Source organism: Kitasatospora sp. NPDC004272 (assembly GCF_053603035.1).
Window position 1 is genome coordinate 1 of the sequence record NZ_JBSGET010000074.1, and the last position, 40,514, is coordinate 40,514.

Genomic DNA, 40,514 nt, shown 5'->3' on the forward strand with positions numbered 1-40,514 from the left:
GTTTTTAGTTTTTTTGTGAGCTTTATATTATTCTATTCAGGAGCTAGAGGGCAGGGGCGCGCTGGGCCGGCCGGCGCGCGGGGCCGCGCCCCCCCCCCCGGCGCCCCCCCCCCGCCCGTCCGTTCCCGGCGGCCTTTCCGTTCTCGCCCGCCGGTCCGTTCCCGGTGGCCCGTCCGGGCCGCCGTCCGGTCCGGTCAGCCCGAGACGAAGGCGTCGAACAGGTTCTTCGCCTCGGGGCCCAGGGTGGGGCCGGCCTGCCAGCCGGACACCGGGTCGCCGATCGAGACGTTGGAGAACAGCACCGCCTTGCCGCCCTGCTTGGTCAGCCAGCCGCCGCCGGAGGAACCGCCGGTCATGGTGCAGCCCATGATGAGCATCGGCGGGCGCGAGGGGTTGTAGGTGAACGGGACCAGCGCGGTGCTGGAGTCGCAGTGCTCCAACTCCTCGCCGTCGAACGGCGAGTCGGCCGGGTAGCCGTACGCCTTCGGGGCGGTGATGTCCGCCTGCTTGAGGTTGAAGGCGATCGGGACGGAGCCGCCGACGGCCTCCTCCAGCGAACGGGTGTCGTCGAGCGGCGCGACCCGGACGATCGCGAAGTCGAACTGGCTGGCCTGGTTGCCGACGTGCAGGCCCTCCCGGGTCCACTGCGGCGGCACCACCATGTTCTGCGCCACCCAGCGGCCCAGCGGGGCGATGTCCTGCCAGTCCTCCGGCTGCTTGCCGTGGCTGGAGGCGCCGGAACGGTTGTAGCCGGGCAGGAACATCAGCTGCTTGTCGTAGTCGCTGCCCTTGCCCCCGTGCACGCAGTGCGCGGCCGTCCACACCAGGTTGCTCTTGCCGGGGTGCTGCGGGTCGGTGACCACGGTGCCCGAGCAGGAGTGGTCCTCGCCCTCGGCGTTCTTCAGGATGATCCGGCCGAGCAGGGCGGTGTCCGGGCTGTACGGGTGCGGCACGGCCTTGGCCGGGACGGACGGCGGGAGCACCACCTTCTGCAGCGACGGGGCCTGCTTCTCCGGCGTGACCGAGGTGCCGCCGCGCGGCGCGACGGGCTTCTCCTGGTCCCAGAAGTGCTTGATCGTCGCGAAGTCCTCCGGCTTGAAGCCGTTCTGGGAGGCCCACTTCTTCCAGTCGTCGGCACCCCAGTTCGGCACCTCGGCGAGGAACTTCTGCACGTCGGCGATGTCGACGGAGGGCTTCGAGGAGGTGGAGGACGGCTGGGCGGAGCTCGCCACCGGGCTCGGGTCGGCGCTCTTGCTGCAGGCCGCGGTGCTGACGGCGAGCACCGTCACCAGGGCGGCCGCGGCCGCGTTCCTGGTACGGCGGGCTATGCGGCGTTGGTCGGTCATGGGTGTTCCCCCGTGGTCGGTGTGCTGGACATCGGTGTACTGGACGTCGGTGTACTGGACGTCGGAGCGCCGGACGCCGGCGGGAGGCCGCCGCCCGGAGGAGCGGTCACTTCTGCGAGATGTAGGCGAGTGCCTCCCGGGCCACGTCCTCCAAGTAGGGGCCGTTCAGGGTGGTGTGCGCCGAGCTGCCGATCGAGGTGTTGCTGACCAGGCGCTGGCGGCCGTCCAGTCCGTCGGCGAACCAGCCGCCGCCCGAGGCGCCGGCCGTCATGGTGCAGCCGATCACCAGCATCGGCGGCCGCGCCGGGTCGAAGCTGCGCGAGCCCGGCCGGCCGGAGTCGCAGCGCTCCAGCTCCTGGCCGTCGAACGGCGCCACCGCCGGGTACCCCCAGGCCTGGATCGACAGCTGCTCGCGCGGGGCGTCGAACCACACCGGGACGGCGGTGCCGATCGCCTCCTCCAGCGAGCGGGTCTCGCCCGCCGGGCCGCGCACCTTGATCACCGCGAAGTCGTACTGGTTCGCGGCGTCCCCGCCCTTGGTGCCCTCGGTGGTCCACAGCGGCGAGGTGATCACCTTGTCGGCCCACCACTGCCCGAGCGGGGCGACCTCGGCCAGCGTCGCCTTGCGGTGGTCGCCGGCCGCGCCGGAGCTGTTGTAGGCGGGCACGAACACCAGGTTCCGGTACCAGTCGCCGCCCTTGCCCTCGTGCACGCAGTGCGCGGCCGTCCACACCAGGTTGCTCTTGCCGGGGTGCTGCGGGTCGGTGACCACGGTGGCCGAGCACTGGCCGGTGCCGCCGTTCGGTGCGGTCATGAACACCTTCCCGGACGCCGGGTAACTGGTGTACGGGCGCGGCACCGGCTGCGCGGCCACCGGCGGCGTCGCGGTGGGCGGGGGCGCGGTGGCGGACGGCACGGCGGAGGCGGTCGGTGCGGCGGACGCCACGGAGGCGGTCGGGCTCGCGGGGCTCGGGTCCATCCGGCTCGGGCTCGGGCTCGCCGACGCCGCGGCGGACGGGCTCGCGGCGGACGGGTCCTCCGGTGCCGGGGCGGGCTGCTGCGGCGGGGCCTGGTCCATCTTCTCGGCGCTCCACAGGCCCGGCACCACCGGGTTGCGGAAGCCGTGGTGCTGCGCCCAGCGGTCCCACTCGGAGAACCCCCAGCGCTTCAACTCGGCGAAGTCGCGCGGGCTCCCGTCGCCCCCGTCGCCGGTCGGGGTGCAGGCGGCCGCCCCGCCGACCAGCACGGCGACCGCGGACAGTACGGCCACCACCCTCCGTGCCCTCACCATCGCCCCCCGAGTGAAGAAAAGCGTTCCCCGGGCCAGTCTTTCATCCGGGCGCGGCACGGCGGCGGGGTGGGGCCCGGCTGTTGGCGACCGGTCATCGAACCGTGACGGTGACGGTCCGTCAGGGTGCCGCGTGCTCACACCTGGGAGTGAGTGATCGGTCGAAACTCACCGGAACGAGTGAGCCGATCTTGTGCCCGGCGGTACGGGATAGGTAACCCTTACTTGAAGCCCGATGGCAGCCACCGGCTCAAGGAGCGGATTTGACCAGCACCCTCACCGGCGTTCCCCCGACCGTCCGGCCGGCGGCCGGGCACCCCGACCCGGATCCGCTGCTCGACCCCGACCCGGCGGTGGCCGCCGAACACGCCGCGACCGAGAGCCTGTTGCGCTGCTGGGCCCGGGAGACCGCGGCCGAACGCCCGGGCGGCGACCTGCTGCGCATCCCGGTGCTCGGCGGCGCCGCGCAGCTGTCCGCGCCGGTGCGGCACTGGTCGGCCTGCGGCTGGCACCGCTTCGGCCCCGCCGCCGTCTCCACCGGCGGCGCCGGGCACCCGGTCGACGCGGTCACCGTCGCCGCCCTGGTGGCCGGCGCCACCGGCCGCCCCGAACCCGGCCAACTCGCCGACCTGACCGCCCGGGTGGCCGACTCGGTGGGCCGCACCGCGGAGATCCTCACCCACCGCCGGGCGATCTCCGCCGCGCCCGCGGACGCGTTCCTGCGCGCCGAGCAGTCCCTGCTGCTCGGCCACCCGCTGCACCCCACCCCGAAGAGCCGCGACGGCCTCGGCCCCGCCCAGTCCGCCGCGTACTCCCCGGAACTGCACGGCAGCTTCCGGCTGCACTGGTGGGCCGTGCACCGCTCGCTGCTGGCCGGGGACTCCGGCACCGGCACCCCCGTCGAGCGGCTCACCGCCGAGCTGCACGGCCGCCCGCTGCCCGCCGGGACGGCCGCCCTGCCGCTGCACCCCTGGCAGGCCCGGGAGCTGGCGCTGCGCCCGGCCGTCGCCGACCTGCTGGAGCGCGGCCTGCTCACCGACCTCGGCCAGCACGGCGAACCCTGGCACCCCACCAGCTCGGTGCGCACCGTCTGCCGCCCCGGCACCCCGTGGATGCTCAAGCTCTCGCTGGGCCTGCGGATCACCAACTCCCGCCGGGAGAACCTCCGCAAGGAACTGCACCGCGGCGCCGAGGTGCACCGGCTGCTGGAGGCCGGCCTGGCCGCGCGGTGGCAGGCCGCCCACCCCGGCTTCGACATCGTCCGCGACCCGGCCTGGATCGGCGTCGACCACCCCGCGCTGGCCGATCCCAACGGCCTGGACACCGTGCTGCGGCAGATGCCGTTCGGGCCCGCCGACCGGGCGCTGTGCGTGGCCGGGCTGGTCGCCGAGCAGCCCATCGGCGTCGGTCGGATCGGCTCGCAACTCTCGGACATCATCGGCGAGTTGGCCGCCCGTACCGGCCGCCCCGGACCGACCGTCGCCACCGAGTGGTTCCTGCGCTACCTGGACGCCGTGGTCCTGCCGGTCCTCTGGCTGGACGGCCAGGCCGGCATCGCGCTGGAGGCCCACCAGCAGAACAGCCTGGTCCTGCTGGACACCCTCGGCTGGCCGGCCGGCGGCCGCTACCGCGACAACCAGGGCTACTACTTCCGCGCCTCGCACGCCGACCGGCTGCACGCCCTGCTGCCCGGACTCGGCGCCCACAGCGACACCTTCGTGCCGGACGCGGTCGCCGACGAGCGCTTCGCCTACTACCTCGGCATCAACCACGTGCTCGGCCTGATCGGCGCCTTCGGCTCCCAGGGCCTCGCCGACGAGCAGCTGCTGCTGGCCGCGCTGCGCCGCTTCCTGGCCGGCCCCGCCGCCACCGCCACCGGCTCCGCGCTGCCCGCCCACCTGCTGGACGCGCCCACCCTGCGCTGCAAGGCCAACCTGCTCACCCGGCTGCACGGCCTGGACGAACTGGTCGGCCCGGTCGAGACCCAGTCGGTGTACGTCGAGATCGACAACCCGGTGGCCCGGGCGTGATCCCGGAGACCGGGACGATACCCACCCCGGCCGGTGAACTCGTCCTGCGCACCGTGCGGTCGGCCACCGACCTGGACCTGCTCACCGGCTGGATGAACGACCCGGACACCGACCGCTGGTGGGCCCTCGCGGGCCCGCCCGGCACCACCGCCGCCCACCTCGCCGCCCAACTCGACGGCGACGGCCGCAGCCGCCCCGTGCTGGCCCTGCTCGACGGCGCGCCCACCGGCTACTTCGAGCTGTACCGGGCCGACCTCGACCCGCTGGCCGCGCACTACCCCGCCCGCCCGCACGACCTGGGCCTGCACCTGCTGCTGGCCCCCGCCGCCCGCGGCCGGGGCCTGGCCGCCCCGCTGCTCGACGCGATCGCCGCCCGGCTGCTGGAGCGCGAACCCCGCTGCACCCGGGTGCTCGCCGAGCCCGACGTCCGCAACACGCCCTCCGTCCGGGCGTTCGCGCGCGCCGGGTTCACCCGCGTCGCCGACCTCGACCTGCCCGACAAACGCGCCGCCCTGATGATCCGCCGGCGCGCCGACACCCCCGCCGCTACCTAGGACGACATGACCTCCCACGACGACACGGCAGGCCAGCAGCCCGAGCCGTACGACCTGATCGGCGTCGGCATCGGCCCGTTCAACCTCTCGCTGGCCGCGCTCGCCGACCGGGCCGAGACCGTCGGCGCGCTGTTCCTCGACGCCAGGCCCGAGTTCCGCTGGCACCCCGGCATGCTCGTGGACGGCGCCCGGATGCAGGTCCCGTTCCTGGCCGACCTGGTCACCCTGGTCGACCCCACCAACCCCTGGTCGTTCCTCAACTACCTGCGCGAGCAGCAGCGGCTGTTCCCGTTCTACTTCAGCGAGCGCTTCCAGCTGCCCCGCCGCGAGTACGAGCACTACTGCCGGTGGGCCGCCGACCGGCTGCCGAACTGCCGCTTCGGCAGCCCCGTCACCGCCGTCCACTGGGACGCCGGGGAGCGGCTCTACCTGGTGCACGCGGCGGGCGCGGTGCACCGCGCCCGCAACCTGGTGCTCGGCACCGGAACCGAACCCGTCCGCCCCGAAGCCTTCGCCCCGCTGCGCCGCCACCCCGCCGTGCTGCACTCCGCCGACTACCTGACCCGGCGGCACGAGCTGGCCGCCGCCCGGGACGTCACCGTGGTCGGATCCGGCCAGTCCGGCGCCGAGGTCTTCCTCGACCTGCTGCGCCACCGGGCCGGGGACGGCACCCGGCTGCGCTGGCTCACCCGCACCCGGGCGATCGCCCCGATGGAGTACTCCAAGCTCGGCCTGGAGCAGTTCACCCCCGACTACACCCGCTACTTCCACGGCCTGCCCGCCGACGTCCGGGACGCCCTCGTCCCCGCCCAGTGGCAGCTGCACAAGGCCGCCAGCGCCGAGACCCTCGCCGAGATCCACGACCACCTGTACGAGCGCACCGTCGGCCGCCCGATCGACGCCGAACCGGTCGAGATCCTCCCCGGCACCGCCGTCACCGAAGCCGGCCGGGGCCCCCGCGGCGGCCTCGAACTGCACTGCCGGCACGGCGACTCCGGCCGCCGCCACCTGGTGCGCACCGAAGCCGTGGTGCTCGCCACCGGCTACCGGGCGGTGCGCCCCGCCGCCCTCGACCCGATCGCCGACCTGATCGACTGGGACGAGCAGGGCCGCTACCGGGTCGACCTCGACCACCGGGTCGCCACCCGGCCGGAACTCACCGGCGGTCTGTACGTCCAGAACGCCGAGCTGCACACTCACGGTGTCGGCACCCCGGACCTCGGGCTCGGCGCGCACCGCGCCGCCGTGATCCTCAACGCCGTCGCGGGCAAGGCCCTCCACCCGCTGCCCCACCGCACCGCCTGGACCACCTTCGAGCCGCCGACCGCCGCGGTGCTCCCGCGACCCCAGGAAGGAACCGAGCGTGCCGCAGCCAGCCGCTGACCCAGTCCTCCACCTGCCGCCCCAGCTCACCGCCGAGCACTGGCGGGCCGCCGGGCGCGAGATGCTCGCCAAACTGCTCGGCGAGTTCGCCTACGAGGAGCTGCTGCGGCCGCGGGCCGAGGGCGGCGGCCGCTACCTGCTGCGGCTCCCGGACGCCGACTACCGCTTCGCCGCCCGCCGCGGCGCGTACGGGAGCTGGCGGGTCGAGGCGGCGTCGATCGAGGGCGGCGACGACCCGCTGCGCTTCCTCCAGCAGGCCCGGCACGTGCTCGGGCTGAGCGGCGACACCACCGGCCACCTGGTCCGCGAGCTCACCGCCACCCTGATCGCCGACGCCCACCTGCGGGCCACCGCGCTGACCGCCGCCGAACTCGCCGACCTCGACCACGTCGCCCTGGAGGGCCGGCAGAGCGGCCACCCGTGGATCGTCGCCAACAAGGGCCGGCTCGGCTTCTCCGCCACCGACGCGGCCGGCTGGACCCCGGAGGCCCGGCTGCCGCGCCCCCTGCCCTGGCTCGCCGTGCACGAGAGCCTGGCCTCCTTCCGCGGCGACCCGGCCATCTACGAGACCGAGCTCGACCCCGCCTTCCGCAACCAACTCGGCGACCGTGCCCACGAGTTCCACCTGCTCCCGGTGCACCCCTGGCAGTGGGACGAGACCGTGGTCGGCCTGTTCGCGCCGTGGATCGCCGACGGCCGGATCGTCCCGCTGCCCACCGACGGCGACCTGCGGCTGCCCCAGCAGTCGATCCGCTCCTTCTTCAACCTCAGCCGCCCGGACCGCTGCACCGTCAAACTGCCGCTCGCCATCCTCAACACCCTGGTCTGGCGCGGCCTGCCCACCGAGCGCGCGCTCGCCGCGCCCGCCGTCACCGCCTGGATCCACCACCTGCGCGACACCGACCCGTACCTGCGCGACGAGTGCCGGGTCGTGCTGCTCGGCGAGATCGCCTCCGTCACCGTCGAGCACCCGCTGTACCGGGACCTGCCCGACGTTCCCTACCAGTACAAGGAACTGCTCGGCGCGATCTGGCGCGAACCGCTCGGCCGCTACCAGGAGCCCGGCGAACGGGCCCGCACCCTGGCCGCGCTGCTGCAGACCGGCTCGGACGGGCGGGCGCTGACCGCCGAACTCGTCACCCGCTCCGGGCTGGCCCCCCGGGAGTGGGTGCGCCGGCTGTTCGCCGCCATGCTGCCGCCGCTGCTGCACTTCCTGTACCGCTACGGCCTGGTGTTCTCTCCGCACGGCGAGAACGCCATCGTGCTCTTCGACCGCGACGACGTCCCGGTCCGGCTCGCCGTCAAGGACTTCGTCGACGACGTCAACCTCAGCGACCAGCCGCTCGCCGAACTCGCCGACCTGCCCGCCGAGATCGCCGGGGTGCTCAACCGGGAGGACCCCGACTACCTCTGCCAGTTCCTGCACTCCGGCCTGTTCATCGGCGTCTACCGCTACCTCGCCCCGCTACTGGAGGACCAACTCGGCCTGCCCGAGGACGAGTTCTGGGAGCTGCTGCGGGCCGAGATCCTGCGCTGCCAGCGCCGCTTCCCCGAACTCGCGGACCGCCACCGGCTGTTCGACCTGTTCGCGCCCCGGATCGACCGGCTCTGCCTGAACCGCAACCGGCTGCTGCTGGACGGCTACCGTGACCGGCCCGACCGCCCGCACGCCGCCGTGCACGGCCAGGTCGACAACCCGCTGCACGCCGCCGTGCGCCTTCCCGCCCAACCGGTCCGGGTTGTCAGTCCCGCCCCGTAGGCTGGGGGGCGTCATGACGAACGACACCACCGCACCCCTGCCCGGCGGCCCGGAGACGGCCGAGCCCCCCGCGCCGGTCCCCGCCTCCCGCATCCCCGAACTGCTGCACGCCGCCGTCGCCGCCGTCGGCGGCACGGAGCGGCCCGGGCAGGTCCGGATGGCCGAGGCCGTCGCCGCCGCCGTCGACGAGGGCGAGCACCTGCTCGTCCAGGCCGGCACCGGCACCGGCAAGTCCCTCGCCTACCTGGTGCCCGCCCTCGCCCACGGCGACCGGGTGGTCGTCGCCACCGCGACGCTCGCCCTGCAGCGCCAGCTCGTCGAGCGCGACCTGCCGCGCACCGTCGAGGCCCTGCACCCGGTGCTGCGCCGCCGGCCGCTCTTCGCCATGCTCAAGGGCCGCTCCAACTACCTGTGCCTGCACCGCGCCAACGAGGGCACCCCGAGCGACGAGGGCGAGGGCCTGTTCGACCCGGTCGACGCGCTCGGCGGCCCCACCGGCAAGCTCGGCCAGGACGTGCTCCGGCTGCGCGACTGGGCCGAGGAGACCGAGACGGGCGACCGCGACGACCTCACCCCCGGCGTCTCCGACCGGGCCTGGGCCCAGCTCGCCGTCACCTCCAAGGAGTGCCTGGGCGCCTCCCGCTGCGCCTACGGCGAGGAGTGCTTCGCCGAGCAGGCCCGCGAGCGCGCCAAGCTGGCCGACGTCGTGGTCACCAACCACGCCATGCTCGCGATCGACGCGATCGAGGGCGCCCCCGTGCTGCCCGAGCACGGCCTGCTGATCATCGACGAGGCGCACGAACTGGTGAACCGGGTCACCGGCGCGGCCACCGCCGAGCTCACCGTCGGCGCCGTCAACCGGGCGGTCAAGCGCGCCGCCAAGCTCGCCAACGAGAAGGCGGTGGACGCGCTCCAGGCCGCCGCCGAGAACTTCCACGGCCTGATGGAGACCGCCCAGCCCGGCCAGGTCGACGAACTCCCCGAGTACCTCGGCTACGCGGTGGCCGCCGTCCGGGACGCCTGCCGCCAGGTGATCACCTCCCTCGGCGAGACCCGGGACAAGGGCCTCACCGACGAGGACGCCGTCCGCAAGCAGGCGATGGCCTCCGCCGAGACCCTGCACGAGACCGCCGACCGGCTGCTCACCGGCTCCGAGTACGACGTGATCTGGATCGAGCGCTCCGACCGCTTCGGCCCGGGCACCGCCTCGCTGCGGGTCGCCCCGCTGTCCGTCTCCGGCCTGCTCCGGGAGAACCTGTACCGGGACCGCTCGGTCGTCCTCACCTCCGCCACCCTCAAGCTCGGCGGCGACTTCAACGGCGTCGCCGGCTCGCTCGGCCTGCCCGGCGAGACCAGGCTCCCCGACCACCGCACCCCCGACGGCCCCGCCGCCGAGACCGGGGAGGACGCCCCGCCGTACTGGCGCGGCCTGGACGTCGGCTCCCCGTTCACCTACCCCAAGCAGGGCATCCTCTACGTCGCCAAGCACCTGCCGCCGCCCGGCCGGGAGCCCGACCGGCCCGAGATGCTCGACGAGCTCGCCGAGCTGATCGGCGCCGCGGGCGGCCGCACGCTGGGCCTGTTCTCCTCGATGCGGGCCGCCCAGACCGCGGCCGAGAAGCTCCGCGAACGCCTCGACGTGCCGATCCTGCTCCAGGGCGAGGACACCCTCGGCGAGCTGATCAAGGGCTTCGCCGCCGACGCCGAGACCTGCCTGTTCGGCACCCTCTCGCTCTGGCAGGGCGTCGACGTCCCCGGCTCCGCCTGCCAGCTCGTCGTGATGGACCGGATCCCCTTCCCGCGCCCCGACGACCCGCTGATGAGCGCCCGGCAGAAGGACGTCGAGGCGCACGGCGGCAACGGCTTCATGGCGGTCGCCGCCACCCACGCCGCGCTGCTGATGGCCCAGGGCGCCGGCCGGCTGGTCCGGGCCGCCGACGACAAGGGCATCGTGGCCGTCCTCGACCCGCGGCTGGCCACCGCCCGCTACGGCGGCTTCTTCCGCTCCTCGATGCCGGACTTCTGGTACACCACCGACCGCAACCAGGTCCGCCGCTCGCTGGCCGCGATCGACGCCTCGGCCCCGCCGGTCAAGCAGCGCTGAGCACGGGCGGGCAGCACCGAGCACGGGCGGGCAGCACCGAGCACGGAGGAAGCGGCGCCGAGCGCACGGAAGGCCGGTCCCGCCCGGGACCGGCCTTCTCCGTCATGCTTGCCGTGCCGCTGCCGTACCGCTGCCGTGCCGCGGCGGGTCAGAGGCGGCGGAGCACCGCCACCACCTTGCCGAGGATCGTCGCGTTGTCGCCCGGGATCGGCTCGTACGCCGCGTTGTGCGGCATCAGCCAGATCTTGCCGTCCTCGCGCTTGAGCCGCTTGACCGTCGCCTCGCCGTCGATCATCGCGGCGACGATGTCCCCGTTCTCGGCGACCGGCTGCTTGCGGACGGTCACCCAGTCGCCGTCGCAGATCGCGGCCTCGATCATCGAGTCGCCCTTGACGGTGAGCGCGAACAGCTCGCCCTCGCCGACCAGTTGGCGGGGCAGCGGGAAGACGTCCTCCACGGTCTGCTCGGCCAGGATCGGGCCGCCGGCCGCGATCCGGCCGACCAGCGGCACGTACGAGGTGGACGGCCGGCCGGAGGTCTCCGCGGCGGCCGGCCGGGCCACCTCGACGCCGCGCACCTCGTAGGCGCGCGGGCGGTGCGGGTCGCGGCGCAGGAAGCCCTTGCGCTCCAGCGCCATCAGCTGGTGGGCGACCGAGGAGGTGGAGGAGAGGCCGACCGCCTGGCCGATCTCGCGCATGGACGGCGGGTAGCCGCGCCGCTGGACGGAGTCCCGGATGACCTCGATCACCCGGCGCTGGCGCTCGGTCAGACCGGCCTCGTCGGTGCGGATGCCGGGCGGGCGGCCGGGGAGGGAGCGGACGACGGGGGCGGGCGCACCGGGCGGGGTTTCCTCGATCGGCTGACTGCGGCTCATGGTCTGGTCCATGCTCTCCTGGTCAGTGGTGCGCGCGGAACGCTCCTGCACCGGGATGGCGGTCTTGGTTTCGGCGGTGTGCATGACGCTGGTGGCGCTGGGGGTGGACATCGCGGCGACCCTCTCGTCGGGCTGGTGCTCCATCTGCCCAGCTCAACTGGCCCCTCTATCGAAAGGTTGCGCCAAACACACGTTCGAGTGAATTTATTCGAGGTCGGCTGACTTGATCAAGGCTCCGGGTGTAAGTCGATTGCTTGTTCGACTCGAACAGTCTATGGCGCCGCCCCGCGGCCTGTCCCCGAAACCGCGCGTTCACTCGGCGTGGCGTCGTGCCAGCCACTAGATCTAGTGGCTAGTCTCCTCGATCGGGCACAGGTGTTGTGTTCGGGTAGAGTGTGGCGAGTTGTTCGCCGTCGGGTCGCAGGGAGGGAGTTCCAGGTGCACTGCCCCTTCTGCCGGCATCCGGACAGCAGAGTCGTGGACAGCCGGGCCAGCGACGACGGGAGCTCGATCCGCCGCCGCCGGCAGTGCCCCGACTGCAGCCGGCGGTTCACCACCGTCGAGACCGCCACCCTGATGGTGATCAAGCGCAGCGGCGTCACCGAGCCCTTCTCCCGGGAGAAGGTCATCTCCGGCGTCCGCAAGGCGTGCCAGGGCCGCCCGGTCACCGAGGACGCGCTGGCCCAGCTCGGCCAGCGGGTCGAGGAGTGCGTCCGGGCCAGCGGCAGCGCCGAACTCTCGACGCACGACGTCGGATTGGCCATACTCGGCCCCCTGAAGGAACTGGACGTGGTGGCGTACCTGCGGTTCGCCTCCGTCTACCGCGCGTTCGACAACCTCGAAGACTTCGAGGCCGCGATCGCGGAGCTGCGCTCGGAGCGGCCCGCGGTCCCCGAGCCGGTGCCCGTGCCCTAGCGCCCGCACCGGCCGCCCCATCCCACTTTTTCCACGCAGTCATAGCAGTCAGCGCAGTACCAGCAGCACCCGGCACGGTGGTGGGGTTCCCCCATGCCCGCGCACGGACGGAACGAACCAGTCGTGCCCGGACTTTTTCGGGCACTTCGGGCGTTTGCCCAGGAGGAGGAGCAGGAGCAGTGACAGACACCACGAGCGGGTCCGCACGAGGGTCGAAGTCGGACAAGGCCGGCAAGGGGGCCAAGGGTCCCAAGGCCGGGCTGCGGCTGGAGCGCATCTACACCACCCCTGGGGTCCACCCGTACGACGCGGTCACCTGGGAGCGCCGTGACGTGGTGATGACCAACTGGCGCGACGGGTCGATCAACTTCGAGCAGCGCGGCGTCGAGTTCCCCGACTTCTGGTCGGTCAACGCGGTCAACATCGTCACCAGCAAGTACTTCCGCGGCGCGGTCGGCACCCCGCAGCGCGAGTGGAGCCTGAAGCAGATCATCGACCGGGTGGTGCTCACCTACCGCGCGGCCGGCGAGAAGCACGGCTACTTCGCCTCCCCGGACGACGCCGAGGTGTTCGAGCACGAGCTGACCCACGCCCTCCTCCACCAGGTCTTCAGCTTCAACTCGCCGGTCTGGTTCAACGTCGGCACCCAGCAGCCGCAGCAGGTCTCGGCCTGCTTCATCCTGTCCGTCGACGACTCCATGGACTCGATCCTCGACTGGTACAAGGAAGAGGGCATGATCTTCAAGGGCGGTTCCGGCGCGGGCCTGAACCTGTCCCGGATCCGCTCCTCCAAGGAACTGCTCTCCTCCGGCGGCAACGCCTCCGGCCCGGTCTCCTTCATGCGCGGCGCCGACGCCTCGGCCGGCACCATCAAGTCCGGCGGCGCGACCCGCCGCGCGGCCAAGATGGTCGTGCTGGACGTCGACCACCCGGACGTCGAGGCCTTCATTGAGACCAAGGTGAAGGAGGAGGAGAAGATCCGCGCGCTGCGCGACGCCGGGTTCGACATGGACCTGGGCGGCGACGACATCACCTCCGTCCAGTACCAGAACGCCAACAACTCGGTCCGCGTCAACGACGAGTTCATGACCGCGGTCGAGAAGGGCACCACCTTCGGCCTGCGGGCCCGGATGACCGGCGAGGTCATCGAGACCGTCGACGCCAAGGGCCTGTTCCGCAAGATGGCCGAGGCCGCCTGGGCCTGCGCCGACCCGGGCATCCAGTACGACTCGGTGATCAACCACTGGCACACCTGCCCCGAGTCCGGCCGGATCAACGCCTCCAACCCGTGCTCCGAGTACATGCACCTGGACAACTCCAGCTGCAACCTGGCCTCGCTGAACCTGATGAAGTTCCTCCGCGACGACGACAGCTTCGACGCGGCCAGCTTCGCCAAGGTCGTCGAGCTGGTCATCACCGCGATGGACATCTCGATCTGCTTCGCCGACTTCCCGACCGAGAAGATCGCCGAGACCACCCGCGCCTACCGCCAGCTCGGCATCGGCTACGCCAACCTCGGCGCCCTGCTGATGGCCACCGGCCACGCCTACGACTCCGCGGGCGGCCGCGCCCTGGCCGGCGCGATCACCTCGCTGATGACCGGCACCGCCTACCGCCGCTCCGCCGAACTCGCCGCCGTGGTCGGCCCGTACGACGGCTACGCCCGCAACGCCGCCCCGCACCAGCGGGTCATGAAGCAGCACGCGGACGCCTCGGCCGCCGTCGCCCCGCTGGACGAGCTGGATGGCCCGGTCTGGTCGGTCGCCAACGAGACCTGGGCCGACGTGGTCCGCCTCGGCGAGCGGAACGGCTTCCGCAACGCGCAGGCGTCGGTGCTCGCCCCGACCGGCACCATCGGCCTGATGATGGACTGCGACACCACCGGCGTCGAACCCGACCTGGCCCTGGTCAAGTTCAAGAAGCTGGTCGGCGGCGGCTCGATGCAGATCGTCAACGGCACCGTCCCGCGCGCCCTCAAGCGCCTCGGCTACCAGGACGAGCAGGTCGAGGCGGTCGTCGCGCATATCGCCGAGCACGGCAACGTCATCGACGCGCCCGGCCTGAAGGCCGCCCACTACGAGGTGTTCGACTGCGCGATGGGCGAGCGGTCGATCTCCCCGATGGGCCACGTCCGGATGATGGCCGCGATCCAGCCGTGGATCTCCGGCGCCATCTCCAAGACCGTCAACATGCCGGAGAACGCCACCGTCGAGGACGTCGAGGAGATCTACTTCGAGGCGTGGAAGCTCGGCGTCAAGGCGCTGGCGATCTACCGCGACAACTGCAAGGTCGGCCAGCCGCTCTCGGCCAAGACCAAGACCCCGGCGGCGACCTCGGCCCCCGTCCAGGCCGCGGCCCCCGCCGTCGAGAAGGTCGTCGAGTACCGGCCGACCCGCAAGCGCCTGCCCAAGGGCCGCCCCGGCATCACCACCTCCTTCACGGTCGGCGGCGCCGAGGGCTACATGACCGCCAACTCCTACCCGGACGACGGCCTCGGCGAGGTCTTCCTGAAGATGTCCAAGCAGGGCTCGACCCTCGCGGGCATGATGGATGCCTTCTCCATCGCCGTCTCGGTCGGCCTGCAGTACGGCGTCCCGCTGGAGACGTACGTCGCCAAGTTCACCAACATGCGCTTCGAGCCGGCCGGCCTGACCGACGACCCGGACGTGCGGATGGCGCAGTCCATCGTGGACTACATCTTCCGCCGCCTGGCCCTCGACTTCCTGCCCTTCGAGACCCGCTCCGCGCTGGGCATCCACTCCGTCGAGGAGCGCACCCGGCACCTGGAGACCGGCTCGTACGAGCCGGCCGAGGACGACGTCGACATCGAGTCGCTGGCCCAGTCCGCCCCGCTCGCCCCGGAGAAGCCGCACGTCGCCCTCCCGCTGGTCGAGCCGCCCAAGGCCGCCCCGGCCGCGCACAACTCGACCGAGCTCGCCGAGATCCGCCTCGGCCTGAACGCCGACGCCCCGCTCTGCTTCTCCTGCGGCACCAAGATGCGCCGCGCGGGCAGCTGCTACCTCTGCGAGGGCTGCGGCTCCACCAGCGGCTGCAGCTGACACCCGGAGCGGCCGCCGGTCCGCCCACTCGCGGGCCCGTCCGCCCGTCCGCCCGTCCGCCCGTGCACTCGGGTGGGCGGGCGGTTCGGCGTCCGGGGTTCGCCGTCCGGGCTCGGACGACGGGGTGCGGTCGACGGAGTGCGGCGGAGGCTTGTCCGGGCCGGGGGCCGCTGCCATGATCGGCGGCATGACGAAGAGAATCGAATCCGCCGCCCGCCGGTGAGCGCGACCGGCGGTCCCGGGGCCCGGACGAGCCTGTACGACCACGCGGCGGAGCTGCACCGGCGGGCCCCGGACGGGCCGCTGCCCCGGAACGGCGAACCGTACCCGGACGACGGATCGCACCGCGGCCGGAAACTCCCCGAAGCACCCGAAGGCCGCAGCGCCCGGGCCGCCGCCGTCGCCCGCGTCCTGGACGCCCACTTCGCCCGGCCCGACGCCCCGCCGAGCGCCCTGGAGTGGTCCTTCCACGACCTGCACGTCCCGTTCCACCGCCACGAGGCCATCGCGGCCGCCGCCCGCCGGGCCGGCGCCGACCGGGCCCGGCACACCGGGCGGTGGCTCGTCCGGCACGCGGGCGACCGGTGCTCGGCCACGGTCGGGCTCGCCCTGCTCGCCGAGACGGCCACGGCGGACGACGTCCCGCTGATCCGGACCGTCGGCCTGCTCTCGCACCGCTTCGGCCCGCTCGCGGCGCACGCCCTGGAGCGGCTGCCGGGCGGTCCGGAGGCCCTGCGCTGGCTGGCCGACCGGGTCGAGGGCTGGGGCCGGGTGTACGTGGTCGAGGCGCTCTGCCGCCTCGACGACCCGGCGGTCCGCCCCTGGCTGCTGCGCCGGGCGGTCGACGGCGACGACCTCAACGGCTACTTCGCGGGCCAGGTGGCCACGGTCGGCAGGCTGCACGAGGTGCTAGCGGAGTTCGGCCACGACGCCGAACTGCTCGACCACACCGGCCGGTTGCTGTCCGTCATGGAGGGCTGCGAGGGCATGGGCATGTCCCTCCGGCACTACCCCCACGCCGCCGTCGTCCTGGCGGCCCACGCCCGGAACACCGGCCGCCTCCCCCCGACCGTCGAGCGCTTCCTCGTCGCCGCCGTGCTGGCGGGGCACCTGGCCGCCGAGCCGGCCGGGGCTGCCGGGCCCGGCGGGGCCGTCGAGCCGGGCGGGGAAGCCGACGGGGAGGCCGACGGGGCGCGCCGGGCCGCCGCGCTCGCCGCCTACCTCGCGGCCCTCGACCGGGACGACTGGTGCGCGACGGCCCGGGCCGCCCTCGCCGCGGGGGACGGGCGGATGCGCTGGCTCGCCGACTCCGGGCCGTCCCGGATCCGGCTGCGGGCGTTCGCGGACCGCCGGGCGCGGGGGTAGCGGCCCGCCCCCGGTGCCCTCCGGCCGTTCGGTCCGCCTCGACGTGGTGCGGAGGTCGCCCACGTACGGGGGCGTGCCGGAGGGCTGCCCGGCCCGTCCAGCCCGCCCCCCGACGGGCCGGACGGGGATCTCAGAAGCCGATCCGGTCGGTGGCGTTCCACAGGCTGGACGTCGCCTGCGCGAAGTTCTGGCCGTCGACCCGGGCGGCCATCCCGGTGGAGGACGCCCAGGAGAACTGCAGGGTGTGCTCCTCCAGGTCGATGCTCCCCTCGATCGTCAGGGTGCTGCTGCCGGCCGCCAACTGCGTGGTGCGCGTCCCGGAGAAGGTGATCAGGGAGCCGTCGACCGTGTAGCGGCCCTGGAGCGGGATGCCGGTCGCGCTCGCCGTGTCGAACGTGAAGACGCCGTCGTCGCTCAGGTCGACGACCGCGTTGGCCGCCCAGTTCTGCTCCTGGGCCTGCCAGGACTCCTTGCCCTGCACCTGCTCGAACTGCAGGAGCTCGGTGGCCTGCACCTGGCTGGGAACCTCGACCGAGGCGCTCGATCCGTCGTCGCTGCTGTCGCTGCTGTCGTCGTCGTAGCCGTCGCCCTCGTCGCCGCTGCCGTCGTTGTCGCTGTCCTCGGCATCGCTGCTGTCGTCGCTGCTGCTCGCGCTGTCGTCGCTGCTCCCGGCGCTGTCGTCGCTGCTCACGCTGTCGTCACCGCTGTCCGTGCTGTCCGAGCCCAGGACGGCGGAGTTGCTCGTCCCGTCGTCGTGCGAACCGTGGTCGGCCGCGCTGCTGCTACCCGACCCGCCGGACCCGCAGGCGGCGAGCAGGAGAGCCAGCAGCACCCCGGCCCCGGCCAGACCGGCGCGTCCGGTCGAAGTGGCGTTCATGGTGTTTCCCCCCAGCTGGGTCGCGTTCTCCCGGCCGCCCGGTGTCCGTCCGCCGGCCGCGCGCCTCACGGTACGGACACGACTTCGCCCGGTACATCCCATCCGCCTGGGATGCCGTCCTACGGTTCTTCCATGTCCAGACGCACCGTCAATTCCCTTGCCCAGGAAGCGGATCGCCCGTCGGAGCCGTTGGAGGTGCTGAACGCCGCCGCCCGGAGCCTGCTCCGCCGGGTGCCGGCCGACGTGTGGTGCGCGGTGATGCTCGACCCGGCCACGCTGTTGGACACCGGGGGCCTGCACGAGCACGGGTTCCGCGCCGAGGTGATGCCGAGGCTGTTCGAGATCGAGCACGGGGAGCAGATCGGGGTCGACAACATCCGCGCGCTCGCGGCGCGCCCGGTCACCAGCAGCCTGCTCAGTGCGTCGACCCGCGGCGACCTGGACCGGAGCGTCTACTACCGGGACGTCCTCGCCCCCTCGGGGCTGGCCGACGAGCTGCGCGTGGTCCTGAAGGCGGACGGGCACGCCTGGGGCCTGCTGGTGCTGTGCCGCGCCGACGGCTCCGCGCCGTTCACGCCGGTCGACGTGGGGCGCGCCGGCGCGGTGAGCTCCGGTGCGGCGGTCGGCCTGCGCCGGGCCCTGCTGCGGAAGGGAATCGACGACACGGAGGTCCCGGACGCGCCCGGCCTGGTGATGGCGCGCCCGGACGGGGCGATCACCTACGTGAGCCGGATCGCCGAGTTCTGGCTCGCGCAGGTCTCCGAGCGGCACCGGGCACCCGGTGAGCCGACCACCCACGTCCTGGCGGCCGTCCTCAGCCGGGCGCGGCACGCCGGGCCCGGGCAGCAGGCGTCCGCCCGGGTCCGGCTGGACTCGGGCCGCTGGCTGACCGTCAGCGCCTGGTCCGAGTCGCCGGCCGGGGAGGAGACCCTCGTCGCGTCCCTGTCACCGAGCCGGCCCGCCGCCCTGGCGGCGCTCGTCCTCAACGGCTACGGGTTGTCGCCACGCGAGCGGCAGATCGCCCAGTTGGCGATCCTCGGCCGCAGTTACGCCGAGATCGCGGCCTCGCTGCACATCCAGGAGCAGACGGTCCACGACCACATGCGCAAGGTGTTCGCGAAGACGGGGGTCGGCAACCGGGTGGAGCTGTGCACGGAGATGTTCACCCGGCACCACCTCCCGGTGATCGCGGACCCGCCGCTGTCCACCGACGGCCGGTTGATCGGCTCCGCGGGCGGGGCGGTCGGGGCGTGAGCGCCCGGCCCGGCGAGGGGCCGGGCGGCACCCGGCCGCGCGCCCGGAGGTGACCGCGTTCCCCCGGCTGCGTGGGCCGGGCTGCCGGAGGGGGCGGCGGCGGGCAGGCTGGGGGTACTGGCACAGCTGAGGGGTGAGCGCGATGCGGCCGATACTCGTGACGGGCGGTACGGGGACCCTGGGGCGCGTGGTGGTGCGCCGGCTGCTCGCGCGCGGCTGCCCGGTGCGGGTGCTGAGCCGGCAGGCGCACACGCCGGGGGAGCACGGCTGGGCGGTGGGGGACCTGGTGACCGGCCGCGGGGTGGAGGCGGCGCTGTCCGGCGCCGGGACGGTGGTGCACTGCGCGACCACCAACGGCAAGCGGGACGTGCAGGCCACCCGCCGCCTGGTGGAGGCGGCCCGGGCCGCCGGGGCCGGGCACCTGCTGTACGTGTCGATCGTCGGGGTGGACCGGGTGCCGCTCGGCTACTACCGGACGAAGGCGGAGTGCGAGCGGCTGGTGGCGGAGTCCGGCCTGGGGTGGACGGTGCTGCGGGCCACCCAGTTCCACGACCTGGTGGCGCGGGTGCTGGACGGCCTGTCGAAGGCGCCGGTGCTGCTGGTGCCGCGCGGGGTGTCGTTCCAGCCGGTCGACGTGCGGGAGGTCGCGGAGCGGGTGGCGGAGCTGGCCGAGGCGGGCCCGGTCGGGCGGGCGGACGACTTCGGCGGGCCGCAGGTGCGTCCGGTGGAGGCGCTGGCGGCGGACTTCCTGGCGGCCCGCGGCCGGCGCCGCCCGGTGCTGCGGGCACCGCTGCCGGGCGGGACGGGCCGGGCGCTGCGGGCGGGCGGCAACCTGGTGCCGGCCCACCCGGCGGGCCGGACCACCTTCGCGGAGTTCCTCGCGGAGCGGTACCCGGCCTGACCCCGCGCACGGCGCGCGCCGGGAGTTCCGCAGGTGAACGGCGTGCGGGCGTCTCATAACACGGAGCGGTTACAACTGGGGCGCTGCCCGATGAAGGTCGAACGCGCTCCTTGGCCTGGGGGTACCGGTGAGTTAACGTCTTTGAGCCAGCGATCGCTGGGTACAGATCCACATCTCCGGTACAGCGCAGTGTTGTTCTGTCTTACGGCTGGCATGCCCATGCCCTGGCAAGGAGGACCGCATTGACCACCCCCGTGACCACTGGACGCCGTCGGCTGCTCGCCGTACCGGCCGTCCTGGCACTGGCGTTGACAGCCGCCTGTTCGAACAGCTCCTCGGACGGCGGCGGCGGAGGGGGCGGGTCGGCCTCCGCGCTGACCGGTGACTGCGCCAAGTACCAGGCCTACGCGGGCCACTCCGGCACCAAGGTCTCGATGTACGCGTCGATCCTCTCGCCGGAGTCGGACTCGCTGGAGAAGTCCTGGTCCGAGTTCACGACCTGTACGGGCATCAAGATCGTCTACGAGGGCTCCAACGACTTCGAGTCGCAGCTCCCGGTCCGGGTGGCCGGCGGCAACGCCCCCGACCTGGCGATCATCCCGCAGCCCGGCCTGCTCGCCCAGATGGTCAAGTCCGGCAAGGTGGTCAAGCCGCCGCAGCAGACCGTCGAGAACGAGAACAAGTGGTCGCCGGTCTGGAAGCAGTACGGCTCGGTCAACGGCACCTTCTACGCCGCGCCGATGAGCGCCAACATGAAGTCGCTGGTCTGGTACTCGCCCAAGGCGTTCAAGGCCGCCGGGTACGAGGTCCCGAAGACCTGGAACGACCTGATCGCGCTCAGCGACAAGATCGCCCGGGCCGGCGGCGAGACGAAGCCCTGGTGCGGCGGCATCGGATCCGGCACCGCCACCGGCTGGCCGGCCACCGACTGGCTGGAGGAGGTCGTCCTCGGCACCTACGGCGGCGACGTCTACGACCAGTGGATCAGCCACCAGGTGAAGTTCTCCGACGAGAAGATCACCACCGCGATGAAGACCGTCGGCGACTGGATGCAGAACCCGGCCTGGGTCAACGGCGGCTTCGGCGACGTCAAGACGATCGCCACCACCACCTTCCAGGACGCCGGCACCCCGATCCTCAGCAACAAGTGCGCGATGCTCCAGCAGGCGTCCTTCTACCGCGCGCAGTGGCCCAAGGGCACGAACATCGGCCCGGACGGCGACGTCTTCGCCTTCCACCTGCCCGCGGTGAACCCGCAGGTCAACACCCCGGTCGAGGGCGGCGGCGAGTTCCTGGCCGCGTTCTCCGACCGGCCCGAGGTGCAGGCCGTGCAGAACTACCTGTCCACCTCCGAGTGGGCCAGCAGCCGGGTCAAGACCTCCCCGGGCTGGGTCTCCGCGAACCAGGGCGTGGACAAGAGCCTGTACACCGACCCGATCGACAAGCTCTCCGCCGAGTCGCTGACCGACCCCGCGGCCACCTTCCGGTTCGACGCCTCCGACCTGATGCCCGCCGCCGTCGGCTCGGGCGCCGAGTGGAAGGCGCTGACCGCCTGGTTCGCCGAGGGCCAGTCCATCCAGAAGACCGCGAGCGACATCGACGCGGCCTGGCCGCAGTAACCGGACGCCAACGGGCAGCGCGGGTCCACCCGCGCTGCCCTTCCCGTGCCCCGAGGAAGGATCCTCCGCATGCCCACCGACACCCGGCTCGCCGGGCCGGCGCTCCACCTCGCCGACTCGCTGTGGCAGGACGCGGCGATCAAGTTCGGCAACACCGCGGGCGCCGTACTGGGCTTCCTCGGCGTGCTGCTCGCGGTCTTCTTCGCGGCGGGCCGCGCCACCGGACGCTTCTCCCGGCCGCTGGCGGTCGTCCTGATGCTCGGCCCCGCGGCCCTCCTGCTGGTCGTCGGCCTGGTGGTGCCGCTGCTGCGCACCGTCTACCTGAGCTTCTACGACGCCGACGCGGCCAAGTTCGTCGGCGGGAAGAACTACGGCTGGGCGGCCACCAGTTCGCAGATCCACGACGTGCTGCTGAACACCCTGCTCTGGCTGGTGGTCGCCCCGGTCGCGGCCACCGGGCTCGGCCTGCTGCTGGCCATGCTGGTCGACCGGATGCGCGGCCAGGCGATCTACAAGTCGCTGATCTTCATGCCGATGGCGGTCTCGCTGGTGGCCGCCTCGCTGATCTTCAAGCTGCTCTACGAGTCGCGCGGCAGCGGCCAGAACCAGGTCGGCCTGCTCAGCCAGCTCGCCGTCGCGGTCGGCTGGGACGACCCGCCGAACTGGATCCTGAGCCAACCGCTGAACAACTTCCTGCTGATGTCCGCCATGGTCTGGGTGCAGACCGGTTTCGCCATGGTGGTGCTGTCCGCCGCGATCAAGGCCATCCCGGACGAGATCACCGAGGCCGCCCGGCTCGACGGCGCCACCGGGGTGCGGCTGTTCCTGCACGTCACGGTGCCGATGATCCGCACCACCCTGGTGGTGGTGCTCACCACCATCATGATCATCACGCTGAAGGCGTTCGACATCGTCCGCACCATGACCGGCGGCAACTTCGGCACCCAGGTGCTGGCCAACGAGATGTACTCGCAGAGCTTCGAGCAGTACAACACCGGCCGCGGCAGCGCCCTCGCGGTGATCCTCTTCCTCGCGGTGGCCCCCCTGGTGGTCTACAACATCGCCCTGCTGCGCAAGGAGCGTGCGACCCGATGAGCGCCGAGCCCACCCTCGACAAGGCCGCCGCCCCCGGGACCGGCAAGGCGGCCCGCCCCGACCTGCCGCCGGCCAAGGCGATCCGCCGGGCGTTCAGCTCCCCGCTGGCCAGCGCCCTGGTGATCGCCGTCACGGTGCTGTGGACGATCCCGACCGTCGGCCTGCTGGTCACCTCGCTGCGGCCCAAGCAGGACGTGGTCTCCTCCGGCTGGTGGGAGGCGTTCGTCCACCCCGACCTGGGGCTGGAGAACTACCACTCGGTGCTGTTCGACAACTCGTTCGGCACCTCCGGCGGCCTGATGCCGTACCTGGTCAACTCGGTGGCGATCGCCATCCCGGCGACGGTCTTCCCGCTGGTGCTGGCCGCGATGGCGGCGTACGTGCTGGCCTGGGTGCGGTTCAAGGGCAGCGACACGCTCTTCTTCGTGGTCTTCGCGCTGCAGGTGGTGCCGCTGCAGATGTCGCTGATCCCGCTGCTGCGGCTGTTCTCCACCGGCGCGCACCTCGGGTCGGTGACGCTGGTCCCGGCGCTCGGCCTGAAGGACAGCTACCTGCCGGTCTGGCTGACCCACACCATGTTCGCGCTGCCGCTGGCGATCTTCCTGCTGCACAACTTCATCGCCCAGCTGCCGCGCGACCTGATGGAGGCGGCGGTGGTGGACGGAGCCTCGCACTTCAAGATCTTCCGGTCGATCGTGCTGCCGCTGAGCGCCCCGGCGCTGGCCTCGTTCGCGATCTTCCAGTTCCTCTGGGTGTGGAACGACCTGCTGGTGGCGCTCACCTTCGCCGGCGGCAACCCGACCGTGGCGCCGATCACCTCCCGGCTGGCCCAGCTGTCCGGGTCGGACAGCAGCCACTGGGAGCTGCTCAGCGCGGGCGCCTTCCTGTCGATGATCATCCCGCTGGCGGTGTTCTTCGCCCTGCAGCGGTACTTCGTCCGCGGGCTGCTGGCCGGCTCGGTGAAGGGCTGAGCCGCCCCGCCGACAATTCTTGAACGTGTGCAGACAGACTGATCGGATGCGGAGCTTTCGTCTCCTAGATGGCCGGAAGTCGTGGCTGTGATGTGAGGGTTCTGCGGACGCGCCGGGGTCGGAGCCGGTAGGACGGAGGGCGGCACTTCTGCCGTTCATCCGGTCATCCGACCTTGGGGGGTTGGCGTGAGGATCAGAAAACGAATCGCCGGGCTGCTCGTGGGCCTGCTCGCAGCGAGCGGACTGATGGTGGCGCCCGCGGCACACGCGGACACCACCGCCGTCCTCGGCAACAACACCACCGGCACCGCCACCGACTCCGGTGACTCGAACTACATCAACACCTCGCGCTTCGTGACCGGTGCCAGCGGCGGCACCGTCAACAGCGTCAGCGTGTACGTCGGCGCCGTCGGCGCCACGCCCAACGACCAGTACCAGGTCGCGGTCTACGGCGACGTGGCCGGCAAGCCCGGCCCGCTGCTCGGCTCCTCCGCCTCCGGCACGCTCACCGCGCACGCCTGGAACACCCTGCCGGTCGCCGCGACGCTCGCGCCGAACACGCCCTACTGGCTGGCGTACAACTCCAACGGCGTCTCCGCCGCGGTCAACAACCTGAACTACGCCACCGGCGGCCAGAGCGGCTACTCCACCGGCGGCGCGGCCTTCGGCACCTGGCCCAGCAGCTTCGGCGCCGTCTCCACCGGCTCGCTGAACTACTCCATCTACGCCACCTACACGCCGTCCGGCGGCGGTGGCGGAACCCCCGGCAGCGGACCCGGCAACGAGGGCCCGATCCTGCTGGTAACCAACTCGGCCAACCCGTACACCACGTACTACGGCGAGATCCTCAAGGCCGAGGGCCTGAACTACTACAAGACCGCCGACCTGAGCACCGTCACCGCGACCACGCTCAACTCGTACGACGTGGTGCTGCTGGCGGAGAACCAGCTGACCGCCGCCCAGACCACCATGTTCAGCAGCTGGGTGAACGGCGGCGGACGGCTGGTCGCGATGCGGCCCGACAAGCAGCTCGCCGGGCTGCTCGGCCTCACCACGACCACCGACACGCTGGCCGACAGCTACCTGAAGATCGACACCACCGCGGCGCCCGGCACCGGCCTGACCTCCGACACCATCGGCTTCCACGGCACCGCCGACAAGTACGCCCTCAACGGCGCCACCGCCGTCGCCACCCTGTACAGCGACACCGCCGTGGCCACCACCAACCCGGCCGTCACGCTGCGCACCGTCGGCACCGGCCAGGCCGCCGCGTTCACCTTCGACCTCGCCAAGTCCGTCGTGCAGACCCGCCAGGGCAACATCGCCTGGGGCGGCCAGCAGCGCGACAACGTCGACGGCATCGAGGCCAGCGAGATGTTCTTCGGCACCGGCGGCCAGCTCAACTGGAACAACCTCGACAAGGCGCAGATCCCGATCGCCGACGAGCAGCAGCGCCTGCTCGCCAACCTGATCACCACCATGGACGCGAGCAAGAAGCCGCTGCCGAAGTTCTGGTACTTCCCGCGGGACGTCAAGGCCGTCGTGGTGATGACCGGTGACGACCACGGCATCGGCGGCACCAGCGGGCGCTTCGACGGCTACGTCGCGCAGAGCCCGGTCGGCTGCAACGTCGCCAACTGGGAGTGCGTGCGCGCCTCGTCGTACATCTACACCAACGACCCGCTGACCGACGCCCAGGCCAAGGCCTACTCCGACCAGGGCTTCGAGATCGGCGCGCACGTCACCACCAACTGCACCCCCTGGGGCACCCCCGCGGACCTGCAGAACATCTACTCCACCCAGATCGGCGCCTGGAAGGCCAAGTACGCCTCGCTGCCCAACCCGGACAGCACCCGCACCCACTGCGTCGAGTGGGACGACTGGGCGACCCAGGCCAAGACCAAGCTCGCCAACGGCATCCGGCTGGACACCGACTACTACTACTACCCGGCCAGCTTCGTGCAGGACCGGCCCGGCTACTTCAACGGCACCGGCCTGCCGATGAAGTACGCGGACACCGACGGCAGCACCATCAACGAGTACCAGGCCACCACCGAGCTCACCGACGAGTCCGGGCAGTCCATGCCCTCCACCGTCAACACGCTGCTGGACAACGCCTACAACTCCAAGGGCTACTACACCGTCCTGACCGCCAACATCCACACCGACTACGCCGCCTCCACCGCCTCCGACCAGGTCATCGCCTCGGCCAAGGCGCACGGCACCCCGGTCGTCTCCGGCCGCCAACTGCTCAACTGGCTGGACGCCCGCAACGGCTCCGCGTTCTCCGGCATGGCCTGGAGCAGCAACACGCTGAGCTTCAGCATCACCGGCGGCGCCAACGGCCTGCGCGCCATGGTCCCGGTCAACTCGGCGGCCGGCACGCTCACCGGCGTCAAGCAGGGCACCACCAGCGTCAGCTACCGCATCGAGACCATCCACGGCATCCCGTACGCCTTCTTCGACGGCAACGTCGGCTCCTACACCGCGACGTACGGCACCGACACCACCGCGCCGACCGTCACCGGCTCGGTGCCGGCCAACGGCGCCACCGGCGTCCCGGCCACCGCCCCGGTGAAGGCGTCGTTCAGCGAGCCGGTCCAGGCGAGCACCGTCAACGCCACCAATGTCACGCTGAAGACCACCACCGGCGCCACCGCGGTGCCCGGCACCGTCTCCCTGGACGCGGCCACCAACACCGTCACCTTCACCCCGACCGCGGCGCTCTCGCTCAGCACCGGCTACACGCTGGGCGTTGCCAACGTGAAGGACCTGGCGGGCAACACCCAGGCGGCGGCCTACACCGCGGCCTTCACCACCGCCGGCGCACCGCCGCAGACCATCGGCAACAACGCCGTCGGCACCCAGCTCGACGACACCGACTCCAACCACCTCAACGGCTCCAAGATCACCACCGGGGCCTCCGCGATCGCGCTGACCTCGCTCAACGTGCACACCGGGCAGACCAGCGCCGCGCCCAACAACCAGTTCCAGATCGCGGTCTACAGCGACAACGCCGGATCGCCCGACGCGCTGCTGGCCACCAGCTCGGTCGGCACGCTGAGCGCCAACTCCTGGAACAGCGCGCCGATCACCTACACCCTGGCGGCCAACACCACCTACTGGGTGATCTACAACTCGAACGGCACCAGCTCCACCGTCAACAACATGCACTACAGCTCCGGCCCGGCCGGCTCGGGCGTCTACAGCAGCGCCTCCGTCCCGTTCGGGACCTTCCCGGCCGCCTTCGGCATCGCCGTGAAGGACAACCTGGTGTACTCGCTGTACGGCACCTACTGAACCCGAACCGCCGAGTGACACCCTGGGGCGGCCCGGGCCACGCACCCGTGGCCCGGGCCGCCCCGCCCGTTCCGGCCTCGCGGCCGCCCCGGCGCGGCGGCGTACGCTGAGGGGGCCGAGAGCCCCCGCGCCCACCCGCCCCAGTGAACGGAAGACCCGATGCCGTACGACCCCCCGACCCACGCGGTGGAGCGCTCCCTGCACCAGTCCGGCGCCCGCGTGGTGGCCGGGCTGGACGAGGTCGGCCGGGGCGCCTGGGCCGGGCCGGTCATGGTCGGTGCCGCCGTCACCGGGCTGCGCCGCCCGCCGGAGGGGCTGACCGACTCCAAGCTGCTCACCGTGCGGCGCCGCGACGCGCTCGCCCCGGTCCTGGAGGGCTGGGTGACGGCGTACGCGATCGGCTCCGCCTCGGCCCGCGAGTGCGACGAACTGGGGATGACCGCCGCGCTCCGGCTGGCCGCCCTGCGCGCCCTGGAGGAACTGCCGGTGCGGCCCGACGCGGTGATCCTGGACGGCAAGCACGACTACCTGGGCGGTCCCTGGAAGGTCCGCACCGTGATCAAGGGCGACCAGTCCTGCGTCTGCGTGTCCGCCGCCTCGGTGCTGGCCAAGGTCCGCCGGGACGCGCTGATGGCCGAACTCGGCGCGGACCACCCGGCGTTCGCCTTCGCGGAGAACGCCGGGTACCCGTCGCCGACGCACCGCGCCGCCCTGGAGGAACTCGGCCCCACCGAGCACCACCGGCTGTCCTGGTCCTACCTGGACGCGCTGCCGCGCTGGAGCCACCTCAAGCGGCAGCGCACCGCCGCCGACACCGGCGAGCAGCTCTCGCTGGGCTTCTGAGACCCGGTTTCCCGGCCACTTTCCTGAGTGTTCGCTGAGGGCGCGAACCCCCCTGCACGCGCCTCGGACGGGCCTCCCGGCCCCGCTTGCTGACGGTTCGTCAGCATTCGTCCACCGGTCACCGGGGCGTCACCGCCGCCGTGCGCACGGCATGCCGCACTCCCAAGGGGTGGGGCGCCCGTGCGCATCCGACCGGCGTTTGATAGGAATCCGGGTATGCCTGTCTTCCCCGAGGAGCCGGAGATTCACGAGACGATCCCGGGCCCCGGCGTTCCCCTTCCCCACAAGTCGGACGCACCTGCCCCCCGTATGCCTTCCTCCACCGCCGTCGCCGCTCCGGTCCCGGGCCCCCGCCCCGGCCCGCCGCGCCCCACTCCGCCCCGTGCCGACCGTCCGGTCCCCGGCCCGCGGCCCCCGGCCCGACCCACGCCCGGCCCCGCGCCGCGCCCCGGCCGACCGGAAGTCCAACTCCTGCCCGCCGCCGCAGCCGAGGCGCTCGACCGCGCCGACGAGGCGGTCGACACCCTGCTGGAGTCCGGCCGCCGCCCCGGCGACGTGCTGGTCCTGACGGTCGGCCAGGCGCACCCCTGGCAGGAGCACGAGCTCAGCTTCGGCGAGGAGCGCTACTGGGCGCAGCTCACCGACGGCGGCGACGTGTTCTACGCCGACGCCGCCACGACGCGCCCGCTCCGCCGGGACGTGGTGGTCCTGGTGGTCAACGAGGACCGCTCGGAGCGGGTGGCCGCCGCGGCGGCCACGGCGCTGGAGCGGGCCGCGAAGCTCCTGGTGGTCTGCGGCGGGACGGACACCGTCACCCCGCTGTTCGCCTGACCCCCGTCCGTCCTCCCGTTCCGCCCGAGCGGCGGGCCGTCCGCCCGTGGTGCCCTTCGGCGCCGCGGGCGGATCCGGTGCGTCCGGGGCCGGTGCGTTCCGGGGCCGGCGGCCCGGTCAGCGGGCGGCGGTGCGGCGGACGGTCCGGTCGTCGTGGGTGCCCTCCAGCGCGCGGACCGCGTTCAGCGAGGTGACCGGGGCGACCGGCTGCCGGGCCTCCGGCGCCTCCGGCGCACCGCGCGGGACGCGCGGCGGCAGTTCGGTGACGGTGTGGATCGGACCGAGCGTCCACGAGCCGGAGTGCGGGTTGCGCCCGCGCCGGCCGTCGCCGAGCGACTGCCAGCCCGCCGGGGTGAGCGTCAGGTAGGAGCCGCAGCGCAGCCCGTGCAGTTCGGCGGCGGCGCGCAGCGCCCACATCCAGGCGCCGTCCTGCTCGGTCCAGTCCGGGCCGCCCTCGCGGCAGCGCAGCAGGACCGCGGTGCGGCTGGGGTTCCGGCGCTTCAGGTCGTGCGGAGTGACGCGCCGCAGATGGCCGAGCAGCGCGTTGCGGTGGTCCCACCCGTCGCTGAACTGCGGCCGGACGCCGAACGAGGCGGACGCCACCACCCGGTGCTCGGCGTTCAGCACCGCGACCACCGTGGTGTCCGGCTGCGGGAGGTGCCGCCGGTGCAGTTCGGTGACGAACTCGCGGGGCGCCCGCAGCAGGGGCACGTCGTGGCTCTTCCACTCCGGCAGGGTGATGCTCCGGTGGCCGTCGCATCGGGAAGGACCTCGGTCGATGCCGTTGATCACGATCCTCCTTCCCGCGCCCGCGCCCCCTGGAGCGCGCGAGCGTACGCCGAAGGCCGGGTCCGACGGACCGGGCACTGGATGCCTTCCAATTCTCGGTGGAGAGCAGTCCGAGCGGCAATGATGAAATGACGAACGCGGCCCGAAATCCCCGCCTCTGCCGGATATGTTCCACACTCTCGATGCGGCCATTCGGCTGACCGGGCGGTGAGCGGAGGGTGTACGGCCTGAAACGTTCCGGTGTACGCCCGCCCCGCGCCCGTACGCGCCGCCCGGCCGGGCCGCCGACGCAGCACGGGTTTCCGGCCACCGCCCGCCCGCCCGCCCACCGCCGCTCGCCGCCTGCCGCCGCCCGCCGCCGCGCGCTGGGCGTCGGACGCTCGGAGCCGGACGTTCGGAGCCGGACGCTCGGAGTTGGACGTCAGCGGCCGGGACGTTCAGGGGCCGGTCTCATCCCCGGACGGCGAGGACGAGCGGGAGCACGGCAGTGGCTCCGGCCTGGCGGAGCAGGCGGGCGGCGACCGTCAGCGTCCAGCCCGAGTCCACCAGGTCGTCGACCAGGAGGACCGGGCCGGGCGCGGCGGCCAGTGCCTCGGCCAGGCCGGGCGGGAGGGCGAGCGCCCCGGCGACCGAGCGCAGCCGTTGGGCGCTGTTGCTGCGCGGGCCGTGCGGCGGCTCCCCGGTGGCGTACTCGATCCGTCCGAGCAGCGGCATCCGGCCGATCGAGGCCAGGCCGCCGGCCAGGTCGGACACCAGTCGGGGCCGGGTGGAGGAGTCGAGCGCGACCACCCCGACCGGGCGGGCGAGCCGCTGCCCGTCCTGGTCGGCCGGAGCGGCCCAGCCGCCGGGGCCCTTGGCCCAGTCCGCGACCACCCCGACCATCGCGTCCAGCACCTCGCGCGGCAGCGGCCCGTCCGGGGAGCGTTCGTCCAGCAGCGAGCGCAGGCGGCTGCCCCAGCCGATGTCGGACAGCCGGCCCAGCGCGCGCCCCGGCTCGGCCTGCTGGGCGGCGGGGATCCGGCCCTTGAGCGGGACGCCCAGGGACTCCATGCCGGTGGGCCACATCCGCCTGGTCTCGAAGGAGACGCCGGGGCGGCCGAGCGCGGCCCGGGCCGCGTCCAGCGCCCCGGCGGAGACCCCGGCGGTGTGCCGGGGCGGGGAGCAGCGGTCGCAGCGGCCGCACGGGGCCGCCTCGGGGTCGTCGAGCTGACGGCGCAGGAACTCCATCCGGCAGCCCTCGGTGGCCACGTAGTCCCGCATCGCCTGCTGCTCGGCCTCCCGGGCCCGGGCGACCTTGGCGTACCGGGCGGCGTCGTACAGCCACGGCTCGCCGGTGGCCTCCCAGCCGCCGCGCACCCGGCGGACCGCGCCGTCCACGTCGAGCACCTTGAGCATGGTCTCCAGCCGGGTTCGGCGCAGGTCCACCGAGGTCTCCAGGGCCGCGGTGGAGAGCGGGCGGCCCGCCCCGGACAGCGCGTCCAGCGTGCGGCGGACCTGCTCCTCGGCGGGGAATCCGACCGAGGCGAAGTACCGCCAGATCGCCTCGTCCTCCCGGCCCGGCAGCAGCAGGACCTCGGCCCGGTCCACGCCGCGGCCGGCCCGGCCGACCTGCTGGTAGTAGGCGATCGGCGAGCTGGGCGAGCCGAGGTGCACCACGAAGCCGAGGTCCGGCTTGTCGAAGCCCATGCCGAGCGCGGAGGTGGCGACCAGCGCCTTGACCCGGTTCTCCAACAGCGCGGACTCGGCCTCGCGGCGCTCCGCGTCCTCGGTCCGCCCCGAGTAGGAGGCGACCGGGTACCCGCGCCCGCGCAGGAACTCGGTGACCTCCTCGGCGGCGGCCACCGTGAGGGTGTACACGATGCCGGAGCCGGGCAGGTCGGGCAGGTGGTCGGCGAGCCAGGCCAGCCGGTGCGCCGGGTCGGGCAGCGGCAGCACGGCCAGGCTGAGGCTCTCCCGGTCCAGCGGCCCGCGCAGCACCAGGGCCTGTTCGTCGCCCGCGCCGGTGCCGAGCTGCTCCGCGACGTCCGCGGTGACCCGGGCGTTGGCGGTCGCCGTGGTGGCCAGCACCGGGACGCCGGGGGAGAGTTCGGCGAGCATGGTGCGCAGCCGCCGGTAGTCGGGCCGGAAGTCGTGCCCCCAGTCGGAGATGCAGTGCGCCTCGTCCACCACCAGCAGGCCGGTGGAGGCGGCGAGCTTGGGTAGTACGTGGTCGCGGAAGTCCGGGTTGTTCAGCCGCTCCGGGCTGACCAGCAGGACGTCGACCAGGCCGTCGGCGACCTCCTGCTGGATCTCCGACCACTCCTCGGGGTTGGCCGAGTTGATCGTCCGGGCGCGGATGCCCGCCCGGGCGGCCGAGTCGACCTGGTTGCGCATCAGGGCGAGCAGCGGGGAGACGATCACCGTCGGCCCGGCGCCGCGGCCGCGCAGCAGCGCCGTGGCGATGAAGTAGACCGCGGACTTGCCCCAGCCGGTCCGTTGGACGACCAGGGCCCGGCGGCCGTCCACCACCAGGGCCTCGATGGCCTTCCACTGGTCCTCGCGCAGGACCGCGCCGGGGCCGGCGAGGTCGCGCAGCACGGCTTCCGCGGCGGTCCGGACGGCGTCGCGGTCGGCGGGGGTGGTCGGGTGGGGCTCGCGCGTCTGCATGGGGTCATGGATACCGTGCGGCACGGACGGACCGCGAATGGCGGCCTGTGGACAGAGTGGCGTCCATCGTTTTATATGCCGCTGAATCGTCATGAAGCCGGTGAAAACTGGGCCATTCGGGGGAGGAGATGCTGAACCCCCTGATTTATCCACAGGGTCGGACGAATTCTCCCCAGCCGGGCGCGATCCGGTCCAAGCTTCCGCCATGACCGCAGACGACCGCACCACCACCCCCGCCCCGCACCCCGGCCACCTCCCGGTCCGGCTGCGCGGCCCCGCCGACATGGCGGAGATGCTCCCCTACCTGCTGGGCTTCTTCCCCGACGACAGCATCGTCGCGGTGGGCCTGCAGGGCACCGCGCTCGACCAGGGCGGCGTGATCCGGATCGACATCCCGGAGGACCCGGCCGAGTGGGAGCGCACCGCGGAGGAGTCCGCCCGGCTGCTGATCGAGCTGTCCGAACAGCGGGACCGCCGCCCCGTCCAAGTCCTGCTCTACCTGTGCCGGGACCCGGCCGGCCCGGCCCGCACGCCCGGAGGCGGGCACGGCGTGCTGACGGGCCTGCGCCCGCTGGCCGCCGCGCTCGCCCGGGCCTTCCGCAACGAGCAGGTGGCCGTCAAGGAGTCGCTGTGCGTCTCGGCCGGCCGCTGGTGGTCCTTCCTGTGCACCGGGGCCGACTGCTGTCCGCCGGACGGCACCCCGGTCCGGGCGGCCCACCAGCCGAGCCCGCTCGCCGCGGCGGCCACCTTCGCCGGGCTCGCCCCGCGGGGCAGCCGCAAGGCGATCGTGGCCGGGCTGGCCCCGATCGGCCCGCCGGGCTCCGAGACGCAGCGCCGGGCCCTGGAGGACGCCGGGCCGCCCTTCGTCCGCGAGCTGGCCGGCCCCGGCGGCCGGGCCGCCTCGGTCGAGCGCACCGCGGAACTGCTCGCCGGGGCGATGGCGGAGTTCCGCGCCGGAGCCCGCGAGTTGGACGCCGCCCGCACCGCCAGACTGCTGATCGGCATGCAGGACAAGCTCGGCCGCGACCGCGCCGCCGAGTACGCCGAACCGGACGAACTCGCCGCCGCCCAACGGCTGTGGCGGTTCCTGATCCAACGCTGCGTCGACCCGTTCGAACACCTCGCCGCCCCGCCGATGACCCTGCTGGCCTGGACGTCCTGGCTGGCCGACGACTCCGCGACGGCCCGGGTCGTGCTGGCCAGGGCGCTCGAACTGGAGCCGGACTACACCCTGGCCCAGCTCTTCTACGAATCACTGAACTGCGGCATCTCCCCGGACGCCCTGCTCCAGGTGATCCGCCGCGAGCGCGCCGCCAGGCTGCGGGCCGGGCAGCCCCCGGTCCTGCCGGAACCCCCGCCCCCGACCACCCCCGCCGACCACCCGGTGCGCCCGGCGGCTCCCACCGGGGGAGACGGCGGCGGAGGGAGGAACGGGGGAGCGGCCGCCGACGGCGGCACCGCCCCGGCCGACCGCCCCGCAGCCGGTTCGGAACCCGCTCCGGAGTCCGCTCCGGACGGGCCCGCCCCGGGTGGCGACCGGAGGCCCGCCCCGCCCGATCCGCCCGCGCAGGCCGGGCAGGCCGACGGCCCGTCGCCCGCGGCCGGCCGGTCCGAGCGGGGGCAGCGCCCGCGCCCCCAGCGGGCCCTCCCGGCGGTCCCCCGCGTCCGGCAGGTCCGGACGCGCCGAAGCCGACACGCGATCGGAGACTGACATGCGCACCCCCGTGCAGTGGTGGCGCGGCGTCCGGCTAGACCTCGCCGCGCGCCATCCGGATCAGCCGGTCCAGCACCGTCCGGCCGCTGGTCCGCACCCCGTCGTGCTCCCACTCGTTGGTGACCCAGACCCGGGTCCGGGCCACCGCGTCCGCGGTCTCCAGCGAGTGCGCCGTGTCCACGTACATGTCGTCGTGGTACACCGCCGCGTACACCGGCACCTCGTTCGCCGCCAGGCGCGACAGGTCGTACAGGTCGGGCCAGTCGGTGCGCTCCGCCAGCAGTTGCGCCGCCCCGCGCAGCGGGCGCAGCGCCGGGTCGGTCTCGAACATCCAGGGGTGGATCATCTCGCCGGTGAGCAGCACCGGTCCGTCCCCGGCCAGCGCCGCCGCGGCGTCGAACTCGGGGAACTCCGCGCGCACCCGCTCCGCGGACCAGTCGGTGGCCCCGGGGTCGACCGAGCGCTGCCCGTAGATCGACTCGTGCAGGACGGCGTAGAGCGGGTTCTGCGCGAAGGACAGGTGCGACTGCACCCCGGCCAGGAAGGTGTCGGACAGCTCCGGCCCGTCCGCCCCCTCCACCCAGGCTTCCTCCAGCAGGTAGTGCAGGACGCCGGAACCGGAACCGCCGCCCAGCAGGATGCCCAGCGCCTGGAACGCCCGCACGGTCAGCGTCCCGCCGTCGGGGAGGGTCGCGGGCTCCTCGACCAGGTGCGCCGCGATTCGCCGTACCGCCGCCACGTCCTGGGGGAAGCGCGCGTAGTGCCCGGCGTTCTTGCGGGCGACGCGCGGGTAGGCCGCCCGGTAGACCTCGTCCGCCGAGCGGCGCAGCCCGGCCAGCCCGCCGGTGACGAACGCCTCGCGCAGGTGCTCCGGGGCCAGCGAGAGGTAGGTCAGGGTGCAGAAGCCGCCGAAGCTCTGCCCCAGCAGGCTCCACCGGCCGTCAGTGCCGAGCAGCTGGCGGCGGATCAGTTCGGCGTCCCGGACGATCGAGTCGGCCCGGAAGTGCGCCAGGTACTCGGCCTGCTGCCGGGCGTCGCCGCGCCGGGCCAGGGTCTGGCGGTTGGCGGGGGTGGAGCGGCCGGTGCCCCGCTGGTCCAGCAGCAGCACCCGGTAGTCGTCCAGCGCCCGGTCCAGCCAGCCGTCCCGGCCCGTCGGCCGGTTGGCCTTCCCGCCGGGGCCGCCCTGCAGGTACACCAGCCACGGCAGTTCGTCGTGCTCGCGTCCGGCGGCCACCACCTCGCGGGCGTAGACCTCGATCGTCTCGCCGCCGGGGGCGCCGTGGTCCAGCGGCACCCGGAAGACGTGGTCGGTGGTGACGATCCCGGGGAGGCGGCTGAGGGAGGACATGCAACTCCTAGGTGCGAGCTGGTCACAGGCTGGTCGCGACGCCGGACACCGGGGTCGCCGGTGCGTCCGTCGCCGTCCTCGCACCGTATCCTGGCGTCGGACAGGAGCCGCCGGGGGGCGTCCGCCGCGTGCGGAGAACCCCGAACGGCACCACGACACAGCGGGCGCCCCGGGTGTCGGCCGCGGAGCACCGAACGACCATCGGCTCGCGGCCGCCTCCGACCGGACGTCCGCCGCACGGGCGTGACCTGGGGCAGGTGTGGGGCGTTCACTCTGCAGAACGCCGCCACCCGAACCGGCACTCCCGGTCCGACCACGGCCGGGCCGACCGCGTGGGGCACCGGCCACGCGTCGCTCGACCCGGTGCGGCCGGTCCCCGGTCGGCCCCGGAGCCCGGACCGGGACGCCGCCCCGGCCGGGGCGGGGCCCCGGAGGTGCGGTCCGACCAGAGTCAGAGCCGCGTGTTCCGGCGGCAGAGCAGCACAGTCCGCGATCGAGCACGCTCGCGGCCGACCGAGCCCGCAGCCCTCGGCCGGTCGGGGGGAGGAGAGCCCGGTGACCGACCCAAGGCCACCCCACGCAGCGCCCCAACCGCTGCCGCCCACCGGCCCGCGGGCCCAGGGGGACACCCCCGCGCCGCCCGCCCGCCCGGCCGGCCCTCCACCGCCCCGCCAGGCCACGCCCCCGTACGGCACGCCCGCGGGTCCCGTCCCCGGGACGCCCGGGGCGGGCCCGGCGGTTCCCGGCGCCCCGCCGCACGGCACGCCCCCGTACGGCACTCCGGCACCCGGCACCCCGCCGTACGGCACCCCGTCGGGCGCCGCCCACCCGTACCCGGCTCCGGCCGGCACGCCGCCCTACGGCACGCCCGCCGGCGGCGCCCCGTACGGGCCGGGCGGCACCCCGCCGTACGGCACCGCGGTGCGGCCCGCCCCGGGCCAACCGGTAGCGGGGCGCGGCGGTCCGGCCCCGCGGGCCGACCACCCGCCGGCTCCCGGCGGCGCGCCGGGGGTCAGGTCGGAGCAGGTGGCGGGCGCACCCGGGGCCGGCCCGGCCCGGCCCGCCGGTCAGGCGCCGCAGCCACCGCGGCCGCAGCCCTCCGCCGCGCACGACGTCCTGTGCGTCAACGCCCCCGGCATGGCGGCCTCCGGGCCGGACGGCCAGCTGCGGGGCCAGGGCCTGCACGGCTTCTTCCGGCACGGCGTGCGCGCCCTGGCCCGGATGGAGCTGCGGCTGGGCGGGGTGGAACCGCTCCCGCTGCAGGGCACCCTGACGTCCGCGGCGGCGGCCCGGTTCGTCGGCTCGGTCCGGGTGCCGGGCGACCTCGACCCGGACCCGGCGCTGACCGTCGAGCGGCTGCGGCACGCCGACGGCGCGGAGACGGTCACGGTCCGCAACACGGGTGCCCGTCCGGCCCGGCTGCCGCTGGAGATCGCGCTCGGCACCGACCTCGGCCTGCTCACCGACATCGCCGCAGGCCGCCGCTCGGCCGACCTGCCGGGCCAGGTGCAGTCCTCCGGCCTGCGCTGGGTCGGCCAGGGCCGGGCGGCGACCGTCAGCGCGCGGCCCTCGCCGCACGCCGTGCTGGCCGGCGCGGGCGTGCTGCGCTGGGACCTGGAGATCCAGCCCGGTGCCCGCTGGTCGGTCGACCTGCGCACCGAACTGGAGACGCCCTCGACGGGCCGGCCGCCGACCGGACGCGGCCCCGGCGTGCCGCTGCCCTGGTCCGAGCCCGAGATCCGGGCCGACGACCGCCGGGCCGCCCGGCTGGTCGCCCGAGCCTTGGACTCGCTCGGCGGGCTGCTGCTCGCCGACCCGGACCGCCCGACCGACCTCTACACCGCCTCGGGCGCCCCCTGGCGCTTCGGCCTCACCGCCGCCGACGCGCTGTGGGCGGCCCGGATGACCCTGCCGCTCGGCACCCGGCTCGCCGCCGGCACGCTGCGGGCGGTCGCCCGCCGCCAGCACCAGGCAGGCCCACCGGCCGCCGCCGCGGCCCCGGGTGACGCCCCGTCGGCTCCGGAGGGCAGCGGCCCGGCCGGGGCGGCGCCCGGTGCGCCGGGCGGGGCGAACCCGTCCGGCGGCGAGGCCGGGACGGCGGCCCAGGCGATGGACGGCGTGGTCCCCGGCCCGCTGCGGCACGGCGGCCCCGAGCTGCCGGCCAGCTGCACCGCGACGGAGGCGACCCTGCTGTTCGTCACGGTGCTGGCGGAGGCGTGGCGCTGGGGCATGCCCCGGGCCGAGGTCGCCGAACTGCTCCCGGCGGTCGAGCGGTCGCTCGGCGCGCTGCGGGCGGCGGTGGTGCCGGAGGGGTCGGACGGCCCGGTCGGGTTCGTCACCGACTTCGGCCGCCCGGCGGAGGAGCGCGCCGCGCGCCCCGGTTCGGCCCGGTGCGAGGTCCAGGCCCAGGCCCACCGGGCCGCCCTCCAGGGCGCCGACCTGCTGGACGCCTTCGACCGGCCCGGAGCCGCGCAGTGGCGAGCCTGGGCGGCCGAACTGCGGGAACGCTTCCGCGAGCAGTTCTGGATCGACGACCTGTCCGGCGGCCGTCCGGCCGCCGCCCTGCTGGCCCCGGACCGTCCGGTGCCGGCCGTCGCCTCCACCCTGGTCCACCTCTTCGACCCGGGCCTGGCCGCCGAGGGCGAACTGCACGAGGGCCTGCTCGACCGCGAGCAGACCAGGGTGCTGGCCCAGCGCCTGGTCACCCCGGAGTTCGACTGCGGCTGGGGCCTGCGCACGCTGAGCGCGAAGTCCCCCCGCTTCAACCCGCTCGGCCACCGCAGCGGCGCGGTCCGGGTCCAGGAGACCGCGCTCGCGGTCAGCGGCCTGGTGGACGCGGGCTTCGAGCGCGAGGCCGAAATACTGCTGGAGGGCCTGCTGGAGGCGTCCGTGCACTTCGAGGGCCGTCTGCCGGAGATGTACGCCGGCGAGCAGAAGGTCGCCGACTGCCCGCCCGTCCCGCACCCGGCGGCCTGCCGCCCGGCCGCGGTCTCCGCCGCCGCCGCCGTCCACCTGGTGCTCTCGCTGGCGGGCGTCCGCCCCGACGTCCCGTCCGGGCGGGTGGCCACCCGCCCGGCGAGCACCGCTCCCCTGGGCGCACTGGAACTGACCGGCCTGCGGGTGGCCGGCGAGCCCTTCTCGGTCCGGGTCAGCCGGATCGGCGTCGCGGTCGTGGAGGAGGCGCCGTCGTTCCTGCAGCTCGCCGCCGGCTGAGCACCCCGCCGCAGCGCGGGGCCGCCGGGAGGGGAAAAGGCGCTGTGGTCTGTGATTATCGTCAGAGAGACGACTAAGATCGGCCGCATGTCGCGTTATGACCCGTCGGCCTTCCCCCCGTTCGCAGTCACGGTTGACCTCGTGGTGCTGACGGTGCGCGACCACGAGCTGTGCGCCCTGCTGGTGAAGCGCGGCGAGGCCCCGTTCCAGGGGTACTGGGCACTGCCGGGCGGCTTCGTGCGGCTGGACGAGGGCCTGGCCGAGGCGGCCTCCCGGGAGTTGGCCGAGGAGACCGGGCTGCGCGCGCAGTCGTTCCCGGGCAGCCTCCCGGTCGGGCAGACCCCCGCCGGGGTCCACCTGGAGCAGCTCGCCACCTACGGGCACCCGCAGCGGGACCCGCGGATGCGGGTGGTGAGCGTCGCCCACCTGGTCCTCGCCCCGGACCTGCCGTCGCCCCGCGCGGGCGGCGACGCCAGCAGCGCCCGGTGGGCGCCGGTGAGCGAACTGCTCGGCGAGGAGCGGGGCGACGGGGTGCCGCTCGCGTTCGACCACGGCCGGATCCTGGCGGACGGGGTGGAGCGCGCCAGGTCCAAGATCGAGTACTCCTCGCTGGCCACGGCCTTCTGCCCGCCCGAGTTCACCGTCGGGGAGCTGCGCCGGGTCTACGAAGCGGTGTGGGGCGTGGTGCTCGACCCGCGCAACTTCCACCGCAAGGTGACCGGCACCCCGGGCTTCCTGCTGCCCTCCGGCGGCACCACGACCCGTCAGGGCGGCCGCCCCGCCCAGCTGTTCACCGCCGGCGGCGCCACCCTCCTCAACCCCCCGATGTTGCGCCCCGAGCCCTGCGCCCCGAGCCCTGAGTCCTGAGCCCGGCTTTCCGAGCCCGGCTTTCCGAGTCCGGCCCAGACCCGCTCCGGGCGGGGCGGCCGGGTCCGTTGCCGCCAACGGGTGGTGACGGTTCGTGAGGAAGGCGTCAGCGCGGCGCCGGGGCTGTCCCCTGTACGGGTGAGGTCGGTCCCCACGCCGTCCACGACCCATCCGTAATGCCTGGTTTCACCGCTTCCGCGTCCTACTGTGCAGGCTCAGGCCAGAAGGACACCCCCGGTCTGTCGGCGGGCGAGGGAGCGGACAGCGATGATCCAGATCACCGGACTGACCAAGGCGTACCGGCGGGGACGGCCCCCCGCGCTGCTGGACCTGACCTTCGACGCCCGCCCGGGGATGGTCACCGTGCTGCTCGGGGACGAGGGGGCGGGCAAGTCGACCGCGCTCCGGCTGATGGTGGAACTGGAGCGGGGTCACGGCATCACCCTGTTCGACGGCCGGACGTACCGGCGGATCCGGCGCCCGGAGCGGGAGATCGGCGTCCTGCTCCCCACCGGCCGCCCGGAGGCCGGGCACCCCGGCCAGCGGGCCCGGGCCCACCTGCGGATGCTGGCCGGAACGGTCGGCGTCCCGGCCCGCCGGGCCGACGACCTGCTGGAGCAGACCCGGCTCGCCGCCGTCGCCGACCACCGGATCGGCACCTTCTCGCCCGGCATGCACCGCCGCCTCGCGCTGGCCGCCGCCCTGCTCGGCACCCCCTCCACGCTGCTGCTGGACGCTCCCACCGAGGGCCTGTCCCCGAGCAACGAGGAGTGGTTCGGGGCCTTCCTGCGCTCCTTCGCGCTCTCGGGCGGCACCGTGCTGGCGACCACCCGCGCCCCCGAGGAGGCCGCCGCGCTCGCCGACCGGGTGGTCACCCTGGACGCCGGCCGGCTGGCCGCCGATCAGCCGGTGGTCGAGTTCCGCCGCACCAGGCTGCACCCCGAAGTACGGGTCCGGGGCCCGCAGATGGCCCGCCTCGCCGACCTGCTGGCCGCCCAGGGCGGCCAGGTCCGGCGGGACGGCGGCGCCGGCCTCGCGGTGAGCGGCATCGACCGCACCGAGATCGGCGAACTCGCCTACCGCAACGGCATCCTGCTGCACGAACTGGCCGACCGGGTGGTGCGGCGCCCGGTCTCCTACCCGTCCGCCCTGCCCACCGGCTCGGGACGCTCCGGCCGGGTGTCGATCCGGACGGTCCGCCAGGAGACCCCCGAGCGGGAGGCGCCGGGAGCGGAGGCGGCGGAGGCGGACGACCGGGCCCCGGACGGGCAGCCGGTCGCCGCGACCGTCGGACGCCCGGCCGGGCCGGAACCGGAGCGTCAGTTCGACCACCGGGGCCTGCAGGCCGGCCGCTGGGCCGCCGCCGCGCTCGCACCGCACCCGCCCGCCCAGGCGCAACCCCCGGCCCCGGTCGCGGCTCAGGCCCCCGCCCCGGCCGTGCCCGCCCCGGCGCCCCCCGCATGCACTGCCGCGCAGCCCCCGACGCTCCCGGCTCCCGCCGTCGACCTGACCAGGCGGACGCCCCGCGGGGCCTCCGCGCTCGGCGGCCCGGCGGCCCGCCCGGCGGCG

Annotated in this window: 27 protein-coding genes; 20 read left to right on the top strand and 7 right to left on the bottom strand. The window is 74.0% G+C overall.

The genetic code is table 11. The annotated features are described in order from the left end of the window. Nucleotides 1–194 precede the first annotated feature (194 nt). On the bottom strand, nucleotides 195–1,346 hold the full coding sequence (locus tag ACWEO5_RS22440) for a trypsin-like serine peptidase (protein WP_452164067.1): 1,152 nt from the start codon (nucleotides 1,344–1,346) through the stop codon (nucleotides 195–197). A gap of 106 nt (nucleotides 1,347–1,452) precedes the next feature. Further along, a complete protein-coding gene (locus tag ACWEO5_RS22445) occupies nucleotides 1,453–2,616 on the bottom strand; it encodes a trypsin-like serine peptidase (protein ID WP_452164068.1) in 1,164 nt (387 codons plus the stop codon). 281 nt (nucleotides 2,617–2,897) lie between these two features. Here ACWEO5_RS22445 and ACWEO5_RS22450 point away from each other — a divergent pair, with 281 nt between their 5' ends. The 5 genes from ACWEO5_RS22450 (at nucleotide 2,898) to ACWEO5_RS22470 (ending at nucleotide 10,464) form a co-directional block, all read left to right on the top strand. Further along, nucleotides 2,898–4,664 (top strand): IucA/IucC family protein, encoded by a 1,767-nt coding sequence (locus tag ACWEO5_RS22450; RefSeq protein ID WP_452164069.1) that lies wholly within the window; start codon nucleotides 2,898–2,900, stop codon nucleotides 4,662–4,664. Continuing rightward, nucleotides 4,661–5,218, top strand: coding sequence for a GNAT family N-acetyltransferase (locus ACWEO5_RS22455; protein WP_452164070.1), 558 nt, complete (start codon nucleotides 4,661–4,663; stop codon nucleotides 5,216–5,218). Before ACWEO5_RS22450 ends, ACWEO5_RS22455 begins: the two co-directional genes overlap by 4 nt. A gap of 6 nt (nucleotides 5,219–5,224) precedes the next feature. Continuing rightward, entirely contained in the window at nucleotides 5,225–6,601 is a 1,377-nt protein-coding gene (locus ACWEO5_RS22460; RefSeq protein ID WP_452164071.1) for a lysine N(6)-hydroxylase/L-ornithine N(5)-oxygenase family protein, read from the top strand. 61 nt (nucleotides 6,602–6,662) lie between these two features. Further along, nucleotides 6,663–8,360 carry an IucA/IucC family protein gene (locus tag ACWEO5_RS22465; RefSeq protein WP_452164088.1) on the top strand — a complete coding sequence of 566 codons (1,698 nt, stop codon included), beginning with the start codon at nucleotides 6,663–6,665 and terminating at the stop codon, nucleotides 8,358–8,360. 13 nt (nucleotides 8,361–8,373) lie between these two features. Then, nucleotides 8,374–10,464 (top strand): ATP-dependent DNA helicase, encoded by a 2,091-nt coding sequence (locus ACWEO5_RS22470; protein ID WP_452164072.1) that lies wholly within the window; start codon nucleotides 8,374–8,376, stop codon nucleotides 10,462–10,464. Between the two features lie 148 nt (nucleotides 10,465–10,612). Here ACWEO5_RS22470 and lexA read toward each other — a convergent pair whose 3' ends face one another. Beyond that, nucleotides 10,613–11,338: a transcriptional repressor LexA gene (gene lexA / locus ACWEO5_RS22475; protein WP_344552699.1), complete on the bottom strand. Its 726-nt coding sequence runs from the start codon at nucleotides 11,336–11,338 to the stop codon at nucleotides 10,613–10,615. Between the two features lie 438 nt (nucleotides 11,339–11,776). Here lexA and nrdR point away from each other — a divergent pair, with 438 nt between their 5' ends. The 3 genes from nrdR (at nucleotide 11,777) to ACWEO5_RS22490 (ending at nucleotide 16,677) form a co-directional block, all read left to right on the top strand. Then, nucleotides 11,777–12,253 (top strand): transcriptional regulator NrdR, encoded by a 477-nt coding sequence (gene nrdR / locus ACWEO5_RS22480; RefSeq protein WP_344552650.1) that lies wholly within the window; start codon nucleotides 11,777–11,779, stop codon nucleotides 12,251–12,253. 179 nt (nucleotides 12,254–12,432) lie between these two features. Continuing rightward, complete coding sequence (locus tag ACWEO5_RS22485; RefSeq protein WP_452164073.1) at nucleotides 12,433–15,312, top strand: vitamin B12-dependent ribonucleotide reductase; 2,880 nt, start codon at nucleotides 12,433–12,435, stop codon at nucleotides 15,310–15,312. A 219-nt stretch (nucleotides 15,313–15,531) separates the two neighbouring features. Then, nucleotides 15,532–16,677, top strand: coding sequence for a hypothetical protein (locus ACWEO5_RS22490; RefSeq protein WP_452164074.1), 1,146 nt, complete (start codon nucleotides 15,532–15,534; stop codon nucleotides 16,675–16,677). Nucleotides 16,678–16,807: 130 nt separating this feature from the next. On the opposite strand, the gene ACWEO5_RS22495 is transcribed toward ACWEO5_RS22490, so the two are convergent. Continuing rightward, nucleotides 16,808–17,554 (bottom strand): hypothetical protein, encoded by a 747-nt coding sequence (locus ACWEO5_RS22495; RefSeq protein WP_452164075.1) that lies wholly within the window; start codon nucleotides 17,552–17,554, stop codon nucleotides 16,808–16,810. A gap of 132 nt (nucleotides 17,555–17,686) precedes the next feature. On the opposite strand from ACWEO5_RS22495, the gene ACWEO5_RS22500 reads away from it, so the two are divergent. From ACWEO5_RS22500 to ACWEO5_RS22535, 8 genes are all read left to right on the top strand, one after another. After that, nucleotides 17,687–18,808, top strand: coding sequence for a LuxR C-terminal-related transcriptional regulator (locus ACWEO5_RS22500; protein ID WP_452164076.1), 1,122 nt, complete (start codon nucleotides 17,687–17,689; stop codon nucleotides 18,806–18,808). A 142-nt stretch (nucleotides 18,809–18,950) separates the two neighbouring features. After that, a complete protein-coding gene (locus ACWEO5_RS22505) occupies nucleotides 18,951–19,709 on the top strand; it encodes an SDR family oxidoreductase (RefSeq protein WP_452164077.1) in 759 nt (252 codons plus the stop codon). Nucleotides 19,710–19,951: 242 nt separating this feature from the next. Further along, complete coding sequence (locus ACWEO5_RS22510) at nucleotides 19,952–21,328, top strand: ABC transporter substrate-binding protein (protein WP_452164078.1); 1,377 nt, start codon at nucleotides 19,952–19,954, stop codon at nucleotides 21,326–21,328. Nucleotides 21,329–21,397: 69 nt separating this feature from the next. Beyond that, on the top strand, nucleotides 21,398–22,423 hold the full coding sequence (locus tag ACWEO5_RS22515) for a carbohydrate ABC transporter permease (RefSeq protein ID WP_344552640.1): 1,026 nt from the start codon (nucleotides 21,398–21,400) through the stop codon (nucleotides 22,421–22,423). Next, nucleotides 22,420–23,394 carry a carbohydrate ABC transporter permease gene (locus ACWEO5_RS22520; RefSeq protein WP_452164079.1) on the top strand — a complete coding sequence of 325 codons (975 nt, stop codon included), beginning with the start codon at nucleotides 22,420–22,422 and terminating at the stop codon, nucleotides 23,392–23,394. Before ACWEO5_RS22515 ends, ACWEO5_RS22520 begins: the two co-directional genes overlap by 4 nt. A gap of 186 nt (nucleotides 23,395–23,580) precedes the next feature. After that, nucleotides 23,581–26,694 carry an Ig-like domain-containing protein gene (locus ACWEO5_RS22525; RefSeq protein WP_452164080.1) on the top strand — a complete coding sequence of 1,038 codons (3,114 nt, stop codon included), beginning with the start codon at nucleotides 23,581–23,583 and terminating at the stop codon, nucleotides 26,692–26,694. A 159-nt stretch (nucleotides 26,695–26,853) separates the two neighbouring features. After that, a complete protein-coding gene (locus ACWEO5_RS22530; RefSeq protein WP_344552636.1) occupies nucleotides 26,854–27,537 on the top strand; it encodes a ribonuclease HII in 684 nt (227 codons plus the stop codon). Nucleotides 27,538–27,846: 309 nt separating this feature from the next. Continuing rightward, nucleotides 27,847–28,368, top strand: a complete 522-nt coding sequence (locus tag ACWEO5_RS22535) for a hypothetical protein (RefSeq protein ID WP_344552633.1) — start codon at nucleotides 27,847–27,849, stop codon at nucleotides 28,366–28,368. Between the two features lie 117 nt (nucleotides 28,369–28,485). Here ACWEO5_RS22535 and ACWEO5_RS22540 read toward each other — a convergent pair whose 3' ends face one another. Together ACWEO5_RS22540 and ACWEO5_RS22545 are read right to left on the bottom strand one after the other, a co-directional pair. Continuing rightward, nucleotides 28,486–29,160: a hypothetical protein gene (locus ACWEO5_RS22540; protein WP_380274773.1), complete on the bottom strand. Its 675-nt coding sequence runs from the start codon at nucleotides 29,158–29,160 to the stop codon at nucleotides 28,486–28,488. A 447-nt stretch (nucleotides 29,161–29,607) separates the two neighbouring features. Then, nucleotides 29,608–31,803: a DEAD/DEAH box helicase gene (locus ACWEO5_RS22545; protein WP_452164081.1), complete on the bottom strand. Its 2,196-nt coding sequence runs from the start codon at nucleotides 31,801–31,803 to the stop codon at nucleotides 29,608–29,610. A 205-nt stretch (nucleotides 31,804–32,008) separates the two neighbouring features. On the opposite strand from ACWEO5_RS22545, the gene ACWEO5_RS22550 reads away from it, so the two are divergent. Beyond that, nucleotides 32,009–33,514, top strand: a complete 1,506-nt coding sequence (locus ACWEO5_RS22550) for a DUF4192 domain-containing protein (RefSeq protein WP_452164082.1) — start codon at nucleotides 32,009–32,011, stop codon at nucleotides 33,512–33,514. A gap of 37 nt (nucleotides 33,515–33,551) precedes the next feature. Here the strand turns inward: ACWEO5_RS22550 and ACWEO5_RS22555 are convergent, their stop codons facing one another. Continuing rightward, nucleotides 33,552–34,865 carry an alpha/beta fold hydrolase gene (locus ACWEO5_RS22555; RefSeq protein WP_452164083.1) on the bottom strand — a complete coding sequence of 438 codons (1,314 nt, stop codon included), beginning with the start codon at nucleotides 34,863–34,865 and terminating at the stop codon, nucleotides 33,552–33,554. Between the two features lie 1,026 nt (nucleotides 34,866–35,891). Between ACWEO5_RS22555 and ACWEO5_RS22560 the strand changes: the two genes are divergently transcribed. The 3 genes from ACWEO5_RS22560 to ACWEO5_RS22570 all read left to right on the top strand — a co-directional run. Beyond that, complete coding sequence (locus ACWEO5_RS22560) at nucleotides 35,892–38,078, top strand: amylo-alpha-1,6-glucosidase (RefSeq protein WP_452164085.1); 2,187 nt, start codon at nucleotides 35,892–35,894, stop codon at nucleotides 38,076–38,078. Nucleotides 38,079–38,165: 87 nt separating this feature from the next. Then, a complete protein-coding gene (locus tag ACWEO5_RS22565) occupies nucleotides 38,166–38,945 on the top strand; it encodes an NUDIX hydrolase (protein ID WP_452164086.1) in 780 nt (259 codons plus the stop codon). A gap of 267 nt (nucleotides 38,946–39,212) precedes the next feature. Continuing rightward, nucleotides 39,213–40,514 (top strand): ATP-binding cassette domain-containing protein (locus ACWEO5_RS22570; protein WP_452164087.1); only part of this gene is annotated, 1,302 nt, incomplete at its 3' end.

Coding starts and splice junctions, on each gene's coding strand:
- ACWEO5_RS22555 (WP_452164083.1), bottom strand. CDS start 34,865: ATGTCCTCCCTCAGCCGCCTCCCCGGGATCGTCACCACCGACCACGTC.
- ACWEO5_RS22500 (WP_452164076.1), top strand. CDS start 17,687: ATGTCCAGACGCACCGTCAATTCCCTTGCCCAGGAAGCGGATCGCCCG.
- ACWEO5_RS22530 (WP_344552636.1), top strand. CDS start 26,854: ATGCCGTACGACCCCCCGACCCACGCGGTGGAGCGCTCCCTGCACCAG.
- ACWEO5_RS22470 (WP_452164072.1), top strand. CDS start 8,374: ATGACGAACGACACCACCGCACCCCTGCCCGGCGGCCCGGAGACGGCC.
- ACWEO5_RS22440 (WP_452164067.1), bottom strand. CDS start 1,346: ATGACCGACCAACGCCGCATAGCCCGCCGTACCAGGAACGCGGCCGCG.
- ACWEO5_RS22535 (WP_344552633.1), top strand. CDS start 27,847: ATGCCTTCCTCCACCGCCGTCGCCGCTCCGGTCCCGGGCCCCCGCCCC.
- ACWEO5_RS22520 (WP_452164079.1), top strand. CDS start 22,420: ATGAGCGCCGAGCCCACCCTCGACAAGGCCGCCGCCCCCGGGACCGGC.
- ACWEO5_RS22565 (WP_452164086.1), top strand. CDS start 38,166: ATGTCGCGTTATGACCCGTCGGCCTTCCCCCCGTTCGCAGTCACGGTT.
- lexA (WP_344552699.1), bottom strand. CDS start 11,338: ATGAGCCGCAGTCAGCCGATCGAGGAAACCCCGCCCGGTGCGCCCGCC.
- ACWEO5_RS22545 (WP_452164081.1), bottom strand. CDS start 31,803: ATGCAGACGCGCGAGCCCCACCCGACCACCCCCGCCGACCGCGACGCC.
- ACWEO5_RS22465 (WP_452164088.1), top strand. CDS start 6,663: ATGCTCGCCAAACTGCTCGGCGAGTTCGCCTACGAGGAGCTGCTGCGG.
- ACWEO5_RS22495 (WP_452164075.1), bottom strand. CDS start 17,554: ATGAACGCCACTTCGACCGGACGCGCCGGTCTGGCCGGGGCCGGGGTG.
- ACWEO5_RS22550 (WP_452164082.1), top strand. CDS start 32,009: ATGACCGCAGACGACCGCACCACCACCCCCGCCCCGCACCCCGGCCAC.
- ACWEO5_RS22515 (WP_344552640.1), top strand. CDS start 21,398: ATGCCCACCGACACCCGGCTCGCCGGGCCGGCGCTCCACCTCGCCGAC.
- ACWEO5_RS22460 (WP_452164071.1), top strand. CDS start 5,225: ATGACCTCCCACGACGACACGGCAGGCCAGCAGCCCGAGCCGTACGAC.
- ACWEO5_RS22505 (WP_452164077.1), top strand. CDS start 18,951: ATGCGGCCGATACTCGTGACGGGCGGTACGGGGACCCTGGGGCGCGTG.